Origin of the sequence: Hyphomonas sp. UBA4505 (genome assembly GCF_002388685.1) — a bacterium.
In the GTDB taxonomy this organism is placed as follows: Bacteria; Pseudomonadota; Alphaproteobacteria; order Caulobacterales; family Hyphomonadaceae; genus Hyphomonas.
On record NZ_DGMZ01000012.1, the window covers coordinates 1,234,484 to 1,289,713 of the forward strand.

Below are 55,230 nucleotides of genomic sequence, written 5' to 3' on the forward strand. Positions count from 1 at the left end.
GCTGGTGCACATCGGCGACAGCTGGCATGCGGCCAGCCCGCAACTGGGCCAGGGGGCCAACATGGCCTTGCTTGATGCTTATGCGCTGTCGCGGGCATTGTGCGTCCGCGACGATCTGGACAGACAATTGCGCCACTACACTTCAATGCGTTCAGGGCACGTCAGAATGTTCCAGACTATGAGCTGGCTTTTCACGCCGGTCTACCAGTCCGATTCCACGATACTTGCATGGTTACGCGATTGGCTGGCGGCCCCGATCAGCAAGATACCGCCCGCACCGAAAGTGCTCGCCGCCATGGTGTCGGGCGGAATGGGCAGGCCGCTCAACAGGCTTGGGCTCAAGGCTGGCGATGTATCATTCACTGCCGAGTGATTTGAGGCGGTACAGCAAGTCAAGCGCTTCACGCGGTGTCAGGGAATCCGGGTCAATCTGTTGCAGCAACAGGTCGGATTCTGATGGCCCAATTATCTGATCTGCATTCTCCTCGTCCGTGATCGGCGCAAGAGATGCGGCAGCAAAGAGGGGCAGGTTTTCGGGCGCGTCAGGTTCAGCCTCAAGCTGCTTCAGGATTTGCGCCGCCCGTTTGACGGCCTTCTTTGGAAGGCCTGCAAGCTTGGCCACTTGTACGCCGTAAGACTTGTCCGCCGGCCCGGCCTGAACTTCATGCAGGAAGACAAGGTCATCTTTCCATTCCTTGGCGCGGAGCGAAGCATTGGCCGCACCGGGCAAGTCCTCAACCAGTTTGGTCAGCTCATGATAGTGAGTGGCAAACAGGGCCCGGGCCTTGTTGACCGAATGAAGGTGCTCGACTGCCGCCCAGGCGATGGCGAGACCGTCCCAGGTTGATGTGCCCCGGCCGACCTCGTCCATGATGACGAAACTGCGCTCCGTAGCCTGATTAAGAATGGCGGCGGTCTCAACCATTTCCACCATGAAGGTGGATCGCCCGCGTGCCAGATCGTCGGACGCGCCGACGCGCGAAAAGATCCGATCGACCAAGCCCAATGTCAGGGATCGCGCAGGCACGAAGAGCCCTGCTTGCGCCAAGATAACGGCCAGCGCGGCTTGTCTTAGATAGGTGGACTTACCGGCCATGTTCGGACCAGTCACGAGCAGGAGGCGCGTTCCGAAATCGCCCTCGGCACTTAGTCCCAGGTCGTTGGCGGTAAATCCCTTGCCATCTTTCTTGAGCGCAGCTTCGACCACCGGGTGGCGCAGCCCCGTGGCGTAAAATGTGGTGTCTTCTGTCAGTACGGGTCTGATCGCGTCGACCTCAAACGCCCATTCTGCTGAGGCTGCCGCGACATCGAGGTCCGCAATGGCGCCTGCAGTGCGGGATAGAGGCGAGTTTAGTGCATCGATTCGCTCACAAAACCCTTCGAAGACGGACATTTCACGCGCTTTTGCTTCGTCTTCTGCGCGGGAAATCCTGCCCGCGAGTTCAGAAAGTTCCTGCGTAGAGAAGCGCACATTGCTGGCCAGGGTCTGACGATGGATGAAGGTTTCGGACAGAGGCGGCTTCATCAACGGGTCGCCATAGCGGGCCGGGACATCGACGAAATAGCCAAGCACATTGTTGAACTTGATCTTCAACGCAGTGATGCCGGTTTCGTCAGCGTAGCGAGCCTGTAGCGCAGCGATGATCTGGCGGCTGTCATCGCGCAGGCCACGGGCTTCATCGAGCGCCTCGTCCCAGCCGGGTGCAACGAACCCGCCATCGCGGGCGAGTGTGGGTGGATTTTCCGAAAGTGCTGTCTCCAAATCCCGCGCGAGTGTGGCGAGGTCTTTGTCCTTGCCCAGGTCGAGTGCGGCAACAGCCTCATCGATTTTGTGCGGCAGGCCCGCAGAGCTGGCTGTCAGTTGGCTTGCCGCTTCATGTGCGGCAGTCAGTGCGAGCCCGATCGCGGCGAGGTCGCGCGGCCCACCCCGACCGAGGCGCAACCGTGTCCGCGCACGTTCCAGATCCGGCGCAGCCTTCAAGCTGGCACGGACAGACGCCACTGCGTCGCGATCATCCGCAAACCAAGCCACAGCGTCATACCGCGCATCAATCTCCACCCGGTCGACACAGGGACGCGAAAGACGCGAGGCCAGAAGCCGCGCGCCCGGTGCGGTGACGGTCCGGTCGATTGTGCCCAGCAGGGATCCGTCGCGGTCGCCGCGCATGGATCGGTCGATCTCCAGGCTCGTGCGGGTTGCTGGATCAATCGCTAGATAGCCCTCTGCGCGTGCTCGAATGGGTGGGTCCAATCGGATGTCGCTGCCTGCTTGGGTGAGCTTCACGTAATCCAGCAATAGGCCGATTGCTGCGAGTTCTGCGCGGCCGAAGTCGCCGAGCGCTTCCAGCGCAGCGATTCCGAATGTTTCTTTGAGAAGGGCTTCGCCTGTTTTGTACGTCGCGCTGCGGGCGGGCCGGAAGGTCACTGGTGCGGTGGAGAGCGCAGTCGCATTTGCGATGGCAGGTTTGTCGATATCGCCCTCGGACACCAACAGTTCAGACAATGGATAAGCCATCAGGCTGTCAGCAAGCGTGTTCGCTGCGAGCGCGGAGACATCAAATCGTCCGGTGGAGACATCGCAGACGGCGATGGCCGCTTCGGCTCCGCCGCCTCCTATGGCAATCGCGGCCAGCGCCTGATCCTGATTAGCGGGCAGTAGGGCGTCTTCGGTCAGCGTTCCGGGCGTAACAATGCGGACGATGTCCCGGTTTACGATGGATTTTGATCCGCGCTTCTTGGCCTCTGCGGGGCTCTCTGTCTGCTCGCAAACGGCAACCCGGCATCCGGCCTTGATCAGGCGTGCCAGATAACCCTCGGCGGCATGATAGGGCACGCCTGCCATGGGGATGGGTTTGCCTTCGTACTCGCCTCGTGACGTCAGCGTTATGCCGAGCACTTTCGAGGCCTGAACCGCGTCGTCGAAGAACAGTTCGTAAAAGTCGCCCATCCGGAAGAAGAGCATGGCATCTTCATGCCGCGCCTTGATCGACAGGTATTGCGCCATGAACGGGCTTGGCGCAGGAGTGGGTTTCGAGGGAGCAGAAGTGTCGGCCATGGGCCGGGACGCTATCGTCAGTGCCGGAGATTCGCAAAGCCTCGCACCAGCTTGCGCGCGACAAAGTGATCATATCGCACCGAATGGCCCGTTTTGCGGTTGGCATGGCTTTCGCACCGGCCTAGTTTGCCGCCTCAATTGAAACTTTTTGCAAAAACGGATTTGCCGCGCGATGACCACTAAACGGCCGAGCTTCACAGACCAGGAAGCCCTCGATTTTCACTCGCAGCCACACGCCGGCAAGATCTCCATGGCGCCGACCAAGCCTATGGGTACGCAGCGTGACCTGTCTTTGGCCTATAGTCCCGGCGTTGCGGTGCCCGTGCTTGCCATCGCGGAAGACGAAGACCGGGCCTACGATTATACCGCCAAGGGCAATCTGGTCGCGGTCATTTCCAACGGTACTGCCATCCTCGGCCTCGGCAATCTTGGGCCGATGGCGTCCAAACCGGTGATGGAAGGCAAGTCTGTCCTGTTCAAACGGTTTGCCGATATCGACAGTTTCGACGTCGAGGTCAGCACGACAGACGTCGAAGAATTCATCATGACGGTCCGGAACATCGGTTCCACGTGGGGCGGCATCAACCTGGAAGATATCTCGTCTCCGGACTGTTTCATCATCGAGAGCCGTCTGCGCGAAGACCTCGACATTCCGGTGTTTCATGATGACCAGCACGGCACGGCGATTATTGCCGCGGCCGGCCTTATCAATGCCTGCCACATTACGGGTCGGGAACTGAAAGATCTGAAAGTCGCCGTCTCGGGGGCAGGGGCCGCCGGTCTTTCCTGTGCAGGACTGATTCGCCATCTCGGCGTGAAGCCTGAGAATATCCTGATGTGTGACTCCAGCGGCGTTGTCTATGAGGGACGCACCGAGAAGATGGACCAGTTCAAGTCCGCCTTTGCCGTCAAAACCACAAAGCGAACGCTCGCAGAAGCAATCGAAGGCGCTGACGTGTTGTTGGGCCTGTCCGCGAAGGGCGCTGTTTCGAAAGAGATGGTCAAGTCGATGGCCAAGGACCCGATCATCTTCGCCATGGCCAATCCTGATCCTGAAATCACGCCGGAAGATATCAAGTCGGTTCGTGATGATGCAATCATTGCCACCGGCCGGTCGGATTATCCCAATCAGGTCAACAATGTTCTGGGTTTCCCGTACATCTTCCGCGGCGCGCTGGACGTGCGTGCGCGTGGCATCAATGAAGAGATGAAAGTTGCAGCTGCACGGGCAATCGCTGAGCTGGCGCGCGAAGACGTGCCGGATGAAGTGGCGGCTGCATACCATGGCGCGCGCCCAAGCTTCGGGCGTGAATACATTATCCCAACCCCGTTTGATCCGCGCCTGATCAGCTTCATTCCGCCTTTCGTGGCGCAGGCCGCCATGGATACCGGCGTGGCTCGCAAACCGATTGATGACATGGAAGCCTACCGGCATTCGCTGGCCCGCCGAGCGGATCCGTCCGCTTCCTTCATTCAGGGGGTTCAGGCTCGCTGTAAGGAGCTGCAGCGCCGCATCGTGTTTGCTGAGGGTGAAGAGCCCGCCGTCGTTCGCGCCGCGTTCAGCTTCAAGAACCAGGGGCTTGGTCATCCGATCCTGATTGGTCGCGAGGCTCAGGTCGAGCGCGCCATGGAGCAGATGGGTATCCAGCCCGGTACACTTGAGATTCTAAATGCGCGCCTGTCTGACAACAATCCGGTCTACACGGACATGCTGTATGCTCGCCTCCAGCGCGACGGCTATTTGAAGCGGGATGCCCAGCGTCTCGTGAACCAGGACCGCAATGTCTTCGGCTGTTGCATGCTGAAGAATGGCGACGCTGATGGCATGGTCACGGGTGTGACCCGTAACTATGACGTCGCCTTGAACGACTCGCTGCTGGTGCTCGATCCGATACCGGGACAGGCCATAATTGGCATGTCGATGGTGATTAACCGGGGGCGGACGGTCTTCATCGCAGACACTAGCGTCACCGAGCTGCCGCAGGGCGAAGACCTTGCCAATATCGCCATAGAGGCCGCCCGAGGCGTCCGCTCACTTGGCTTCTCGCCGCGCGTGGCATTCCTGTCCTATTCGACCTTCGGCAACCCGATGGGCGAGCGCGGCGAAAAGGTGCGCGATGCCGTTGCCATCCTGGATGGCATGAAGGATATCGACTTCGAATATGAAGGTGACATGAGCGCGGATGTTGCGTTGAACACCAGCCACAAGCTGCTCTACCCATTCTCGCGCCTGACTGGTCCGGCAAATGTGTTGGTCATGCCAGCCATTCACGCCGCATCTATCTCGACCAAGCTTCTGGAATCGATGAGCCGCGCGACGGTGATTGGGCCAATGCTGCTGGGTCTAGAGAAGCCGGTACAGATTGCATCGCTCGGCGCAACGGTCGGTGACATTGTGAACCTCGCAACGATTGCGGCCTTTGATGTGGATCACGTGCACGGCGGCTAACGTCATCGTCACGAAATTCCCCAGCGTCAGGACTCGCAGGCGGCGAGTGGCTCACCTATAGTCATATCAAGCATATGGACCACAGGGAGGCCCGAACGGCATGAAGGAATACAAGCAGTTCTATATCGATGGTGCATGGGTTGATCCCGTTGAGCCGCGCACGTTGGAAATCGAGAACCCGGCCACTGAAGAAAACTTCGCGGTCATTTCGATTGGTTCCAAGGCCGATGTCGATAAGGCCGTTGCCGCAGCTCGGAAGGCTTTCCCGGCATTTTCGCAGACCAGCGTGGAATACCGCGCCGAGCTGCTCGAAAAGATCGCTGCAGGCATTCAGGCGCGAATGCCGGAAATGGCAGAAGCGATCTCGAACGAGATGGGCGCGCCGATGTGGCTTGCCAATGCGGCGCAAGTGCCTGCCGGTATGGGGCATTTTGCGACCACTGCAGCCATTCTGCGTGATTATCAGTTCGAGGAGCTGAAGGGTACGACGCTGCTTCGCAAGGAGCCAATCGGCGTTTGCGGATTCATCACGCCTTGGAACTGGCCGCTGAACCAGATCGCCTGCAAGGTTGCTCCGGCAATTGCTGCAGGGTGCACCATGGTGCTCAAGCCGTCCGAAATCGCGCCGCTCGACGCGATGATCCTGACGGAAATCATGCACGAGGCCGGTGTGCCGAAGGGCGTATTCAACCTCGTCAACGGAGATGGTCCGGGTGTCGGTTCGGCGCTGTCCTCACACCCTGACGTCGACATGATGAGCTTCACCGGTTCCACACGCGCAGGTGTGCTTGTGGCTCAGGCGGCTGCGCCGACCGTAAAGCGCGTCGCACAGGAACTCGGCGGCAAGAGCCCGAATATTATCCTGCCATCCGCAGACCTCGAGAAGGCTGTCGGTGGAGGCGTTATGCAGATGATGACGAATACGGGTCAGTCCTGTAACGCGCCATCGCGCATGTTCGTCCAGAAGGACCAGCAGGACCAGGCGATTGCGATCGCAAAGGCAGCGGCTGAATCGGTGAAAGTGATGATGCCAGGTGAAGCCTCACCGGGCGCTATCGGTCCGATTTCGAACGGCAACCAGTACCAGAAGGTTCAGGATCTGATCGAGACCGGCATCAAGGAAGGCGCGACGCTGGTCGCCGGTGGACCAGGCCGTCCGGAAGGCTTCAACAAGGGCTATTTCGCGCGTCCAACCGTGTTTGCGAATGTCACCAATGACATGACCATTGCGCGTGAGGAAATCTTCGGGCCAGTGCTCGTCATGATCCCATATGAGGATGTGGATGATGCTGTCGAAATGGCCAATGACACAGTCTATGGCCTGGCAGGCTATGTGCAGGGCGCTGAAGATGAAGCCCGCAAAGTGGCCAACCGCATTCGTGCCGGTCAGATTCAGGTCAATGGTGCGCGGCCAGACTTCACAGCACCATTCGGTGGCTACGGCCAATCCGGCAACGGCCGGGAATGGGGCGAGCATGGCTTTGAGGAGTTTCTCGAAGTCAAGGCAGTCATGGGCTACAAGGCCGCCTAGTCTGTTTCACGGCTGAAAATATTATGGGGCGGCCTTCGGGTCGCCCTTTTTGTTTGCCTGATTGACATCGATCAGGCGGCTCTCTGAATTGTGAAGCCAATTCAACTAGTGTTCAGCTAACTTCCCCCATACATTACAGGAAACATCGCTTTGGAGGGTGATATTCCATGCCCAAATTCAAGCTTACAGGTGCAATCGCTGCCTTGGCCGTGCTCGGCGCCTGCGCGACCGCAACGCCATATCAGGCCGCTCTGGATGGCGATCGCGGTTATTCGGAAATGAAGATCGAGGACAATCGGTTCCAGGTCGAGTTTTCCGGAAACTCCCTGACAGATCGAAAGACCGTAGAGACCTATTTGCTCTACCGGGCTGCGGAGCTGACCCGACTGAACGGGTATGACCACTTCCGGGTCGTACGCCGCGACACAGATTCTGAAAGCCGCCTTGTGCCGGTTGGCGGAGGCTCGCCCTATTACGACCATTTCCACCTGAATTACAGATACTTCGGCCCTTATGCGGCCTACTATCATGACCCATTCCGTCGGTCACGCTATTCTGCGTTTGGACCTTATGACGCTTATTGGGGCGGCCCACGGGAATACCGTGAGCGGACGAGCTATGTCGCGTCTGCAGAAATCCTGATGGGTAAGGGCGAAAAGCCCGCCGATGCCGCCTATTTTGATGCAGAGCAAGTTGTCTTCAATCTCAGCCCAAACATCATGAGACCGGAGCTGAAATAGTCCTCGACCCGCGAATTCGCATTGCAGCCCCGCCATTTGGCGGGGCTTTTTTCTGGTCTGGACACTGGCCATTCCTTTGCAGGAGGCCCAGATAGGGCCCTTGAGAATCTCAAGAAAGCCTGTCGAACCCATGCCGGACTCCGAAATGCCCGTTCCTGAGCCGCGCACCTTGCAAGGTGCCCATGGTCGACCTGTGCCGGGGCGCACGGAGATGGTCGTCATGGTTGCGGCGCTGATGGCGCTTAACGCGCTCGCCATTGACATCATGCTGCCTGCACTGGGTGAGATCGCGGATTCGATCGGTCTGACAGGTGCTTCCCCGGAGGATGCCAATCGTCAGCAGATGATTGTGTTTTCCTATGTATTGGGCTTCGGCGCGCCTCAACTCGTTTGGGGGCCGATTTCCGACCGCTTCGGACGGCGCGTCCCCTTGTTCGTCGGATTGGTTGGTTACTCGCTGACTGCGCTACTCTGTATCGCGCTAAAGGATTTTCATGCGCTGCTTGCTGCGCGTTTCCTGCAGGGCGTTTTTGCTTCAGGCGCCCGGCTTGTGGCTGTTTCGGTCGTCCGTGATCTTTATGCAGGCCGGCGTATGGCGGGTTTCATGTCATTGGTCATGACCATTTTCATGGTTGTGCCCATGATCGCGCCTGCCATGGGTCAGCTGATCCTGTTCGTCGCCCCCTGGCAATGGATATTCGGCGTCCTTGCCTTGTTCGGCGGGCTTTTGCTTGCATGGACATGGTTGCGCTTGCCAGAAACCCTGGCGCCCGAGGCGCGCAATCCTCTGAATGTTTCGTCTGCCGCCAGCAGCTATATGGCAGTCATACGTAGTCGCATCACGTTCGGTTACATGTGCGCTTCCGGTGTCATATTCGGCGCATTGTTCTCATTTATCGGATCTTCAGAGCAGATCTTTCGGGATGTCTTCGGCCAGGAAGAAACATTCGCGTTCTGGTTTGCTGGTGTGGCAGGTGCGCTCGCATGCGCAAATCTGTTCAACTCCCGCGTGGTTGAGAGAATTGGCATGCGCCGCATCAGTCATGCCGCAATGGTGTTCTTCATCATCATGTCGACGTCGCTGGCGCTGGTGACGCATTTCTTCGGCGAGAGCCTGTTATGGTTTTTCCCGATGTTCGCGATGACATTTGCCTGTTTTGGCCTGATGGGTGCAAACTTCTCGGCACTCGCCATGGAGCCGTTGGGCAAGATTGCAGGCACGGCTTCCGCAGCTTACGGCTTCGCCACGACGACAGTTTCAAGCATTCTCGGAATTCTGATCGGAAGCTACTACAATGGCACGACGGTGCCGCTCGTTCTCGGGTTTGCGTGTCTTGGGGTGGGCTCGCTCGTGATCGTATTGATCACCGAGAAGGGCAAATTGTTCAGCTCTCGCTGAGCTTGGCTTGCCGGCGCTTTCGGGCGGCCGGTTCGCGAATGCGAGACAAGGGCCGAACCTGGCTTTCCAGATGCTCGATGATCAGGCCGGCAATGTCTTTGCCGCTGGCCGATTCGATGCCTTCGAGACCCGGCGAAGAGTTTACCTCCAGCACTTTGGGGCCTTTCTCGGTTTGCAGCAGGTCGACACCTGCGACGCGCAAGCCCAGTACTTTGGCGGCCTCCCGGGCCGTGTCGCGTTCGGTGCGGGACAGCCTGATGGTAGAGGCCGTTCCGCCGCGATGGAGGTTTGAGCGGAACTCGCCCTTCTGGGCCTGGCGCTTCATTGCGCCGACCACTTTGTTGCCGACGACGAACGCCCGAACATCGGTGCCTGCAGCTTCTTCGACGAATTCCTGTACCAGAAAGTTTGCTTCCAGACCCCGGAAGGCATCAATCAGGCTTTCCGCAGCCTTGCGGGTCTCGGCGAGCACGACGCCCTTGCCTTGCGTGGATGAGAGCAATTTCACCACCACAGGCGCGCCTCCCGCCAGCGAGATCAGATCCTTGGTGTCTTTCGGACTGTGCGCAAAGGCCGTGACCGGCATGTCGATCTTGGCGCGGGCAAGCAGTTGGTGCGCCATCAGCTTGTCGCGCGAATGGCCGATCGCACTGGCACTGTTCAAGCAGAATGCGCCGGTATTGGTGAACTGTCGCAGCACGGCCAAGCCGTAATCTGTAATCCCTGCCCCGATGCGCGGAATCACCGCGTCATAGCGGGGCAGTGCCTTGCCATCATAGTGGACTTGCGGATGTGTCGTGCCAATCTGCATGTAACAGCGTGCGGTATCGATGGCCTCGATCACGTGGCCTCGCTCCTGTGCCGCTTCGATGAGGCGCAGACTTGAATAATTCCGCGGCTCGCGCGTGAGCAACGCAATGCGCAATGGACGTTTGACGGGCTTCTTTTTTGGCAGGCCCGCATAGGCTGCAAAGTCGAGTTTCGGCTGAAGGAAAGACGCGTTTGCGTTGACGATCATGTCCGGCTGGATCGCGCCGCGGCCGAACAGCATGCGGTAGGTCATGCTCTCGCGATTGGTCAGCGTCAGCTGGATCGGCCAGCGGCGTCCGCCCATCTCGACATCGGTCTGGATCACATAACGCAGCTCGGTGTCCCCATTGGAGCTGGTCACGTCGCGGCGGTCTACAACCGGCGCGGAACATGTGATTTCCAAGCCCGGATCACTCGGGTCCGGTTGGATCAGGAAGCGCACCTGTGGTGCATCGGCAGGCCCGAATGGCTCAATGACGCTGGCGTGCAGTGCAGACGTGCGCGCGCCGGTATCCACCTTCGCCTTGATCGCGGGCAAGCCGAGGTCGGGCAGAGTCAGCCACTCTTCCCAGCCGAGTTGGAACGGGTCTGATTGCGACATTATGAAAGCCTTCCTGCCAGTTCGCGCCCGATAAAGGTGAACCGGCAGGTATTCAATCTCTTATCCGCAGAACGCAGCGGATCAGCCTTCGACCAGCCAGGCTTTCTCGACGATTCCGACCACGTCGCCCATGATTTCGGTGATCTTGAAATCCTTGGGCGTGTAGACACGGGCAATGCCCATCTGGCGCAGGGCGCGGGCATCTTCCGGCGGAATGATGCCGCCGATGACGACCGGCACGTCTCCGAGGCCGACCGCGCGCAGCTCGGCAATTGTTTCGCGTACCAGATCAAGGTGGCTGCCAGAGAGAATGGACAGCCCAACGACATGTGCATTCGCTTCTTTGGCCTGCGCAGCAATCTCCGACGGCGTGAACCGAATGCCCTCATAGACGACATTCATGCCGACTTCCCGGCCCCGTGCCGCGATCTGTTCGGCGCCGTTGGAATGGCCGTCGAGGCCCGGCTTGCCGAGCACATAGGTCAGCTGGCGCCCGAGCGCTTCGGAAACACGCTCGACGTCCTTGCGGACAGCGGCCGCATCTTCCTCGCCATCGGTCTTGATAACCATGGCGACGCCCGTGGGTGCTCGGAATTCGCCAAACACGTCCCGCATTGCCGTGCCCCATTCACCTGTCGTGACGCCGGCCTTCGCGCAGGCAATCGAGGGCTCCATGATATTGGTCCCGTCCTGTGCGGCTTGCTTCAGCGCTGCGAGCGCATTTTCAACGGCGCTTGCATCGCGTTTGCTGCGCCATTCTTTCAGGTCGCGAACCTGAGCGGATTCCTCTGCCGGGTCGACCGTCTGGATCGATCCGTCGCCGCCTGCGAGTGGGCTCTCCGCCGTCTCGACATAGCGGTTGACGCCAACCACGGTCAGATCACCGCTCTCAATCGCCTTGATGCGATCAATATGTGCGCCGACGAGGCTCTCCTTCATATGGTCGATCGACTGGATTGCGCCGCCCCGCGCATCGAGGTCAGCCAGCGTATCCCGCGCCAGCGCCTTCAGCTCTTCTGTTTTGGATTCGATGACATGGCTGCCGTCGAAGATGTCTTCGTATTCCAGGAGGTCTGTTTCATAGGCGAGGATCTGCTGCAGACGCAGCGACCATTGCTGGTCCCACGGGCGTGGCAGGCCCAGCGCCTCATTCCAGGCCGGCAGCTGCAGGGCCCGGCAGCGAGCCTTCTTCGACAGGGTGACGGCCATTGCCTCGATCAGGATGCGATAGACATTGTTTTCAGGCTGCGGCTCGGTCAGGCCAAGCGAGTTCACCTGCACGCCATAGCGGAATAGCAGCGCCTTCGGACTGGTCACGCCATAGCGTTCGCGGCCAATCTCTTCCCAGAGTTCCACAAAGGCACGCATCTTACAAAGTTCCGTAACGAAACGAACTCCGGCGTTCACGAAGAAGGAAATTCGACCGAAGACCGTTTCAAAGTCTGATTCCGGAACCTGCCCTCCGGCTTTTACGGTATCCAGCACCGAGATTGCCGTGGCCAAAGCATAGGCGAGTTCCTGTTCCGGCGTCGCGCCCGCTTCCTGCAAATGGTAAGAGCAGACATTCATCGGATTCCATTTCGGGACCTCGGTGTAGCACCAGCTGACCATATCCGAGATCAGACGCAGGCTCGGTTCCGGCGGGAATACATAGGTGCCGCGCGAAAGGTATTCCTTCACAATGTCATTCTGAGTGGTGCCGCGCAGTTTCTTGCGATCATCTCCGCGCTCATCCGCCAGTGCCACATACAGCGCCAGCATCCAGGCGGCTGGCGCATTGATCGTCATTGATGTGTTCATCTCTTCCAGCGGCAGCTGGTCGAACAGGAGGCGCATGTCGCCGAGATGCTTGACCGGCACACCCACTTTGCCAACTTCGCCCTTGGAGAGGATGTGGTCTGCGTCATACGCGGTCTGGGTGGGCAGGTCGAAGGCAATCGACAAGCCTGTCTGACCCTTGGCGAGGTTGCCGCGATACAGTTCGTTGGATTTTGTTGCCGTTGAATGTCCGGCATAGGTCCGGAAAATCCACGGGCGGTCCGGTGCGTGCTGGTATGCTTTATCCATGTCTGCCACGGAATTCTCCCCTTGTTATGTTGCGGCGCAGCATGCCGCGTGCAACGTCACAAGGCAAGCGCTGCTGCTTGCGTCAGGATGTCTGAACAACCAGATGTAGGCGAGAGGAGATTGCCGTGAACCCACCGACCAATGTGATCCAGACTGCCCTGCTTTTGCGGATTGTCGCTATCCTGGCCTTTCCGGTCGGTGTGGTGATTGCAGCGCTGATGGAGCGTAGTGTGCTCATGGTCGCCTTGCTCGCAGCGGGCATGTTGGCGGTCAGCTGGGTCGAGCGGTTTCGACTGCACCGTTTGTCCGGGAATGAGGGGTACCCCGCCATCACGGGATTATTGCCCGGCTTTGCTGTGCGAGCAGGCTTTCTGGCTGGCCTGTTCATTGTCAGCCTTGGCGTGCTCGCTCTGTTTCGTGAGACCATTCTGGCGCGGGGGCTCGGTCTGACTGATCTTGGTCTTTTTTCTGCCGTGGCTGGCGTTGCTCTGCTGGCCAATGCCATCAGCGCGCGCATGGCGACCCGGGAAGTGTCGAGTGTCATGGCCCAGATGAACGCCAATATCACGCCGCCGGGCGGGGCGTCTCAGGCTGGCGTAGGGCCGGGTGAAATCATCGAAGGCGAAGTGATCGACCGCGACTGAAACGGGTATGGTCTCGTTACCGCAAACATTCATGAGCACCATGCGATTCCAGGCGGTTTCGTGAGGGCTGCAAATCGGCTATACGGCGCGGGCTCTAAAGGAATTTCCCCTCAATGTCTGACATGATTGGCCTGATGGCCGCAGCTCTGACGACCCTGTCTTTCCTGCCTCAGGCCCTGATGGTCATTCGCACCGGAAGGACTGATGGGATTTCGCTGATCATGTATGCGATGTTCACTACCGGCGTCGCAGGTTGGCTGGTCTATGGCATTCTGCTGGGATCGCTCCCCATGATCGTGGCCAATAGCGTCACGCTGCTGTTGGCCAGTATGATCCTGGCCCTCAAAGTGCGTCACTCGCTTCAGGCCAAAGCCCAAGCCGCGACCTTTTCCACATCAGCGCCAATCGCCTCATAATAGAGGCGCTGTACTTGCCGCGTAACAGGGCCCGGCTTGCCGGTGCCGACCGGTCGATCCTCCAGCTGTATGACAGGAGCAATCATAGCCCCCGCTGAGGTCGTGAAGATCTCCTTGGCAGCGTATGCCTCATCCGGTGTGAAGGCGCGCTCCTCGATATCCAGTCCCTGATTGCGAAGCCGGGCAATGACATGGGCGCGCGTAATTCCGGGCAGTATGTCGCTGGACAGATTGCGCGTGATGATCCGGCCCTCCTCGGTCACGATCCATGTATTGGCTGAGGCCGCTTCGGTGACGTGGCCATCCTCGACCATGAACGCGGTTTCGGCGCCGGCTTCGCGCGCAGCGCGGTAGGCGAGGGCCTGCGACAGGAGTTGAGTTGTCTTGATATCGCGCCGACGCCAGCGAATGTCGTTCAGGAAGATGGCGCGAATGCCCTGCTCGGCTTTATCACTGATCAGGGGGCGATGATCCGCATACAGGAAAATTGTGGGTGTGAAGGTCTCCGGGCCAGCAAAATCCCGGGAGTCGTAGGCGCCTGCTGTAACTTCGAGATAGATCAGTCCCTCTGAAAGGCCGTTGCGGGCGATCAACTGGCTGTGAATGTCCTCCCACGCGGCCGCGTCATGTGGGTTAGGGATCGAAATTGCTTCCAGCGTGTTGCCGAGGCGCGACACATGACCTTCGAAATCGATCAGTTTTCCGCCGTAAACAGCGGTCACTTCATAGGCTGCGTGAGAAAACAGGAATCCCCGGTCCAGTGGGGAGATCAGGGCGTCTTTCCGCTGGGTGAAGACTCCGTTCAGATAAACCGTGTCGCCGATAGACATGATTGCAACGCCCCTTTTTCGAAATTTGTGCAGCGCAACAAAATTCTTGCAAGCTCTTCGTTCAGCGGCCAAGGTGGCGGGAACCGGGTGGTTTGTGAAGCCACGAATAATTGTGCGCCAGACCATCCCGGAAATGTAATCAAGGAGGAGGGCCCCCCTGCCATGGCAAGGGAAACCAAAGATATTTACGAGCTCGGCGAGATCCCGCCGGAGTTCCACGTTCCGAAGATGATGCACGCCTGGGCGATCCGCCGCGACCGTCACGGGCGTCCGTCAACGGCGATGCAGCTGGAACAGGTTCCGGTTCCGGAAATCGATTCCGACGAAGTGCTGGTCCTCGTGATGGCAGCTGGCGTGAACTATAATGGCATCTGGGCCGCACTTGGCGAGCCGATGTCCGTGTTCGACGTTCACAAGCAGGATTTCCATGTTGCAGGGTCCGACGCGTCCGGGATCGTATGGGCTGTCGGTCGCAAAGTGACACGCGTGAAGCCGGGTGACGAAGTGGTCATCCACTGCAACCAGGATGATGGCGACGACGAGGAATGTAATGGCGGCGACCCGATGTTCTCGCCCAGTCAGCGTATCTGGGGCTACGAAACTCCAGACGGCTCCTTCGCCCAATTCTGCCGCGTACAGGCGCGCCAATGCATGCCGCGCCCCAAGCATCTGACCTGGGAAGAGAGCGCCTGCTACACACTGACGCTTGCCACAGCCTACCGCATGCTGTTCGGCCACCGCCCGCACATCGTGAAGCCGGCAGACAATGTCCTTGTCTGGGGCGCCTCGGGCGGCCTTGGCAGCTTCGGTGTCCAGCTTTGTGCTGTCACGGGGGCGAACGCGATTGGGGTCGTCGGAAGCGATGACAAGAAAGAGCATGTGCTCAGTCTTGGCGCCAAGGGCGTGCTCAACCGCAAGGACTTCAATTGCTGGGGGCAGCTGCCGACCGTGAACGGCCCGGAATTCAATGACTATATGAAAGAGAGCCGAAAGTTCGGCAAGGCGATCTGGGAACTCACTGACAAGAAGGATGTCGACATCGTCTTCGAACATCCGGGTGAGTCGACTTTCCCTGTGTCTGTGTTCGTTGTGAAGCGTGGCGGCATGGTCGTCATCTGCGCCGGTACGACCGGCTTCAACCTGACCATGGATGCGCGCTTCCTCTGGATGCGGCAGAAGCGGGTACAGGGCAGCCATTTCGCAAACCTGAAACAGGCAAGCGCCGCGAACCAATTGGTGATCAACCGGCGCATTGATCCGGGCATGTCCGAAGTCTTCCCATGGGAAGACATTCCGGCCGCGCACGACAAGATGCTGGACAACAAGCATCTGCCTGGAAACATGGCTGTTCTGGTGACCTCACCAAAGCCGGGTCTCCGAACGGTTGAAGATGTTCTGGCGGTAAACGGCCAAGCCTAGTAACAGGCCGTATGGCCAGACCGGACGCTGATTCGTTTGCCCGTGAATGGGTAGCAGCCTGGAATGATCACGACCTCGACGCTGTGCTGTCGCACTATGCCGACGGGGTCGTGTTCCATTCGCCGCGCATTGCGCTGGTGATGGGGACGGATGAGGATTTCCTGACTGGAAAAGCGGGGCTGCGCAAATACTGGCAGGCCGCAATGGCCAGCGCGAGTGATCTGTATTTTGAACTGGAAGACGTGTTGACCGGATCAGACGCGATCACGTTGCTTTACACCAACCATCGCGGCCAGAACGCGGCTGAAACTTTTATTTTCGATGAGGATGGCGAGATCTGTATCGCTGTCGCGACCTACGGCTAAAGCTCGTCCATGCCGCCCGGATTGCGCCGACGGCGGACCAACCACATAACGCCCCGCAAATCGGACAGGGCATCGGCCAATCGGCCAAAATTCGTATAGTTCGATGTTCCGCTACGACGCTCGCGATGATTCACGTCGCGATATTCCACATCGAAGCCTTCGGCCTGCATCAGGGCAGGGACGTAGCGATGGATATGATCGAAATAGGGCAACCTCAGGAAGGCTTCCCGATAGATCGCCTTCACGCCACAGCCAGCATCGTCGCAATCATCCCGCAGCAGGCGTTTGCGGATCTTGTTGGCAAAACTGCTGCCAAACCGCTTCCAGGCAGTGTCTTTACGCTTGGTGCGGCGGCCCATAACCATTTTCAGCGATTCCGGCGCATCTGCCCGCGTCAGCTGGCGGTACAGGTCTGGCAGATCGGCTGGATCGTTCTGTCCATCGCCATCCAGCGTGCCAATCACCGGCGCGCGCGCCGCCATTATTCCGGAACGGATGGCCCGGCTCTGCCCGGCATTGTTGCGGTGCCCGATCACGCGCAACATCGGAAAGCGCTCCTTCAGTTCGATCAGGCGCGCCCGCGTGTCATCGGTCGACGCATCATCGACGAACACCATTTCGAATGCGCGCCCATCGAGCGCGCGGTGAATCTCGGTGATCAGGGATTCGACATTGCCGGATTCATTGTGAACCGGAACAACGATGGAGAATTCAAGCGACTGGGCCACGGCTGGCACCTTTCAGGCAGGGGCTCGCGAGCGCGCGAGGCAGGTTTCGCACGCTCATACAAAGCGATTTGACGCAAGGCGAGCCCTGCGGCGCATTTGTCACGCTAGGAATCTCAGCGCAAAACCCTGAAGACGCGCGGACATGAACAAGGTAAATGGCAATCATGACTTTGCTTGATCGACTTTCCACCGGCTGGAAACCCTGGTTCGTCCTGTTCATCCTTACATTCGGCGCTGCCGCGCCCGGCGTGTTCAATTTGCCTGCCCTCGACAGGGATGAGAGCCGGTTTGCGCAGGCCTCGAAGGAAATGCTGGAGGAGCAGGATTATATCCGCATCCAGTATCAGGATGAGCTGCGCAACAAGAAGCCGGCAGGCATTCACTGGCTGCAGGCCGCCTCGACGGCAGTGTTTACGGGGCCCGAGGCAAAGCAGATCTGGACCTATCGCGTGCCGAGCTGGTTGGGGGCCGCCTTCGGAACGCTTGCCTGTTTCTGGGCCGGACTGGTCCTGGTTGGGCGAAGGGCCAGCTTTGTCGGCTCAGCCCTGTTCGGCGCGACGCTCCTTCTGACATCGGAAGCGCACATCTCCAAAACAGACGGAATGCTCGTTTTCCTGACAACGCTCAGCATAGGTGCGCTTGCGCGCCTTTATATGCGCCGTGACCAGTCGAAAAAGATGGCGCTGCTCTTCTGGTTTTGCATGGGCACCAGCTTCCTGATCAAGGGGCCAGTGACGCCGATGGTGGCCGCCTATGCCGGGATCGGGGCATGGGTTTGGGCCAAGGCGACTGACGGAAAAGGAGGCGACTGGTGGCGCGTTTTGCTCTGGTGGCCGGGGCCAGCGATTTTCGTGGCAATGGTGCTGCCCTGGTTTCTCTGGATTCAGGCTGCGACTGATGGGCAATACATCAAGGGCGCGGTCGGCAAGGATCTGAAAGACAAGTTCACCGGCGCCTCTGAGGGGCATGGTGGCTGGTCATTCTACCATCTTACCCATGTTCCGGCCTGGTTCTTCCCGGCGACCCTGTTCATCATTCCCGGCTTTGTGGCGGCGTGGAAGACGTTGAAGCCCATCAAGCCGCAAGGCGCGGCATGGCTGAAGCACGTTTTGTTGGTGGGCGCGGCATTGTTCGCGGTCTTGTTGATCTTGAGTTATCTGCTGCCCTTCCTGCCGCGCCCGGCAGGAACGGGACTGGCAGCACAAGCGCTGAACACAATTGCCACCCTCAAGCCGCTGCCAGCATGGCCAGCAGTCTTGCTCGCCTATTTCTGGTGGGTGTCGGGGCGCGACACATGGATGGCGAAGCATCCGGTCGGAGAAGCGATCATACCTGACGAGACACGCGCGGTCCGCATGCTCGTGGCCTGGGCGGTCCTGACCTATGCCTTCTTCGAACTGATGCCGACCCTGCTCAGTCACTACATCCTTCCGGCCTATCCTGCCTTCGCACTGCTCGCAGGCTATGCAGCGGCTAAAATGATGGAAGGGGAATTGTGGCCCGTCACGCGATGGGCGTCCCTGATCCTGTTCGCGTTGGGGGCGATCCTCTTACTTGCCGCGTCATTCCCCGGTGTGACAACCTATTTCATGGCGGAAACGGCGGGCGATTTCTCGACAGCCTTTCCCGAAGACGTGCTCGCATCATGGGCGGATTATCGGGCGTTCCCACTTTGGTTCTGGTGGATCGGCTTTGGCCTTTGTGGAGTTGCCATCATCGAGTTCAGTCGGCGCCATGAGTGCAATGCTGCCATGTTCGCCATCTATGCAGCCGTCGCAATCGGCTGGCATATCCGCATCTTCATGCTGCCGAGCCAGGTCTGGGTGCAGCCGACCGAAACGGCGCGTCTGGCGCTGGAGGATGTCTGCGGTGTGCCGGGCGAGGCGTGTGACTGGCAGCCGCCGGAACGCATCCTGGCGCTTGGCTATGCCGAGCCCTCCTATGTGCTGACTCTCGGCACGCAGAATCTCCACCCGCCGGAAACCCCGTTCGACCTGCCTCAAGACCCGTCCGCTTATCCGGTCGTCTATCTCGTCAATTTCGAGGATCGCAAGGCCGAGCCGCCGATCGAAGACGAGATCCGCCATTTGCGCGCTCAGGCCGACCAGATGCGCCTCTGTGTCACCGAGACCGAGCCTTACTATGCGTTGAATTATTCGAACGGGGACCCGGTCAATTTCCGGGCCCTCCGCTTCGATTATGGCGACTGCCCAGGTTGATTTCTAGAACTCGTAGCCGATCCGCACGCCATAGGTGCGCGGGTCGGAACGGAATGTGTCATACCCGATAAAGCCATAGCCTGAGACGGCATAGTCTTCATCGGTCAAGTTCCGTCCCCATACGGTCAAGCTGAAACCGGTATCCGTAAACACGAAGTTCGCCTCTGCCTGCAGGGTCGTGAAGCCGTCCTGCATGCGGCTGTCCAGGCCCTCTGGGTCGAGATAGTAATCACCGCGATACTTGGCGTGTGCGGCGAGGCTGGCCTCGATCGTTTCCGTAACCGCGAACTCGTAGCGTCCGCCGAGGGTGGCGGAGACATCTGGTGCGAAGGGGAGGGGGTTGCCGTCAAATGTGTCGGCATTTCCGCCAATGTCGGACGACTGATCAATCTCGGTTTCCAGAAGCGTCAAGCCACCATCCAGCGAAAGTTGTTCCGTAGCCTGCCATGCCAAATCGACTTCCACCCCGTAGGATGTCGCTTCATCAAGATTGGACAGCGAGTTGGACGTAATGCTCGAACCGTCGGGCAAGGCGAAGTTCACGAAGATGCGCGCCTGCGGGTCTTGATAATCCTGAAGAAATGCAGCGATGCTGTAAGTGAACGTATCGTCTGGTCGGCTCTTGTAGCCGACCTCATAGGCTGTGACGGTCTCTGCGTCGAACAAGCCCGCATCAGCGAAATGAGTGGCGTTATTCTGGACTTCGCCATTGAAGCCGCCCGATTTGTAGCTGTTGGAAACCGAGACATAAGCGTTGCCTTGGCCGAGTTCGTAGGCGAGGGCCGCGTTGCCCGAAAGCCGCGTCTCTTCGATCTCGTTCGCGCCTGCCGCCAGGCCGAGACCCCCGACATTGTTGAAGCCAATCGTGCCATCCTCAAAGATGTGACGGCCGCTTCCCTGACCCTCAATCCGCTCATGCGTTACCCGCGCGCCGAGTGTAGCGGTCAACCGATCAGAGAGGTCGAATTCATTATAGGTGAAGGCGGCCAGAGCCGAACGGTCCTGCCTGATATCTGTGATCAGAGTCATCGCCCGTGCATCTGAGGTCGGGGTTGGCCCTGCCCGGCTGGCGGCGCCGACATAAGGACAGGTGCCGAGCAGCGTGTCGGCATCCAGGTCGCCGCACCAGATCGTATAGGTCTGGCTGAAATCTTCCAGCGATCCCGAAACACCGATCATGGTGCTGGCGCCGTCCCAGTCTGTCTGCAGGCGGAATTCCTGCGAGTACTGCCGGAAGTCGCGGATATAGGCGAGGTTGGCGTTGAAGTTCGGATTGTCGAACAGGGCGACGGCCCCGTCAAAGTCAAACCCGTAATCCTGATTGTACCCTTCGAAGGCCGTGAGAGATGTCAGCGTCCACCGCCCGACAGCGCGCTCATATTCTGCCGAGACACCATAGAATTCATTATCGGTATCCTGAACGCCGTCACGGCCCACCGCGATCTCATGGTCGTTAAGGTCAAGTGTATCATTGCGCGGCGCGGCATTGACGCCATTGTCTTCCTCATAGTGCGTGCGCACGAGCAGGGACCCACCAAGCGCCTTGTCCCAATTGAGGCCGAGGCGCAAACCGAATTCGTCCCGCACACCGCCCGCATCTTCCGGGCCGGCAATATTGTCGAGTGCGGCGTCGCGCGACAGGTACCGCCCGGCGAGGCGATAGCTGAAGCCATTATCGTAGTGCTCCCCATAGGCGCCATCCAGGTCAGCGCGATTCAGGTTGCCATAGCCCGCCCAAACATACCGGCGCTGGTCCTCGCCTGGTTTCGCGGAGATGAAATTAATCGCGCCCCCGGACGCGTTGCGGCCATACAGCGTGCCTTGCGGGCCTTTCAGAACTTCCACACGGGCAAGATCATACAGCATCAGGCCCGTCTGGACGTTGGTCGCCAGATAGACGCCATCGGAATAGACCGCAGCGGCGGTGGGCGTCAGGGCCTGATGGTCAACCGCGCCGATGCCGCGAATCTGGAAGGCGACCTGCGTACCGTTTGCGACAGCGGCCTCAACCCCGGTCAGCAGGTCAGTCATGTCCTCGGCACTGACATAAGCATCCGCCAGCGACAGATCCCTGGTATCAATCACGCTGACGGACATCGGAATGTCTGTCAGAGGCGTGGCGCTCGGGGTGGCGGTGGTGACGATCGTGTCCAGCCGGTTCACCGGGTCATCGGACTGGGCCGTGGCTGGGAGGGCAAAAGCGAGGAGGGCGAGCGGGGCGACTGAGCACTGAAATTTTTTCATGAGCGGCGATTACCAGCCGTTCAGAATGCGACGCAACTGCATTTAGCTGATGCCGAGGCTGCGTCAGCCAAAGCGACGTATTCTGGCAACACTATTACAGGATACAGGTTTAGCGCGGGGCGCGTTTTGCAAGGATGCGTTGCAGCGTCCGTCGGTGCATGTTCAGGCGGCGCGCGGTTTCCGAAACATTGTGATTACACAATTCGTACACGCGCTGAATATGCTCCCAACGGACACGGTCTGCAGACATCGGATTTTCCGGCGGAGCCGGTTTTTCGTCTGGCGAAGCCGTGAGCGCACGGATGATATCGTCAACATCCGCTGGTTTCGACAGATAATCGACGGCTCCGGCCTTCACAGCGGCGACTGCTGTCGCAATTGCGCCATATCCGGTGAGGATCACTGCGCGCGCGTCAGGACGGTGCTTTTGCAGGACTTCCACCACATCAAGACCGCTGCCATCTTCCAGGCGCAGATCCAGAACCGCGAAAGCGGGCGGGTTAAGACGGGCAATATCCTTGCCTTCAGAGACCGAAGATACTGCAGAGACCACGAAACCGCGTTGAGCCAGGGCACGGGCCATACGCTGCACAAAGGGGCCATCATCATCCATGACGAGACAGGAGCGGTCCTCAACATCCTTGAGGCTCTCGTGCAGATTTACGTTAACTGGCCGATCCATGATCTTATCCTTGGTGTAATATTGGCCATATAGGTCTGAACCGTCACTTAATCCAAGTCAGGCGCCTGCAAAAGAGTCAGTGGCCATAGGGTCTGGACCACAGCGCCGCGTTTCGGCGGCGTCCGGTTTCGCGTCGCAATGCGGCCACCTGTGCGCTCAATCAGCGTCTTGGCGATGAAGAATCCAAGCCCCATGTCACCCCCGCCCAGATGCGCCTCGCCGCGTTGAGAGACATAGGGCTCGCCCAGTTTCGGCAGCACTTCGGCGGCAAAGCCGGGGCCGTCATCGCTGATTGTGACCATGATCTGGTCTGCAGTCCAAGTCGCCACGACGTTCACGCGCGTATCGGCGAAACTCACCGCATTTTCGATGAAGGCACCCAGCGCGTGCAAAACTTCCGGACTGCGTTTCAGGGTCGGCGCACGTGGTGTGCCATCTTCAGCAGGTTCCGCCCGGACGGTCAGATCCACGCCCAACCCCTTGAATGGCGCAGCGGCCTCGGCCACCAGCGCATCCAGCGGGATTCGCGCATGCACGATGTCGGTTGCTTCGCGCGCTTCACGGATCGTGGCGAGGATCGCGCGGCACCGGTCGGCCTGTTCGGCAATCAGGATAATGTCCTCGGCGCGCGGATCCTCGGGGTCGAGATCCGCCTGCAATTCCTTCGCGACGAGATGGATCGTGGCAAGCGGGGTTCCCAACTCATGTGTGGTCATTGCAGACATTGCACCGAGCGCGGACAGGCGTTGCTCGCGCGCCATGACGACCCCCGCTGCATCGAGCGCGCGCACGAGCCGGGCCTCATCCTGACTGACCCGCGCCGCTGACAAGGCAAAGAAGACCACACCGACAGCAAGGGCTGCGAACTGGCCAAGCTGGAACAGAGGCGGCAGCGCAATCGAAGAGTTCGCCACACCCCAGGGCAGGGGCATGTGAATAAGCGGCATCAGGGCCGCCAATACCAAGGCAAGCAAAGCGATAAGGGAGGCCCTGAACGAGCTGAGACTGAGCGCAGCAACAGTCACGGGGGCAACCAGAAGCAACAGGAACGGGTTTGACAGTCCACCCGTCGCGGCGATCAGCGCAGCCAATTGTACCGTATCGAATGCCAATTGCAGGGTCGCCTCCCACCCGCGCGTCAGGCGCTGGCTCTGGAAGGCAAAAGACAGGAACACGTTCAACCAGGCCGACGCCGCAATGATCGACAGGCAGAGCGCAAGCGGCATTTCGAAGCCAAGTCCGAACGACACGAACAATACCGCTGCCGTTTGCCCGGCCACGGCCAGCCAGCGCAGCGTGATGAAAGTGCGCAAGCGCGTGCGCCCGAGGGCGGATTGCGCCGAGCCCAACCCTTCTGGGGGAAGGGTGAAGATCGCATCGTCGAGATCTATGTGTCCGTCGCGGGCCAAATCATCCATTAGCGCCTTATGCGGCAGCGTGACGCTTGCGCCAAGCGCCGCTTGCGGCGCATATCCCCCCTATGATGCTCAGATCGATTGCAACGTCATCCGCCCTGCTCGCCACCGCCGTATTGGCCGCCTGCTCTCCCGCCAGCGCGCCGGAGAAAGACTCCGCCGGAGCGGTAAAGTCCGGAGGTGCGCAGGCCAGTTGCCTCAGCCGTGCCTATCCGGAGATTGGCGGGCCGATCTCACTCGTCTCCGATTCCGGGGCGCGCGTGACGGAAGCCGATTTCAAAGGTCGTCCGACGCTGATCTATTTCGGGTTCACCTATTGCCCGGACGTCTGCCCGATGACGCTCGTCAATGTGGAGCGCGCCTATGAGCAGCTGCCCGAAAGTGTTGAGCCGCCGCAGACATTGCTCATTTCGGTGGATCCGGAACGGGACACGCCCGAAGTTCTGGCCAGCTATGTGAAGGCGCCGCGCTTTCCGAAAAACCTCGTCGGCCTGACGGGCACGCCAGAGGAAATTCGCGCGGCCGCGGATGAGTTCCTGTCGGACTTTTCTCGCGTAGAGCAATCTGAAAGCCAGTCCGAATACACAATGGACCATACGTCGCTGCTCTATCTGATGGATGAGAACTGGCAGTTGAAGACCTTCTTCACGCATGAAGACACGGCTGAAACCATCTCGGCCTGTCTCGGAGAGATCCTGCAGGATTAGGATGAAGGGCCCGACTTTTCCAGCCGGGCCCTGAACATCTTAGATGAACAGGCTTGCCGCGAAGAAGGCGAAGAACCCGCCAACCAGAAATGCGACAACGCTGACCCACCAGACGACCCAACTGAGCTGGCGCGCGCGCGTACACGCCCGTGCCTTCACCGGGTCAATTGGACAGGGCAGCGACCTTGCATGCCATTGCCAGGCCCCAGCCAACGCGATCATCAACGCTGCGACGCCGAACACGAGACCCTTGTTCTTGCCGAGCCAGGTGATCTGCGGCACGGCCTCGATCAGGCCTGCCATCACCGCGCCGGCGCCGATGCTGACCAGCAGGGCCGGTAGGGCGCAGCAGATCAGTGTTCCGGTTGAAGTGAACAGCGACAGGAAGGCAGGCAGGGTGCTGGGAGATTTTACGTCTTCGCTCATGCGTCGCCACCACGGTCGATGCTGACGAGCGAATAACCGGACTTGCGGATCAGCTTTTCGATCGTTTGATCATCCATCGTCGCGCCAGCCTTCAGGCCAAGGACGATTTCGCCATTGTCCAGGTCGACATTGACGCTTTCGACGGCGTCCTGCTTCTTGAACACCTTGCGGACGGCCTGTGCGCAAAAATCGCAGACGAGGCCGTTCACCTTGGCGGTGACGGTCTGGGCTGAAGCGGCCGGGTCGGCATCGGTATTGGGTTCAGCGACCATGTCGGCATGCGCCGAATGATCCATCTTGGAATGGTCCATCTTGGAATGATCCATCGTTTCATCAGCCAGTGCCGGAGCGGCGAGCAGGCAAAAAGCGAGGGACGCGAAAGCGGGTTTAATCAGTTTCATGAGTAGTATCCTTTGAAAGTCAGAACCGGACGATCCAGTTCGCGAGCAGCTCTTCGGTTTCCAGCGTGTAGCCGAGCTCGACCATCTGGACGCCCTTGAAGAACCGGACGAGGGGGGTTGTGGTAACGGGCTCATTGCTTTCGGGGTGGTTGTCCACCTGCAGCATCAACCATGTGTGAAGGTCGCCATAGTCGCCGATATACGGGGCAACGCCGACGCGGCCGCTATGGCGCACGCTCTTGTTGCCGGCATAGTCGGTGGCTTTTGCCTCATAGGAGGTGAACCAGCGGCGGGTCTCCCAGTCCGCGGCGAAAGCGGCAAAGCCGGACAGTTCAGGAGACTCACTCCCGAACGGATCGGCCTGACCCACACCCAATTTGAAATAGGTGTTCGCCTGGCTTGAAGGGCCGTTCCAGCGTTTCAGCAGCCGGTTGTATTGCAGGCCGGTGAACTGGACGTCTTCGGCCCAGTTACGCTCTGCATAGAACCCGATCGAGTCCGATGCGGTGGGTGAATAGTGTGCATGCAGCGAGGAGGAATCTCCATTGTTCATCTGCATGACCGTCCAGCCGCCTGGGTAGGAGACGGGACGGGCCTCTGCCATGGGAGCGAGCGCCGCCCATGTTAGACAGGCCGCGAAAGGCGCGGCGCGGGAAAGGAAGGACAAGGCCTTCTCCTTTGTTCCGGGTTGATCCTGAGATTATGAGAGGATCATCAGGCCCGGGGAGGAGGCGGCTCCGGAACGGATGCGACCGAGATTGGCGTCGCATCCAGAGGAATATTGAACAGGGGCGGGTAAAGGTCGCTATGGCCTTCAGGTGCTGCCGCTATCGGCAGGGCGGCGACGATCGCCGGACAGCAACAAGCCGTATCGTGCGATGGCCCGTCCTGATCTTTTGGCTGGGAGTGGTCCATGGACCCCATCCCCATGTCGCAATCCCCATTCATTGCAGGCATCACATGCGTCATCTGGCCCGCATCCGATGCAGGACAGCTGTCCTGCGCGGCGCTTGCCGTACCGGATGCGATCAGCAACAGGCTGAGGCAAAGAAGGGCGATCCTTTGGAACATCGTCGTTTTCTATCTCGCACGATAGCTGCGCCGTCAAATGACCTTTCAGTGAGCTATTGTGCCACCCAGCCGCCGTCCATGGAGAGGTCGGCCCCATTGATCTGGTCAGCATCCGGCGAGCAGAGGAAGGCAACGAAGCCGCCAATCTGCTCGGCAGTCACGAATTCCTTGGTTGGCTGGGCGGCGAGCAGCACGTTTTTCACAACTTCATCACGCGTCATGCCGCGCGCCTTTGCCGTATCGTCGATCTGGCCATCGACCAGCGGCGTGTGGACATAGCCGGGACAGACCAGATTGCACCGTACGCCGTGTTCCGCACCCTCCAGAGCCGTCACCTTGGTCAGGCCGGAAAGCCCATGCTTGGCCGCGACATAGGCTGACTTGAACGGGGAAGCGACCTTGGCGTGGGCGCTGCCGGTATTGATGATGCGGCCCCAGCCTTTTTCTTTCATGGGTCCAATCGCCATCCGGGTCGTGTGAAAGGCAGCTGACAAGTTCAGCGCCATGATCAGATCCCATTTGGCCACTGGGAATTCTTCGAGGGGTGACACAAATTGCGTGCCGGCATTGTTGACCAGAATATCGGTACCGCCAAAATCGGCTGTCACATAGGCCATCATCTCTTCAATCGCGTCCGGATTGGTCAGGTCAGCGCCTGAATAGCCGATCTGTACGCCGTGTTCCTTTCCCATTTCAGCCTGCAGGGCCTTGATCTCATCGGCGTCGCCAAATCCGTTCAGCACGACATTGCAGCCTTCCTGCGCAAGACGGTCTGCAATAGCCTTCCCGATCCCGCTGGTGGAGCCGGTAACGAGGGCGGTTTTCCCCTTGATCATGAATATGTCTCCTTGAGGCTGTGGCGTGCTATGGGTAGGAATAGGTCTGGCTCTGATAGAGCCGATTGATATTAGAGGAAATAGTGAGCGTTTATGGGCGGTGAAACTCTTGCCTTTGTCGAGGCATTCCCACGCTTTCTGTTATGGACAGCAGCGGCTGGCGCGATGCTTGCCATCGCCAGCACCATATACGTGCTGCTGACCCCGTGGAAGGAGCTGGCGCTCGTAAAGGAAGGCAATTCGGCCGCAGGATTTGCATTGGCCGGGGCCATTGTTGGTCTTGCGATCCCCATTGCCTCCTGTCTGGCCTCCAGTGTCACCCTGATAGACTTGGCCATCTGGGGGGTCGTCTCACTCCTGATCCAGCTCCTCGTCTACCGTCTCGTCGATGTCTTGCTCACCGATATTCCCAAACGGATCGAAAAGGAGGAGGCTGGCGCAGCCGTCGTCCTTGTTGCGGCAAAGCTGGCATCAGCCCTGATCATTGCAGCGGGTCTCTGGGACCCGGTCCTGCAGAGGTTCTAACGGAGGTACTCAGGCAGTGATGCGTTCGTTTGACTGGGTGATCTATGCATTGGTTCTGGGCGTCGTCGTCTGGACCATGTTTTCGCAGGATCCAAAAGCTGACGCACCTGAGCCGCCGCCAACCGTCCTGGAATCCGAAGGTCCGACCCTGCCGCCGCCGTCGCCATTGGACGAACAGGTGCTTGTCCAGGTCAGCGAGCCCAAGGACGGGATCGGCACTGCTTTCGCCGTGAACAAGAATGGTCAGTGGATCACGGCCCGGCATGTCGTGGACGGTTGCAACTCTGTCGGCCTGCTGGTGGCGCCCGGGCAATATGTGCCGGTCGACAGCATCGTCGTTGATCCAGATCATGACCTTGCCCTTCTTTCAACAGGTCGCAGCCCCAACTCGGTAAAACTTGATCTCGTATCTCCGCTTCGCATCGGCACGCATGGTTATCATGTTGGCTACCCCCAGGGACGACCGGGAGAAGTGGCTACGAAACTCATGTCCCGCTCGAAACTCATCACGCGCGGGCGCCGGGAAGGCGCTGAACCTATTCTTGCCTGGGCCGAGATTGGCCGGACGCGTGGCTTGAACGGTTCGTTGGGGGGAATTTCTGGCGGACCGGTCTTTGATGCGGGGGGAACTGTGCGCGGCGTGATCGTGGCCGAGAGCCCGCGGCGCGGGCGTATCTATACGGCTGCGCCGACATCTATAGATGCCTTCCTGACCAGCCTGAGCGTGGAACGCGAGGATGGCCCGACCGAGATTTTTGCCGAGGAGACTTACGGCCCGATGTCAGACAATGCCCGCCGCCGTCTTCAGGTCGTGAAAGTGGCCTGCCGGGTCACCCCATGACCAGCTTTGCCTCTCGCCTCATCGCTGGCGCGCGCCAGTTGGGCCCACTCTGCGTGGGTATCGACCCGCATCCTGGCCGTATCCCGGACCTGTTCGGCGGGGACACGCCCGAAGGGGTGGCCGCTTGGGGCGAAGCAGTCGTGGCGGCGGCGGCCGGACGCGCCTGCGTGGTCAAGCCGCAAGTCGGCCTGTTTGAGCGGCACGGGCCTGACGGAATGCGCGCATTGCAACGCGTCTGCGAAGCTTCAAGAGAGGCGGGCCTTCTTGTTCTCGCGGATGCCAAGCGCGGCGACATCGGGACAACAGCCAGAGGCTATGCAGCCGCATACTTGTCAGAAGCGGCGCCGTTCCCCTCCGATGCCGTGACGGTAAACCCTTATATGGGCCTCGATACGTTGGAGCCCTTCCTCGAAGAGGCCGAGGCAAACGGCAAGGGGGTCGTCGTGCTCGCGCGCACGTCCAATCCCGGCTCAGCCGATTTTCAGGCGAGAGACCTTGAGGGCGCCCCACTCTATGCACGCGTCGTTGAGGCGCTCGCCCCGGCGATCCAGCGCCTGAAGGGGGCGGGCGAATGGTCCAGCCTGATGCTGGTGGCGGGCGCGACGGGCCCGGGTGAGGCCCGCCAATTGCGACAGCTCGCGCCGGACGCGCTGTTTCTGGTGCCGGGCTATGGCGCGCAGGGCGGCGGGGCCGAAGATGCGCTTGCGGGATTCAAGGCGGTTTCAAATCGCCTCGAAGGCGGCGTCGTGAATGCATCGCGCTCCGTCACATTCCCGGCCGGATCAGACACCGTAGAAAGCCAAGCCGACTGGCACGCGCTCATTGTGGCCGCCATTGAAGCTGCTCAGACTGATCTCTCCATACATGCCGGACGCGTGCCTGTAGCGTCGGGCTGACCTTAAGACAGGCCTCGACAATCGGCCTGCCTCATCTACTCTTTCCTGTGAGCGCGGCGTAAGACCGTTTTGAGGAAACAGACAGGGGAGTGAAACGGCCATGGCGAACTGGCAGTCCACCTTGATTGCGGGAGCATCCTTCGCAATCCTTGCCGCCTGCGGGCAGGCAAAAACAGCAGACACTGAGACACCTTCGGAACCGGAAGCCTTTGCGGCGGTCGACACGAACCGGATAAGTACCGCGAGCGCAGCTGACGAATGGCTGACATATGGTGGGACTTATGACGAGCAGCGCCATTCGAGCCTGATAGATGTGAACAAGGAAACCGTCGCAGACCTGGGCGTCGCGTGGACTTATGACCTTGCCACCAATCGCGGCGTGGAATCGACGCCGATTGTCGTGGACGGCGTGATGTACGTCACCTCTGCCTGGTCGCTGGTCTATGCGCTTGATGCCAAGACGGGTGAGGAATTGTGGGTTTACGATCCGGATGTGGACCGCGCCGTCGGCGTGAAAGCCTGCTGCGATGTCGTAAACCGTGGCGTGGCTGTTTATGACGGCAAGGTCTTCGTGGGCGTGATTGATGGGCGGCTCGAAGCGCTTGATGCCGAAACGGGCGAAGTTGTCTGGAGCAAGGTCACCGTTGATCAGTCCAAGCCCTATACGATCACCGGTGCGCCGCGTGTGGTGAATGGCAAAGTGTTGATTGGCAATGGCGGCGCCGAGCTCGGCGTGCGCGGTTATCTTTCGGCTTATGATGCCAATACCGGAGACAAGGTCTGGCGGTTCTACACTGTTCCGAACCCGGAGAAACAGCCAGACGGCGAGATCTCGGACGCAGCCTTTGAAGACATCGGCAATGTCACCTGGGGTGACGAAGGCGCTTGGGTCACCGATGGTGGCGGCGGAACTGTCTGGGACTCCATCGTCTATGATGAGGTCAACGACCAGATCATCTTCGGGGTCGGCAATGGTTCGCCGTGGAACCGGGAATTCCGCGATCCGTCTGGTGGCGACAATCTCTTCCTGTCCTCCATCGTTGCGGTGGATGCCGAAACCGGTGCGTACAAGTGGCATTTCCAGACCACACCCGGCGACAATTGGGACTATACAGCCACGCAGACCATCATTCTGGCAGACTTGCCTGTTGGTGAAGATGGTGAAGCGCGCCGTGTCGCGATGCAGGCTCCGAAGAATGGCTTCTTCTACGTACTGGACGCGGAATCCGGCGAGTTCATCTCCGGCGATGCGTTCGTGCCGATGAACTGGGCAGAGGGCCTCGACGAAAACGGTCGTCCGATTGAAATCGCCGATGCACGGTATGGCGCCGTCCCTTACGAGCAGCTGCCAGGCCCCCTCGGTGCACACAACTGGCATCCGATGGCCTTCAATCCGGATTTGAACCTCGCCTATATTCCAGCGCAGGAAATTCCTCAGGCCTATGCTCGCGATCCGCGCTTCGAGACCCAGCCTGTCGGCTGGAATACGGGCGCAGACTTCTCTGCTGGCGTCCCGCCGATCGCGCCGCCGGAAGTCGCCAAATTCCTGCGCTCAACCCTCAAGGGACGCTTGATCGCATGGGATCCGATTGCCCGCGAAGCGCGCTGGTCGGTGGAACATGGCAATGCCTGGAATGGCGGCGTGCTGTCCACGGCAGGCGGTCTGGTTTTCCAGGGCAAGCTGAATGGCGACTTTGTCGCCTATGATGCCGAAACGGGCGACAAGCTCTGGAATCATGAACTCAAATCCGGCGGCGCGTCCGGCCCCGGCACCTACATGATCGATGGTGAGCAATACGTCACGATTACGACTGGTTGGGGCAGTGCCTTCGGTCTCTCTGCAGGCTTCGCCTATGATGAGACCGTGCCCTCTACAGTCGGCAAGGTCGTCACCTTCAAGCTGGGCGGCACGGGCGAAATCGCCGACCCGGATTTCCCGATGATCGACAAGACCCCGAAAGCCGACTCGTTCGGGGACGAGACCATGATCGCCGAGGGATCGGTTCACTATGCCCGTAACTGTACCGTCTGCCACGGTCCGCTGGCGGTCAGCTCGGGCGTTCTGCCGGACCTGCGCTGGTCGGCGATCAGTGGCAACGAAATGGCGTGGAAAGGTGTGGTGATCGACGGAAACCTCGCCGCCAATGGCATGGTCTCGTTCGCAGATCATCTGACGCCGGATCAGGTGGAATCGATCCGCGCCTATGTGCTGGCGCAGGCCCATGCCGCTGTCCCGGCTGGCTCCGGGGGCGAATGATCGAATTGTGAGTAGCGCGGCCTGCCGGGCCGCGCTACATACGCCGAATGCATATAGTCATCCTCATTCTGGGTATCCTGACAACGATCGGCATCTGGTCGTGGCGTATCCAGATGGCCCGCCGCGGCGCGAAAGTGGCGATGGATGCGGCGCGCACGCTTACGAATGCGCCTCGCCGCTTTGCCTTCAAATACAAGGCAGGCCGCAATGGCATCAGCCTGATCGAAGACCCGCGCGAAGCCGCCGCCGTCATGATGATGGAAGTTGCCCGTGGCCGGGAAGAGCCTCTGACCGAACGACAGGCGCGCATCATAGATGATGAGATGATGCAGAATTTCAGCTTCACCCAGGCTGAGGCTGATGAATTGTCCGCCCATGCGGCTTGGGTCACCAATTCCGCGCCGGATCCCCAGCGCGCCATGCACAAGCTGAGCGAATTGATCGTCAGTTCCCCGCAGCTTGGTCCGAAGGAAATTGTCGATCTCGACGCGATGCTGGTGGCGGTGTCCGAGGCGGAAGGCGTGCCGACGCGCGAACAACTGGCTCTCCTGCAAGTATTCCGGGACAAGGCAGGCCTCAAGACCTGAGTCTTCCAACCGCTCAAGAACGGTTGCGCCTTTCGCCCTGGCACAATAGGGAATTTGGCCATGTCAAAGTCACTTCCCAGCGAATACCGCGCCAAGGTTCTCAATGAGTCCTGGACGAATTTTTCCGTCCTGCGTCATGGCCGGTTTGATGGCCTGCTCGTTACCTCCAAGAATTCCGGTACGCACTGGCTGAAATACATGCTGGCAGTGGCGCTGGCGGAAACCCATGGCATTCCTCACCCGCAATACTTTTCGGAGAATGCGGTGCGCCCCTATATCGGTTGGCCGAAGGACGATGAGACCTTTCCGGAACTGCCGCGCCTGGCGTTCAGTCACACGATCCCCCACCATCTGGCCGAATGGGGCTGGGCCCGCAGCCTCGCCAGCCTGCCGCCATATGTGCTGGCTGTACGACACCCGATGGCGATCCTGGCCAGTCACCACGCCAAATGGGAGTACGACATCAAGGTTGACTGGTTGACCTATCTGAAGGGCGATCCGGGCGGATCGAAATATCGCTGCGATCTCTACTGGCTCGCGCGCTTCTGGAACCGTTGGGGTGATATTCGTGCGCGTCATGGCGACTCGATCCAGCTGATCCAGTATGAGCGGACCCAGAAAGACCCCCGCGCTGCGTTGGAAGCGGTCTCGAAGCATTGGTCTCTCGGGCTCAGTGCCGATGCCATCAATGTAGCGCTCGCGGCAGGCACGAAGGACGCCATGGCGCAGAAGATCGATCCGGATGCGGAGCCTAATGTGCTGCAGAACCGCAAGACACCGCTTACGGAACTCTTCACAGGCGAAGCACTGGATATCTACACAGATCATATCCGGACGCTGTTCCGGCATGATTTGGATTATGACCTGTTCAGCCTTCCGGCTTGAGATAGCCGCTTGAGCGTCCGTCGGCGGTGTATTTGATCCACCACGGTTCGGCTTCTGCCTGTTTCTCCAGTTCAAGGAAGACCGGGTCTTCAAGGATGGCCGTCGAATATTCGGCCGCGGCCCCTGTCAGGGGCAGGCCATAGGTGCGGAACCGCGTCACAACCGGCGTGTAGAACGCATCCGCAGCGCTCCATTTGCCGAACAGGTATGGGCCGCCATCGCCATGTTCAGTGCGCATCTGGTCCCACATGGTCTGGATGCGGGCAATGTCAGCCTCAAGACCTTCGGTCATTTCCGGCGTGGCTTCCCGGCCGCGAATATCCATCGGACAAGCCTTGCGCAGGGCGGGGAAACCCGCATGCATTTCGGAAGTCACCGCGCGGGCAATCGCCCGCTTGGCGGCATCTTCTGGCCAGACCTCTCCAGTCGGCGCCCAATCGGCGATCCATTCCGTGATCGCAAGGCTTTCCCAGACCGTGACATCATCCCAGATCAACAGTGGCACTTTTGCTGTCGGGCTGATCTCTTTCAGTTTTGCCGATGTGTCGGGAAAATCGAGCGGTACGATCACTTCTTCCACCGGCAGGCCCACGCGCCGCGCGGCAAGCAATGGCCTGATCGACCAGCTGGAATAGTTCAGATTTCCAAGGACGAGCTGTCTCATGCGCGCTTTCCTTGCCCGATCAGCCATTTCGTTTCGCGCACGTCCACGCGGTCGAACACTCCTGCCTTGTTATACGGGTCCTGCTCGGCCAATGCCTTGGCCGAGGCCAGGTCATCGGCCTCGACCAGGAAGACAGACCCGATCATCGCGCCATCCTCGGACAGCAGCGGCCCGGCCATGCGTAGCCGGTCCCCCAATCCTGCAGCCCATTCCAGATGGGCCGGCCGGGTCGCGGCGCGCAACTCGGCACCATTGGTTTCATTGTCCAGATTGTGAAAACAGAAAAGGCGCATGACGAACGACTCCGAATGAAGGCAAGATTTCCTGTTCGTATTGCACAATGCCTGCAACCTGCCCAGAGTCCGCAATAGTGGAACAAATGGGCTGAATGAATCATTGATCCTTCAGTAACAGGGAGTATGGTGGCGCCATGAACGATACAACAGACACCCGCCAACAGATCTTGGAAGCCGCGATGGAACGCATCGTTCACTACGGTTATTCCAAGACGACGATGTCGGAGATTGCCAAGGACTGCAACATGTCCGCGGGCAATATCTACCGCTTCTTCGCGTCCAAACTCGATATTGCCGAAGCCATCGGTCGCAAGTTCAATTCAGAACTCTACCAGACTTATGCCAGCATCTGTCGGAAGCCAATCACGGCGGCAGATCGTCTGCGCCAGTTTTTTGAGTTCAGCATGGTGCGTACCTATGAGGCACTGGAAGAAAAGGACAAGCTGGTCGAGCTTGCCGAGACGCTGGCAGATGAGCGGCCTCTGTTCATGAATGAACAGCTGGCCCAGGAGCGGGTCTATCTGGTTCAGATTCTCGAGAACGGCATTGAGGCCGGTGAGTTTCGTCCGCTCGACCGAAAGGAAGAGACGGCGGAAATGATTCAGGCATCGATGATGAAGTTTCGCTTTCCCCAGATGTTCTCGCACCTGACATTGCCGAAATTGAAGCGTGAACTGGCGGGTGTGATGGACCTGGTTCTGGCTGGATTGTCAGCTGGCGCGGTCGTTCCGGAGCGTCAGATAGATAAATTCTGAATAATTTCGTTTTTGTTCATTGATAAATATTCAGATGATTGCTATATGGTAGTCAACGGCAGCGATGGTCGCTGTCGGTAAATGCTGAAAGACCAAATCAATGACATTGTCCAAGACCGAAGCTCGCCAGTCCCTGGCCGCCTTGCTTGCGGCGCTTCCTATGGCCATCGCCATCCTTGCGGCGACCTATTCGCTTGCTGAATTCGCGGTTTAGAATGCGGCCTGATCAGGCCTTGGCGCCCCGGCGGCCCGTGCCATAGACGGGCGCTGATTGCGCCGCCGCTTCATCGAGCGGCCAGCGGGGTCTCGCCCCGGTGCCAAGGTCCCCGGCCTCGCCTTTGACGAGGCCCGCCGCCAGTCTTTCCGCTCCGGCCAGAGCGATCATGGCGGCATTATCCGTACAATGTCTCAGGGGCGGCGCAATCAGGCGCGCACCTGCGCCTTTGGCCACGTCGTCCAGTGCGGCACGGATGGCCTTGTTGGCCGCGACGCCGCCCGCCACGACGAACCGCTTCGTGCCATCCTCACCCGGATCAAACGCCTCAAGCGCCAGCGCGGCTTTTGTGGCGAGAATGTCGGTCACCGCCGTCTGGAAACTCGCGCAGAGATCCATCATCCGATCCTCATTCATCTCGTCTTCGGCCGCGGCGCGCGCAACAGCCGTCTTCAGCCCTGCAAAGCTCATATCGAGATCCGGCCTGTTCAGCAGCGGGCGGGGCAGGGCAAAAGCCTCTGGATTGCCCCCCTCTGCGAGGCGCTCGACCGCAGGCCCGCCGGGAAATCCGAGCCCCAGCGTCTTGGCTGTCTTGTCGAAGGCTTCGCCCACCGCATCATCAATCGTCGAGCCGAGTCGGCGATAATTTCCGAGGTCGCGCACTTCCAGGAACTGGCAATGTCCGCCCGAAACAAGCAGCAGCAAATAGGGGAACGGGCAATCATTGCCGAGCCGAGGGCTGAGCGCGTGCCCTTCCAGATGGTTGACCGCGATGAAGGGCTTTCCGGCTGCCTGCGCGATGGCCTTTCCGGTCATCATGCCCACCAGCACGCCGCCGATCAGGCCGGGACCGGACGTGGCGGCGATCCCGTCTAGCGCTGAATAGGAAATGCCTGCTTCATGCATCGCGGCTTTCACGGTCAAATCAGCCAGTTCGGCGTGTGCGCGCGCAGCGATTTCCGGTACCACACCCAGATAGGGCGCGTGTTCTTCCAGTTGCGTGCGGATCACGTCCGAGACCAGCTCTGCCCGGCCATCGGTCAGGCGCAGCACAGCCGCGGCCGTCTCGTCACAGCTTGTCTCGATGCCCAGAACTGTCAGCGTCTTGCTCATCCGCTGCATGTAGGACCCCAGAACGGATTTGGAAAGCGCCCCCCGCAGGCCCTATAGTCGAAGGAAAAGACCGGGAGGCAGAAGTTTGGCGAAACCGTTTCGATGGAACATCGCACAGCGCGAGCAATTGGGCGGCCTGATTACAGGCGCGACCGAGACGCGCTCATTGAACGACATGTTCCTTGAATCCCTGCGATCCACGGCTGCCCGCATTCTGGCACATGCGAACCGGTCGGACCTCGCCTTTATCGGGAGGACGCCCGAAAACCTGTATGATTATCTGTCTGGCTGTTTCGAAGGGCTGCGCGACACGCCGCGGCTTCACCTCATCCAGTACTCTCTGCGCAATGCAAGCGCGGTCGATCAATTGCCGGAACCGGCATTGCAGGGTCTGTTCGAGTATCTCACCGCCGAAGGTCTCGGCCCCAAGGCGATCGCCACCGGTTCGCGCCCCATTGCCCTGGTCGACTTTGTTGCCTCCGGCCGAACGATGGAGGGCCTGATCCGCCTCATGAAACTGCAAGCCGAGCGGGAAGGACAAGACTGGACCGCCGTTCAGCGCCGCCTACGCATCATCGGGCTGCGCGTGCGCACAAAGAATTCCCCCAACACCTGGCGCTGGCAACAGCATCAGGACTGGCTGCATTTCATTCCGGATGCGATCATTCGAAATGTTTCCGCGCCTGCAGCCTTCCTCCATTATCTCGGCAATGATCAGCCCAAAGTGACCGCCAGCTTTCATCCGGGCCGCTGGGCGGAGGAGGAGGGCGCCGCCCGCCGACCGAACAGCGACCAGCAGGCTGCGCTGGGCTTTGCGGCGCAGCTCTATGATCTTGGTCGCACCCGCGAGGAACGCCAGAATCTTGCAAAGCGGATTGCCCGGCACCGCAAGATGAGCCAGCGCGCCACGCGTCGCCTCGTCCTGCGATTGCGCGGGGGCTGAGCCGACAGTAGGATATGGAATGGCTGTATCTGAACCCATCATGCTTTCGCTTGAACGCTTCGGAGAGATTTGCGCTGATCCCGCGCCATTGATCTATCGGCGCCTCTTCGCGCAGCATCCCGAATTTGAAGACCTGTTCGCGATGGACACGGATGGTGGCGTGCGCGGTTCCATGCTGACAACCTGCTTCGACTGCATCATCGGTCTTACCGAGGGCAGTCGATTGCCGCGCTTTGAACTTCAGTCTGCCCGCCTGTCGCACCAGGGGTATGGCGTGCCGGAATCCCAACTGGATGACATGTTCACAGCCATCCGCGACACTTGCCGGGAAGCGCTGACAGGGGAGTGGACGCCCGCCATGGAAACCGCATGGGCAGAGATGCTGGCCGACATTGCGCGAATGGGGTTCACGCCAGCCTGACACTGGCCGGGGCTAACGCCCCTTGAATTCCGCCGGGCGCTTCTCAAGAAACGCCATCATGCCTTCACGCGCGTCTTCCGTTTTCAGCAGCGGCAGCAATTGCAGGAAGACGTGATGGACATGTTCGGTGAAAGGCTCCGACAGGCCCATCCGCATCAGGCGTTTTGAGGCCTGTACGGCCAGTGGCGCGTTCGCGGCGATCTCGGCGGCCAAGGCGCGTGCTTCGTCCATCAGCGTATCATGCGGCACCACTTTTGCGCACAATTGCTCGGCCAGGCATTCTTCGGCGGTCAGGGTGCGGCCGGTGAAGATCAGTTCGCAGGCCTTCTCCCAGCCAAGCATGCGCGGCAGGAACCAGGTGCCGCCGGATTCCGGCAGGATGCCGCGCTTGGTGAAGGCTGCCGCCATCTTGGCCTTGTCCGACATGATGCGGATGTCACAGCCGAGCGCCGTGTCCATGCCATAGCCTGCCGCGCCGCCATTGATGGCGCAGATGGTTGGCGTGTCCATATTGAACAATACGGTCGGCGGCGTGTTGCGCAGATCCAGCGTGGCGCTGGCCACAGCGCCGGATCCGATGCCTTCGCCCTTGGTGGCACTTTCCAGGTTCAAACCCGCGCAGAAGGCCCGGCCCGCCCCGGTCAGGATGACGCAACGCACATCCGTATCGGCATCTGCCTTCAGCAAGGCCTTGCACAACTCATCCAGCATCGGGCCGGAAATCGTGTTCAACCGCTCCGGCGCGTTCAGGGTGATGGTCGCGACATGGTCTGCGACCTCATAGAGAATTTCGGCAGTCTTGGTTTCTGTGTCCGGCATGGCGTGTCTCCCTCTTGTTTTGAGGCGAGCGTAGCGTGGAGGGGCAGGTCGGCCTAGGCTGCCCTCGCGGCAGTTTTCCAGCAGGCTGCCGTGAAGACAATTTCGTCGCCATCAGCAAACTCCATGAAGGCGGCGCGCACCACGTCGATGACTCTCTCCCGGGTCGCCTCATCCACGCCTTGGGCGATGGCATAGCCGACGGGGCCCATCAGCGAGACATAAAGGTCCATGGCCGAGAGGGGAAAGCGGCATTCCACGTCCAGTTTCTCACTCACCACGTCCTGCCATCCGGACTCGGACAGGATATGCTCCACGCGCGCGGCATCTGCGAAGCCAAACTGGCCACGGGCATTCGGCTCCCGCTCGGGCAGACCGGGCAGCAGGGGGCGGGCGCCAGCCTCAGCCGCCGTCATGAACGGGTTCTCCGCCGGGTCACGCCAGCTGAACATGAGCAGCTGTGTGCCCGGCTGCGCGGCGCGGTTCAGATTGCGGAAGGCGGCAACCGGATCCTCGAAGAACATCACCCCGAACCGGGACGTGATCATGTCGAATGTGCTCGACGGGAAATCGTGCGTCTGCGCATCGGCGACCAGGAACTCCGCGTGTGATCCGGACTCGGCGGCGCGCTTGCGAGCATGGGCAATCATGGTCTCGGAAATGTCGAGGCCAAGACAGTCCGCGTCCGGCTCCAGCGCCTCCGCCATGGCGAGCGTTGTCGCACCGGTGCCGCAGCCGATATCCAGGACAGATTGTGCGTTGGCCGTCGTCACCGTCTCGACGAGGATGTCCGCGAAGGGTTGGAAGGCCGTATCCAGCAGCGTCTGCGCGCGCACCCAGGCCTTTCCGCCCGCGCCATTCCACATCTCTTCCTGATCCTTGTTTGCCATGCTCATCGTACCGCGCTCCTTGTCATTGCGATCTTGTGGAGGCATCCTGCCACCTCAAGTCGACTTGAGGTCAAGAGCCTATCATGGAAATTTCCGACGTTGCCAAACAATCCGGGATCCCGGCCTCCACTCTACGCTATTATGAAGAACGCGGCCTGATCCGTTCGACGGGGCGACGCGGCCTCCGGCGCCTGTTTGATGAAGACGTTCTGGAACGGCTGGGCCTGATCTCGCTCGGCCGCGCCGCAGGTTTCACGCTGGACGAGATCGCCGCCATGATGTCGGAAGAGGGGCCCCGCATCGAGCGTGCAGCGCTCATGTCAAAGGCGGACGAACTGGACGAGAAGATCCGTCAGATGACGATCATGCGCGATGGCTTGCGCCACGCCGCAAATTGCCGCGCGCCGAACCATATGGAATGCCCCAGCTTTCGCCGCATCCTCCGCGCCGCCATGACGGGGAGAATCTCAGCGAAGGGCAATCCGGTTGGGCTGGCAAACCGAAAGGGCTAATCCCCATCCATCCGCAACGCGGCCACAAACGCTTCCTGAGGAATCTCCACCTTGCCGAACTGGCGCATGCGCTTCTTGCCGGCGGCCTGCTTGTCGAGCAGTTTGCGTTTCCGGCTGGCATCGCCGCCATAGCATTTCGCTGTGACGTCTTTCCTCATGGCACTGAGGGTTTCGCGCGCGATCACCTTGCCGCCAATGGCTGCCTGGATCGGAATCTTGAACATCTGGCGAGGGATAAGGTCTTTCAGGCGCTCGCACATCTGGCGACCCCGGCTTTCGGCTCGGTCGCGGTGCACCAGCATGGCGAGCGCATCGACCGGCTCGTCATTGACCAGGATCTGCAGTTTGACGAGATTCTCGGCGCGGTGGCCGACAATCTCATAGTCAAAGCTCGCATAGCCGCGGCTGATCGATTTCAGGCGGTCATAGAAATCGAACACGACCTCGTTGAGCGGCAGTTCGTACTTCACCATCGCCCGTCCGCCGACGTATGACAGTTCGGTCTGGATGCCGCGCCGATCCTGGCAGAGCTTCAGGATGCCGCCAAGATATTCGTCCGGCGTATAGATCGTCGCATTGATCCACGGCTCGCGGATTTCGGCAACGCGCACGACATCGGGCATGTCTGCCGGATTGTGGAGTTCGATTTCCGATCCGTCCGTCATCGTCATTTCATAGACAACGCTCGGCGCGGTTGCGATCAGGTCGAGGTCGAACTCGCGGCTGAGGCGTTCCTGGATGATTTCGAGATGCAGCAGGCCGAGAAAGCCGCAGCGGAAGCCCATGCCGAGCGCGGCAGAGGTTTCCATCTCCCATGTAAAGCTTGCATCATTCAGGCGCAGCTTGCCCATCGCCGCGCGCAAATCGTCAAAGTCGCCCGCATCCATCGGAAACAGGCCGCAGAAGACGACCGGCTGAACTTCCTTATAGCCGGGCAGGGCCTTGTCACAGGGTCGCTTGTCTTCCGTGATCGTATCACCCACGGCCGTTTCGCCGACTTCCTTGATCGAAGCCACGAAGTAGCCGACTTCGCCCGGCCCAAGCGCCTCAACGTCGGTGAGTTTCGGATTGAACGTGCCGACCTTGTCAATTTCATAGACGCCGCCGGTGCGCATCATCTTGATCTTCTGCTTCTTCTTCAGCACGCCATCATGAATGCGCACGATGACGACCACGCCGAGATAGGGGTCGTAATAGGCGTCCACCAGGGCAGCCTTCAGCGGCGCGTCGACTTCGCCGGTCTTTGGCGCAGGCAGGCGCTGGACAATGGCTTCCAGCGTTTCAGAAATGCCGAGACCGGTCTTGGCCGACGTCTCGATGGCGTCAGAGGCATCAAGTCCGATCACGTCCTCGATCTGGGCTTTCACGCGCTCGACGTCAGCAGCTGGCAGATCGACCTTGTTCAGAACCGGCACGATCTCATGGTTCTGGTCGATGGCCTGATAGACGTTTGCCAGCGTCTGCGCCTCGACGCCTTGGGAGGCGTCCACGACCAGTAGCGAGCCTTCACAGGCGGCGAGGCAGCGGCTGACTTCATAGGCAAAGTCGACATGGCCCGGCGTGTCCATCAGGTTCAGGACATAGGTCTCGCCATCCTGTGCCTCATAGGTCAGGCGTACGGTCTGGGCCTTGATGGTGATGCCGCGCTCTTTCTCGATATCCATCGAGTCGAGCACCTGCTCCTTCATTTCGCGTTCGGTCAGGCCGCCGCAATGCTGGATCAGGCGATCCGCCAGCGTCGACTTGCCGTGGTCGATATGGGCGATGATGGAAAAATTGCGGATTTTGTCACGTGAGATCATGGCCGGGATATAACCGCGCTTTGGCCTCGCGGGAAGCGTTCTCGTTCAGGCGGGGGCCGGTTCTGGCGTCCTGAGGTGCAGAATGTCGCGGATTTCCATTAAAATCAGGAAACTCCGGAACAAGTCGACGTGCCTTCCATTGATTCTGCGTCACACAAACACGCACTCAGGAAGGATTTTCCCATGAGCATCCAGACGCTCGAAGACCTCTATATTGACCAGCTGCAAGACCTCTACAGCGCCAATCGCCAATCCCTCAAGGTGACTGAGAAGCTCGCTGGAAAGGCCCATAATCCGAAGCTGCAGGACGCGCTGAAACGCGGCGTCAGCGGCATCGAGGACGGGATCAACGCCGTCGAAGGCCTGATCCGCAAGCACAAGGCCGACCCGCGCGGCGAATTCTGTCAGGGCATGGAAGGCCTCGTCAAAGAAGCGAAAGCCCACGCCATCGACGCCGAGATCGAGGACGAGGATGTCCGCGATGCCTCTATCATTTCGCAATATCAGCGCATGACCCATTACGCCCTTGCTGGCTATGGCACCGTCTTGGCCTTTGCCCGTCGCCTTGGCTTCAAGGACGACGCCGAACAGCTCCAGACCTGTCTCGACAACACCTATTCCGGTGACCGCGAGATGTCGCAGCTGGCTGAAGGCGAAGTGAACCGCGAAGCGGCCTGATTCCACCCCCCCAAGGCGGGCTGGCTGAACTGTAACTCCGGCTGGCCTCCACGGGGTGGGAGCCCGGTCTGGCACTGCCAGGCCGGGTTTGCCGTGCGCACTATCCCCCCGCGCCGGGTACGGTGATGTGCGCCGGGGCGCCAAAGCCGAAATCGAGCCCCAGGAAGATCCAGCCCATCATCAGCGCGACGCCCGTGATCAGCATCCAGACCGAATACGGGATCATCATCGCCGTCAGGCTGCCAAGCCCGAAATCACTTTGCCAGCGACGCGCGAAGACCAGGATCAGCGGGAAGTACACCATCAGCGGCGTGATGATGTTCGTCGCGCCATCGCCCACGCGATAGGCGGCGGTCGCGCCTTCCGGGCTGATCCCCAATAGCATCAGCATCGGCACAAGCACCGGCGCCAGCAATGCCCATTTTGCGCTGGCCGAGCCGACGAAAAGATTCAGCAGCGCCGAGAACAAGACAATCAGGCCCAGCACGATCGGCAGCGGCAATCCGCTATTCTGGATTGCGTCCGCGCCATGCACCGCCGAGATCAGTCCGAGATTGGACCAGCCGAACATCGCCACGAAATGGGCCGCCGCAAAGGCCAGCACCAGATAATAGCCCATGTCCTTCATCGCCTCGGCCATCATGTTTACCAGGTCGCGGTGATTGTTGATCGTGTTGGCGGCTGCGCCATAGGCCCAGCCCGCAGCAAGGAACAGAACCAGGAAGCCCGCCACCAGCGAGCGGAAGAACGGCCCGGCCTTCTGGTACCACGGATTGCCTTCTGTGCCCGGCCCATCGGCCAGTAGGGGCGTGCCTGGTCCGAACGTCATGAACGCCCACAAGGCGCACACGCCCAGCAGGGCGAGCCCCGCCATGCGCAGGCCCTTCTGCTGCTCGGCGGTCAGGGGCTTGTCTTCATCGCCAGCCTGTACGGCTGATTCCGGGCTGGGAACCCATTTGCCGAGGCGCGGCTCGATGATCTTGTCGGTCACGAACCAGATCACGGGCAGGTAGATGAACAGCAACGCCGCGATGAAATACGCATTGCCGGCAATGTTCATCGTCCAGCCCGCATCGATATTGCTCGCGCCATAGGCGGCCTCGGTGATGCCGAACAGCAGCGCGTCCAGCTGGCCCGGCGAGATATTGGCGGAAAACCCGCCCGACACGCCCGCAAAGGCCGCGGCAATCCCGGCCAGCGGGTGGCGCCCGGCCGAGGCAAACAATATGCCCGCCAGCGGGATCATTACGACATAGCCCGCATCGGCGGCATGGTTCGACAGCATCGCCACCAGCGCGACCAGCGGCGTCAGCAGGAATTTCGGCGCATTGCGCACCGCCGCCCGGATCGCGCTCGAAAACAGCCCTGAGCGCTCTGCCACGCCCGCGCCCAGCATCACGACCAGCACATAGCCGAGCGGATGGAAGTGCGTGAACGTCTTCGGCATATCCACCCAGAGGCGCTGTATGTTCTCGGCCGAGAACAGGCTCGCCGACTCAATGACCAGCGGCGTGCCGCCGTCTGTCACCTGCGTCGGGTGCGGCGCGCTGAAACTGGTCCAGGCCGCAATCTGTGAAATCGCCATCAGGGCGATGATCAGATAGAAGAACAGGAAGACCGGATCGGGCAGGCGGTTGCCCGTCTTCTCCACCCATCCCAGGAATCCCTTATTGGTCGCTGCCTCGGCCATGCCCATTTCCCCTGTCAAAACCAGATCAAGCGGGACACCTTATTGCCAATTGCCGCGCTGGCAATATTCCGCCCCATATCCGCCGCAGCCCGCGCACTGGTGACCCCCCGCCAAATGCGCTAATCAGGGGCCATCGTTACAAGACCGGTCCCGCCCATGCCCGATACACAACACGCCGCGCCCAAACAGGGCATTACCGACGAGGGCTACCTCACCGACAGCTGGTATCTGGCCGCGCCGTCCACCGACCTCGTCGCCGGCAAGCAGCACCGCATCATGGTGCTGGGCGAACCCGTCGTCGTCGGCCGCACGCCCAAGGGCGAACCCTTCGCCCTGCGCGACATCTGTCCCCACCGCCTCGTGCCGCTGTCTGCGGGCCAACAGCTGGAAACCGATGGCGAGTGGACACTGCAATGCCCCTATCATGGCTGGCGCTTCGGCACCGATGGCGGCTGCAAGCTGATGCCATCCCTCACCGACGACAGCCCTTATGACCCGTCCAAGGTGAAAGTGCGCCGCTATCCGGTGCATGAGGCCAATGGCGCGGTCTATCTCTATGTCGCCCACAATCCCCGTGAGCTTGCGCCCCCTGCCGTGCCGCCGCCGGAATTCGGCCCGCTGCCGGACAAGCCCGGCTTTGTCATCCATGACGTGTTCAACGCGCATATGGATGATGCCGTGGTCGGCCTGATGGACCCGGCCCATGTGCCCTTCGTGCACAATCAATGGTGGTGGCGTCCGCCCTCGGTGGGCCTGAAGCTGAAGGAAAAGCCCTTCATCCCGACGGAGCGCGGCTGGGCGATTGACCGCCATCCGCCCAGCTCGAACTCGAAACTCTATCGCTGGGTGTTCGGGGATGATGTGGAAACCGAGATCCGGTTCCAGCTGCCCGGCTATCGCTGGGAAATCATCTCGAACGACAAAGCCCGCCTGCTGACGCTCACCTGCCTGACGCCGGAAGCCCCGAAACGTACACGGATCACGCAATTCACCTGGTGGACCGGCGCGCCGCTCCTCCACCTCGCCGTGCCCATCGCCAAGCCGATGGCCCGCAAATTCCTCCGCCAGGATGGCGACATGGTGGATTTGCAAAACCAGGGCATGGCCCACCAGAAAGCCATGATGTGGATCGACGACATAGACATCCAGGCCAAATGGTACCAGCGGCTAAAACGTGAGTGGACGGAATGCCGGACCGAGGGACGCGAGTTTGCGAACCCGATTGAGGCGCGCGTGTTGAGGTGGATGAGTTAGGGGGTAGTGTGATGATTGGGAAGATAGGCTGTGTTTCTGCTACGTTGGTGGGTATCGCGCTGTCAGCGACTGCCCAATCCGTTCAGTTTGAACGAATAAGCAACGATCGGTTATTGGTTCCCTCCCCAGTTGATGAAAAAATCGAAGTGGTGGATGGAGACACCTTATGGATCGGAATTCATCAGATCCGATTGTATGGAATCGATGCTCTCGAATCGAAACAAGGCTGTGAGATAACTGGCGAATCTCGAACGTATTGCGCATCTGGTGCTTCAGAATTTCTCCGGACGTTCACGGAGAACAAAGATTTCAGATGTGAGATCTATGTTCGAGATGGGGAGAACAAGCCTTGGGTCCGATACGGACGATATGTTGCTTCCTGCTATGTCGGTGACATGGATGTAAATATGCAGATAGTGCGGAATGGTTGGGCATATGCGGACCGATATCATGGCAAGCTTTTTGTCGAGGCTGAACAAACTGCCAGACGCGAAGGCAAAGGGATTTTCGCTACAAAGCATCAAACACCGTGGGATTGGCGTAAGAGTCAAAGGGATGATGGGTGTACCTGCGAATAACAATGAATAGCTGACGAAACTGTAGGTCGGGCTGGCTAAGCGTAACCCGCCGTCCGATCTCGCAGCATGGCGGGTCATGACCCGCCCTACGCTGTTTCCCTCCTCCTGGCGTCACCCCCGACGCGCAGCGTCTGGGGGCCCATCGCTGAACGGGGCAACCGGGTGCGTCCGGTGCGGGGGCGTGCGGGTTTCTCTGCACAACACATGACGTTCTTTGTGGCATCGTACAGAGATGGGTTCCCAGATGGCCTGCGGCCATCGGGAATGACGCAATTTTTGTTCTTGTGTAGGAAGGTTGGGGAAGGAGTGCTGAGCATGGCCAATGAGGACCGCATAATTGCCGTCTATATGATGGCCAATCGCAAGCAGGGCGCGCTCTATGCCGGGGTCACGTCCCACCTTGTCCAGCGCGTCTGGCAACACCGTGAAGGCATTTTCGGAGGATTCACGCAGAAACATGGCTGCAAGACGCTCGTCTGTTATGAGCTGCATGACGAGATCAGCACAGCGATTGCGCGTGAGAAATCCCTCAAATCCTATCGCCGGAAGAACAAGATAAATCTGATCACGGAGCGCAATCCCCATTGGAAGGATTTGTGGTTCGAGATTACGGGGTAGGGCCTTTCCGCCCCCGCCTCTCCGGCGCATGCCGGAGTCTCGTCCGGCTGGCTCCGTCTGGCTTCGGCAGGAGACGCCGGCATGCGCCGAGGATACGGTTTATGGGATAGAGATCATTCTCCTCCGATGACCCCTGCGCAGGCAGGGGTCCATCTCGGGACTTCTACCCATGCACATGAGGCAGCTTCAGGAGATGGATACCTGCCTGCGCAGGTATCTTCGGGGTGAGGGTTTGGTCTCCAATCCGTCTGAGAACTCCCTGCCCCATACTAAGCATCTGCTCTCACAGGAGCCGGATCAGGTACCGTTCTGGTTGTGGGTTGCAGGGACAGGATGGGCTGGGCGGGAGACATACGGTCTCGCACGGCCCTAGGCAGGTCAGGCCAGGGTGAGCTTGCGAAGGCAAGTTGGGCTGTCGAGGAACAGAAATCGTGCCAGTGGCACGATTTCCCGAGACAGGCCTCGTCCGGAGCCCTGCGCTTGCGCTTGGGCCTGCTTCGGGCAATCGCAGTGCGATTGCTTTTCCTCCGCAGCCGGTAACGAAGACCCGGGACCATGGGCCCCCATGAGGGTGCTCGCCGAAACTCCTGTCCGGCGCGGCGGGCGGTAACGCTCCATTCCATAGCCATTCCAAATCATCAGGCGGAGCGCCACGGCGCCCGCTGCGCCGACGGCTTCGCCAGATGATTTGGACACGAGATACCCGGATGGCGCGCGCCAGTCCGGCTTGGAGTGCTGCCTGTCAGCATATGCCTGCCGCCGGGCTGGACGTATCAGGCCGCCGACCGGCGCGGAAGGGGCGGGGGGGAGGGCCCTTCCGTGCCAGCGGCGGCCTCGTCACACCAGCGATCATCGCCGGTGACGTTACAAAGCGCGGTGTATAATTGCGCGCGCAGCTCGGCCCGCCGGGCCTCCAGCGCGCGGCGATCCTGCGGGGTCACATCCTCAATGCTGGTCTCGGCCTCGGCCAACACCTGCGTGATCTCCTCGAACGCTTCTGCCAGATGCGCGAAAACCGGATCAATGGATGCCAGTTCGAAGATTTCCGGCACGGCGGTCGGGAATTCGCCCGCCAGGCCTGCAAAGGAATGAGCCATGTGAGTGTCCCCCAGTTATGCCCAAAATCCAAACGATTGCATTTTTGTATAGCATCTCTGGGTTGAAATGTCTTCCCTTATTTCAGATATTTGTGCAGGGCGCTCTGCGCGCCCTACAAATCGCCTTCGGACTTGCCCGATTGCTTCCACAACCAGGCTGTCAGGCCCGCGCCGATCAGCAACAGGCTGGCAAACCCGACCAGGGCGGCAATCGCCAATGCGTCAACACTCAGATTACCCATGCCCGGTCCTCCTGACGGCTTTTCAGGCCGGGGCGTTCAGGATGGCGCTGATCTCGTCTTTCAGGGCCATGCGGTGCTTGCGCAGCTGCGTCTGGAAGACATCGCTGGCGGGCTCGACATTTGTCTCGATACGGTGAATCTGGCGGTTCACTGCGTGATATTCGTCGGCCAGCCGGGCGAAATGACCGTCCGTTTCCTTCAGTGCATGAATGCGGTCTGTCGCGTCCGGGAATTCCTCGGCGAGTTCGTGCGGTGTGTGGGACATATTGGGTCGCTCCCTGATAAGATGTGTCTGGCACTATCAGGTCATGGGGCGCGGCCACGCGGAATCGGGGAAACTACGTATCCTTGTGGTCAGGGGGCTATTTCTCGCCGAACAGGCCGGATTGCTGACCGCCCGGATTCGGCAGGCCGAGGCGTTCATAGGCCAGCGGCGCTGCGACCCGGCCGCGCGGCGTGCGCGCGACATAGCCCTTCTGCATCAGGTAAGGCTCGATCACGTCCTCCACCGCGTCCCGCGCTTCCGACAGGGCCGCCGCCAGCGTCTCCACGCCGACCGGCCCCCCGGCATAGGTTTTCACCAGCGCATGGAGGTAGCGCCGGTCCAGCGCATCAAGGCCGTCTGAATCGATTTCCAGTCGTTTCAGCGCGCTTCTGGCGGAATCCTGAGTGATCGTGCCGCCATCTGCCTCGGCAAAGTCGCGCACGCGGCGCAACAGGCGCAGCGCGATGCGCGGCGTACCGCGCGCGCGACTGGCGATCTCGATGGCGCCATCTTCCGTGATCGGCGCAGTCAGCTTGCGGGCCGCCGCCATGACGATCCGGGCCAGCTCTTCCGGCTCATAGAATTCAAGGCGCAGCGGTATGCCGAACCGGTCGCGCAGCGGCGTGGCGAGCAGGCCGGCCCGTGTGGTGGCGCCGACCAGGGTAAAGGGGGAAAGATCCAGCCGCACAGACCGCGCCGACGGGCCTTCGCCAATAACGATATCGAGGGCGTAATCCTCCATCGCCGGATAGAGGATTTCCTCCACGACCGGAGGCAGGCGGTGGATTTCGTCAATGAAGAGGACGTCATTGGGTTCGAGATTGGTCAGGATCGCCGCGAGGTCACCGGCCTTGGCAATGACTGGGCCGGAGGTCGCGCGGAAGCCGACGCCCATTTCGCGGGCGAGAATTTGCGCCAGCGTCGTCTTGCCAAGCCCCGGCGGGCCGAACAGCAGGACATGGTCCAGCGCCTCTTTGCGCTTGCGGGCCGCATCGACATAGACTTTGAGGTTCGATTTTGCCTTGCGCTGGCCGACATAATCCTCAAACGCCTGCGGCCGCAGCGCGCGGTCCAGCGCATCGCCGCCTTGGGCATTGGGGTCTGAGAGTTCGCCCTCGCGGCTCATCGCGCCAGTTCCTTCAGCGCCGCCTTGATCAAATTACTGACATCGCTATCGCCGGCATCTTTCGCAGCGCTGGCCACAGCGCGGGCGGCATCTGATTGGGCATAGCCGAGGTTTGCAAGCGCCGAGATCGCCTCGCTCCGCACGCTTGTCGTGGCGGCGACGGGCGCACTGGCAAGGCCTGCGACCTGGGCGGTTTCGAACTTGCCAAACCGGCCCATCGGCGGTGGCTTGCCAGCCAGTTCGCCGGTGATCCGCTCGGCCAGTTTCTTGCCAACGCCTTTTGCGCGTGTCAACACGGACGCATCGCCGAGGGCGATCGCGTCCATCAATTCTGCCGGTGTGATTGCGTCAAGGATGGCCATTGCGGCCTTGCCGGCCACACCATGCACATCCTGAAGACGAACGAACCAGGCGCGTTCCTCGTCAGAGCCGAAGGCGTAGAGTGTGATCGCCGCTTCGCTGACCTTGGTCTCGACATGCAGGACACTGGTCTCGCCGACATGCACCCTGGACAAGAGCCGCGTGCCGGCCATGCAGACATAGCCGACGCCATTGACGTCAATCAGGATGTTGTCCGTGCCGAGGGCGGCGACGGTTCCCGTCAGTCGGCCAATGATCATGCAGCGCCTCGTTTCAATTCCAGCGGCAGATGGTGGGCGGTACAGATTGCGCAGGCGAGCGCATCGGCCGAGTCCGATTTCATCTCTCCGGCGCGGGGCAGGAGGCGTTTGACCATGAAGGCCACCTGGTCCTTGTCCGCTGTGCCGGTGCCGACAATGGCCAGCTTGATCTTGCGCGGGGCAAATTCGGCGACGGGCACACCCGCCATGGAGAGCGCCGCCATGGCCGCGCCGCGCGCTTGGCCGAGTTTCAGCGCCGAGCGGGGATTGGCATTGACCAGCGTTTCTTCAACGCCTGAGGCATGTGGTCCGTAATGCCGGGCCAGTTCTCCGACCGCCTCGAAGATGCCGCCGAGCCGTTCCGACATGGCGAGACTGGTGTCTACCGAGATCACGCCATGCGCAATATGAGCCAGCCGGGCGCCGGTCTGCTCGATGACACCCCAGCCAGTATGGCGGAGGCCGGGGTCGATGCCGAGAATGCGAATCGTGGCTGTCATTAACCCATCCTATCAGCGGGATGGGTTAATGACACCTTGCATTTTCTCTATTTGTTCACATCGACTGCAGCGGGACCCTATTCGGTTTCCCGTGGCACCAGTACCGAGTCGATGATGTGTACGACCCCATTGCCGCCCTCGACATCAGTTTCGAGAATGCTGGCCTGATTGATCATCAGTTTGCCGCCGCCCATGTCGCGGACCGAAAGGTCGAGGCCGTTCAGACTGGCTGTTGGTACGCCTTCATCTGCGGGGGGTACATTGGAGGCGCGCACGGATCCTTCGACGATATGGTATTCTAGCACGCGGACGAGCTTGTCGGCATTGTCTGGCTTCAGATAGTCTTCCAGCTGGCCAGTGGGCAGGGCATCGAATGCCTCATTGGTCGGCGCGAAGATGGTGTATGGGCCGCCGGTGGCGAGGGTTTCGTCAAGACTTGCGGCTTCAATGGCACCATAGAGTGTCGACAGGCGCGGATCAGCGGCGATCGTGTCCAACACGTTCGGGCCGGAGGTGACCATCTGGTCGCGATCCATTGTGTCGGCATAGATTTCCTCTTCGCCCGCATCCGGGGAAGGGGTAATGTCGACATCATCCGCATAGGGCTGGACAGGGTCTTGCGGTAGTGTGCGCGTGTCTGAAGACTCGCCGGAACAGGCAGCCAGGAATAGTGCGGACGCAACGGGAATGAGTAAGTGGCGTTTCATGAGCGGGGATCCTTTCCTCCGGCAGGCAATGATCAGGTAACGCGTGCCTTCGGGTTTGGTTCAGCGGCACCGAGCAAAATTTATCTCTCAATGGGCGCTATCTGTGGCGGGACGAGGGCGACCCATTGTCCAATTCACGACGCCGCGTACGGAGGGGTTCGGCGCGCACCAGATTTCGCCGGTCGCGGTGATTACCGTGACCCATATGAGGTTGTGCTCCTGGCCGTAGTCGATAACGCCAATGGCGAAGCCGTCGCCCCGGTCCGTGACGGTCAGCGGGATAGGTGGATTGAGCTGGGTGAACATGTCCTGTGGCTTTCTGTGGGAGAGAGCCGGTAGAACGCCGGAAATTTGAGAAGGTTGCGCGCGTATCTGCTGCAAAAACAAATTCACGTCTGCTGTGCCATGTGTGGTGCATCGCTTTTTGCAATTATTCCGTTTCGAAACAATGTCTGCAAGTGGGCGATGACCTCCGCTTGCGGAGGGGCATCGGCGCTTTGCGTTCCAGCGATGATGTCAGGGATCGAAAACCCCGCCGGTTCAGAGGATAGGCGACGAAGGATGGGCGCGAAGTTCGCGGGGAAGTCCAGCAGACCATTGTCGCACGGCAGGCTCACCCGACCGCCGGATGCGATGAAGCGCAGCGGCGGCATCACCACAAGAAACCTGTCCGTCGCCGACGCGGCTGGCAGGGGCAATACCGGATCGGGTTGCCATCCGGTATAGGGTCCTTGCGTCAGTGAAGTCAGCCAGGGGCTGCTCATCGCTTCCGGCCCAGCCAGCGTTTCACTCACCAGGGTTTGAAATTCGGCAAGGCGGTCGCGCATATAGTCTGACACCGTGTCAGGAAGGTTCCCGTGCGCGTCATCCAATGTGACGGGAGGTCCTCCGCGCCAGCTGTCGTGAGACGCCGCGAACTCCTGGAGCAGGGGGGCCAATTGGTCGAACAGGTTTCGGGGGGCAAAATAGAGGTTCAGCGCGAGCGAATACCCGACGCCGCGGGCGGCGTGCCACGCGCCGGCTGGAAGGCACAGAAGGTCGCCGGGGTTCAGCTCGACTTCCTGAAACGCCATATCGTCCGGCAGGGTCCCGACATCAATGTCGGCGGGCTCAGCGCGACCTTCGAAATAGGTCGCATTATTGTCGGGCCAGCGTTTGGCGGCCTCGGTGGAATATATCCAGCGTTTCTTTCCCGCGATCTGAAGCGTCGTGGCGACGCGCCGATCATAATGCATGGGCAATCCGGCGCCGTCTGGGGAGGCATAACAATTGACCCCAACTGTGCCGGTAAAGCTGAGTCGCGCGCGGATCGCCTGGGCCCAGCGGGCCAGGAAGGGATCGGCCATGTGAATATTGGTGATGCAGATCGTGGCGCCTGATTTCAGCAGATCGCTGGCCTCGCCCAGTTGCGCTGAAAACATGGGCTTGCGGCTGCCAGCTTTTTCTCCGCCCGCGAATGAGGCGGTCAGGTTGAAGCGGGGATCTTCGATATGCTGCCCTCGTGCGAGAGCCAGCCTCAGTCTTTCCATGCTGAAAATATGGTCAAACTTCCCGGCATGTCCTTTCACATGCAGGGACTGACGCGCGAAATAGCGATCCACAAAGTCTTCGCATGATACCGGGCTTAACAATTCTGCCAGTTCGCGGCCGTTCAGGGCGGCGGGCGCATCTGGGCTTGCCGGCCTGGCTGGATCGCGCAGCGAGCTGAAATCTGTCATTCGGTCGGACCTCCCCGGTCTCGGGCGCTTTTTGCATTGCCCTGAGACCTAGGCAGATAATCCCAATCCGGCGATGGGACAAGCATTGCGGGGAAGAGTTGGCGTGACAGACGCCGACAGAAGATTCGAAAAATGGCAGACCGCGTCTGCGGCCTGCCATCGGATTGGGTCTGGATGCCCGGACTACCGGGCGGGGAGTGCATTCGCGCGGAGGCGATTATTGTTCCGGAGTTTCTTCCGGTTCTTCAACGTCCACGGTTGGAACTTCGACTTCTTCTTCGACCATCACAACTTCAGGCACGAGCACCGTTTCGGTTTCTGTGCCGACATTCACTTCGCCCGTATCGACATCATATTCGGGGATCTTGCCAGCTTCGGCGTCAATGGCGACATCCACATCCGGCAGCTTGCCGGGCTCTGTCTGGTCCACATCGATCAGCGTAGAGCCGAGCCAGACGGCCCCGACGAGGGCGACAATGGCGACGGCGATTCCAATGACTTTTCCTGTACTCATGTTCTGGGTCTTCCTTCTTGTGCTTTGTTGCGCAGTTCAGCGCGCTTGCGAACATAACGGGGCTGTAATCGAATGGTTCCGGCCAGCACTCGTTCCAGCAAGGGCGTCCGGAGCGGCGGGGCCGTCCGGGTGTCTGGGCTGAATTACGGAAAAAGCCGGCTCAGGGCGGGGCGCGGACCGGGCTGACCTGGCCGATCGGCGCATGGCCGAACTGGTCCCGAACTGGTCCATAAAGTGTCCATAAGATGTACAGACTGGTCCAGACAAAAGCGGACGGGACATCGAGGCCGCAGGGCAGGTCGCTTGCCAGAGCTGGGCTCTGCCAGCGCGGCACACGCGGCGGCGTATAGGTGTATGCATTGTCCGGCGTCGGCGCATCGCCGATATAGCGGATGACCACATTGCCGTATTTGTCGACCGTGACGAAGACGCGCCGCCCGGTGCGTTTGCGCCAGGCCGTCAACCGTACAAGGTTCCACCACAGCCACGGCCAGCAGAAGGCCCAGACATGGGCAAAGAAGGGGCGATAGGCCGGGTCCATGTGGGGAAGTGTGGCATGGTGGGGCAGCCTGTCGGATATCTTGCCTGCGTCGTCCTCCCCGATGGCGAAGTCACCGGGGGCCCATCTCCTGAATTTGCCACCGCAGCGCGCGGCGCTTTGTGCACCGCCTGCGCGCCTGACGGCACAGGTCGCGCCCGCCGAGACGTTCAGTATTGGACCCCCAGACTGCTATCGCGGCCGGGGGGTGACGCATGAGGAGAGCGCGGGATGTATCCAGCAGGGTCGCAATCGCCGCGCTGGCCCGCCTAGCTTCGCGACGGATAAATGCCTTGCGTCACGATACACTGCTTCAGCGCGAGCCAGGGTGGCATATTGTTGCCAGTGGTGGAGTTGACCTGCGTGTCGGCTGTGCCCGAATGTTCCTGGGCCGGGAGACTCACGTCAATCTCAACGCCGCCGCGCTCGCCCTGTCGGCGGTCGGTCAGGCCGGGGCCCTGGCCTGCGCCCACCATAACGCGCCCGCGCAGATCCGGCAGGGCGAACGTCGTGCGCCCGTCGCCGCCATAGAGTGTTCCGAGCAGGGAGAAGAGGGCGGTATTTTCGGCAATCGGCAGCAGGCGGCCATCGGCCTCCATCATACCGCGCGGACAGAAATTGAAGCCCACCGTGACGATCTCGCCGAGATAGTCATCCATCCCCGCATCGGCGGCAGGCGCAGCCCCCACCATGAGCGCGCCAGTCAGTGCTGCCGCCATCGCAAATTTCCGAATCATTCCGTGTCCTCCCAATATGGTGGGTTCACTCTATGACGCTGTGCGGGCGTGGCAAGAAGAAGGATCGCGGGGCGGTGGAGCAGAGGTCAGGCGTCGTTGTCCGCATCCCCCGGCTCCACGGGACCAATACCCTTTGACAGATTGGCCTTCCGGGCGCGGAAGAAGAAGGCAATGGAGCCGGCATAAGCGGCCAGCGTCATGAGGGCGACGAGTTTCGGGATCACATGGAAAGGCTGTTCGCCCACGGCGACCGCGCCGAACCAGCCAAGGTCGCTGTCTGGCAGCTGGCCGCGCTCGGCCAGCAACAGGCCGAGGCGGGCAAAGTCGCTATAGGACTGGAAGATCTCGTTGCAGAAGCCGAGCGCGAACATGGAATAGATGACCAGCGCGATCCACATCATCACCCGGTCCAGCCGGTGGGCGGCGAGATAGCTGGTCACCAGCATGCCGAAGACCAGCGTCATGTAATTCGCCATCGTGCCATTGCCGACCTGGATGGCCTCGTAGAAGAGATAGGTGAGTTCGTAATTCGTCATGCCGCGTCCCCCGTCGCGCTATGGGCCAGAAGGCAGCTTAGGCGGAATTTTCCCGGGCGTGAAGCGCGCGGGTCATGACCCGCCGGACGGCAAGAGCGGATGGCGGGTTACGCTTCGCTAACCCGCCATCCGGGGCGACGCTAATAATGAGGGGGCGGCCGGTCCACGGGGGCCGCGTCGCCGGGTGACCGCTCGCTGTCGGCGACGCGCTCGGCGAGGCGCGCGACCTGTCGCTCCAGCCGCTCGATCAGCTTCCATTGCGCGGTGATGGCCGCGTTCAAATCCTCAATCGTCTGGTCCTGATGGACCACACGCATTTCAAGCTCGTCGAGGCGGGATG

General features: G+C 60.3%; 59 protein-coding genes (2 of these 59 only partly in view). 25 read left to right on the plus strand and 34 right to left on the minus strand.

Annotated elements, in window-relative coordinates:
• On the plus strand, positions 1-373 hold the end of the coding sequence (locus tag B3527_RS15240; RefSeq protein ID WP_290480410.1) for an FAD-dependent oxidoreductase. The gene continues 848 nt to the left of window position 1, outside the view; the window shows 373 of its 1,221 coding nt (coding positions 849-1,221); its start codon lies beyond the left edge, outside the window; the stop codon is at positions 371-373.
• Here B3527_RS15240 and mutS read toward each other — a convergent pair.
• The gene (mutS, locus tag B3527_RS15245; RefSeq protein ID WP_290480411.1) at positions 356-3,055 is read right to left on the minus strand and encodes a DNA mismatch repair protein MutS; all 2,700 of its coding nucleotides are present in this window, start codon (positions 3,053-3,055) and stop codon (positions 356-358) included. The two genes, B3527_RS15240 and mutS, sit on opposite strands and share 18 nt — an antisense overlap.
• A 172-nt stretch (positions 3,056-3,227) precedes the next feature.
• Here mutS and B3527_RS15250 point away from each other — a divergent pair, with 172 nt between their 5' ends.
• From B3527_RS15250 to B3527_RS15265, 4 genes are all read left to right on the plus strand, one after another.
• Positions 3,228-5,504, plus strand: coding sequence for an NADP-dependent malic enzyme (locus B3527_RS15250; RefSeq protein ID WP_034817619.1), 2,277 nt, complete (start codon positions 3,228-3,230; stop codon positions 5,502-5,504).
• A 100-nt stretch (positions 5,505-5,604) separates the two neighbouring features.
• A complete protein-coding gene (locus B3527_RS15255) occupies positions 5,605-7,035 on the plus strand; it encodes an aldehyde dehydrogenase family protein (RefSeq protein WP_034817621.1) in 1,431 nt (476 codons plus the stop codon).
• 167 nt (positions 7,036-7,202) lie between these two features.
• Positions 7,203-7,775 (plus strand): CC0125/CC1285 family lipoprotein, encoded by a 573-nt coding sequence (locus B3527_RS15260; RefSeq protein ID WP_034817622.1) that lies wholly within the window; start codon positions 7,203-7,205, stop codon positions 7,773-7,775.
• A 130-nt stretch (positions 7,776-7,905) separates the two neighbouring features.
• Positions 7,906-9,174, plus strand: a complete 1,269-nt coding sequence (locus tag B3527_RS15265) for a multidrug effflux MFS transporter (protein WP_242517444.1) — start codon at positions 7,906-7,908, stop codon at positions 9,172-9,174.
• Here B3527_RS15265 and rimK read toward each other — a convergent pair.
• Both rimK and B3527_RS15275 read right to left on the minus strand, forming a co-directional pair.
• Complete coding sequence (rimK, locus tag B3527_RS15270; protein ID WP_034817624.1) at positions 9,161-10,585, minus strand: 30S ribosomal protein S6--L-glutamate ligase; 1,425 nt, start codon at positions 10,583-10,585, stop codon at positions 9,161-9,163. The genes B3527_RS15265 and rimK overlap by 14 nt on opposite strands.
• An 81-nt stretch (positions 10,586-10,666) precedes the next feature.
• Positions 10,667-12,652: a protein meaA gene (locus B3527_RS15275; RefSeq protein WP_290480429.1), complete on the minus strand. Its 1,986-nt coding sequence runs from the start codon at positions 12,650-12,652 to the stop codon at positions 10,667-10,669.
• A 125-nt stretch (positions 12,653-12,777) separates the two neighbouring features.
• On the opposite strand from B3527_RS15275, the gene B3527_RS15280 reads away from it, so the two are divergent.
• Together B3527_RS15280 and B3527_RS15285 are read left to right on the plus strand one after the other, a co-directional pair.
• Entirely contained in the window at positions 12,778-13,296 is a 519-nt protein-coding gene (locus B3527_RS15280; protein WP_290480412.1) for a hypothetical protein, read from the plus strand.
• 113 nt (positions 13,297-13,409) lie between these two features.
• Positions 13,410-13,712, plus strand: a complete 303-nt coding sequence (locus tag B3527_RS15285) for a SemiSWEET transporter (protein ID WP_034817631.1) — start codon at positions 13,410-13,412, stop codon at positions 13,710-13,712.
• Here B3527_RS15285 and B3527_RS15290 read toward each other — a convergent pair.
• A complete protein-coding gene (locus tag B3527_RS15290; RefSeq protein WP_290480413.1) occupies positions 13,658-14,542 on the minus strand; it encodes an aminotransferase class IV in 885 nt (294 codons plus the stop codon). The two genes, B3527_RS15285 and B3527_RS15290, sit on opposite strands and share 55 nt — an antisense overlap.
• A 162-nt stretch (positions 14,543-14,704) precedes the next feature.
• Between B3527_RS15290 and ccrA the strand changes: the two genes are divergently transcribed.
• Positions 14,705-15,961, plus strand: a complete 1,257-nt coding sequence (gene ccrA, locus B3527_RS15295) for a crotonyl-CoA carboxylase/reductase (RefSeq protein ID WP_034817636.1) — start codon at positions 14,705-14,707, stop codon at positions 15,959-15,961.
• A gap of 11 nt (positions 15,962-15,972) precedes the next feature.
• Positions 15,973-16,326, plus strand: coding sequence for a nuclear transport factor 2 family protein (locus B3527_RS15300; protein ID WP_034817639.1), 354 nt, complete (start codon positions 15,973-15,975; stop codon positions 16,324-16,326).
• On the opposite strand, the gene B3527_RS15305 is transcribed toward B3527_RS15300, so the two are convergent.
• On the minus strand, positions 16,323-17,054 hold the full coding sequence (locus tag B3527_RS15305) for a glycosyltransferase family 2 protein (protein WP_084333547.1): 732 nt from the start codon (positions 17,052-17,054) through the stop codon (positions 16,323-16,325). The two genes, B3527_RS15300 and B3527_RS15305, sit on opposite strands and share 4 nt — an antisense overlap.
• A gap of 155 nt (positions 17,055-17,209) precedes the next feature.
• Here B3527_RS15305 and B3527_RS15310 point away from each other — a divergent pair, with 155 nt between their 5' ends.
• Positions 17,210-19,273 (plus strand): ArnT family glycosyltransferase, encoded by a 2,064-nt coding sequence (locus B3527_RS15310; protein ID WP_290480414.1) that lies wholly within the window; start codon positions 17,210-17,212, stop codon positions 19,271-19,273.
• A gap of 3 nt (positions 19,274-19,276) precedes the next feature.
• On the opposite strand, the gene B3527_RS15315 is transcribed toward B3527_RS15310, so the two are convergent.
• The 3 genes from B3527_RS15315 to B3527_RS15325 all read right to left on the minus strand — a co-directional run bounded on the left by B3527_RS15315 (position 19,277) and on the right by B3527_RS15325 (position 23,617).
• On the minus strand, positions 19,277-21,517 hold the full coding sequence (locus tag B3527_RS15315; RefSeq protein ID WP_290480415.1) for a TonB-dependent receptor: 2,241 nt from the start codon (positions 21,515-21,517) through the stop codon (positions 19,277-19,279).
• A 109-nt stretch (positions 21,518-21,626) separates the two neighbouring features.
• On the minus strand, positions 21,627-22,199 hold the full coding sequence (locus tag B3527_RS15320) for an ActR/PrrA/RegA family redox response regulator transcription factor (protein WP_035549182.1): 573 nt from the start codon (positions 22,197-22,199) through the stop codon (positions 21,627-21,629).
• Positions 22,200-22,246: 47 nt separating this feature from the next.
• On the minus strand, positions 22,247-23,617 hold the full coding sequence (locus B3527_RS15325) for an ActS/PrrB/RegB family redox-sensitive histidine kinase (protein WP_290480416.1): 1,371 nt from the start codon (positions 23,615-23,617) through the stop codon (positions 22,247-22,249).
• Between the two features lie 62 nt (positions 23,618-23,679).
• On the opposite strand from B3527_RS15325, the gene B3527_RS15330 reads away from it, so the two are divergent.
• Entirely contained in the window at positions 23,680-24,321 is a 642-nt protein-coding gene (locus B3527_RS15330; protein ID WP_273014033.1) for an SCO family protein, read from the plus strand.
• A 39-nt stretch (positions 24,322-24,360) separates the two neighbouring features.
• Here the strand turns inward: B3527_RS15330 and B3527_RS15335 are convergent, their stop codons facing one another.
• From B3527_RS15335 to B3527_RS15355, 5 genes are read right to left on the minus strand one after another with little or no spacing between them, the layout of a single operon-like run.
• Positions 24,361-24,747 (minus strand): hypothetical protein, encoded by a 387-nt coding sequence (locus tag B3527_RS15335; protein WP_273014037.1) that lies wholly within the window; start codon positions 24,745-24,747, stop codon positions 24,361-24,363.
• Positions 24,744-25,148 carry a heavy-metal-associated domain-containing protein gene (locus B3527_RS15340; RefSeq protein WP_290480417.1) on the minus strand — a complete coding sequence of 135 codons (405 nt, stop codon included), beginning with the start codon at positions 25,146-25,148 and terminating at the stop codon, positions 24,744-24,746. The genes B3527_RS15335 and B3527_RS15340 overlap by 4 nt, the downstream gene beginning before the upstream one ends.
• Positions 25,149-25,167: 19 nt before the next feature.
• Positions 25,168-25,815 (minus strand): hypothetical protein, encoded by a 648-nt coding sequence (locus B3527_RS15345; protein ID WP_290480418.1) that lies wholly within the window; start codon positions 25,813-25,815, stop codon positions 25,168-25,170.
• A 47-nt stretch (positions 25,816-25,862) separates the two neighbouring features.
• Entirely contained in the window at positions 25,863-26,219 is a 357-nt protein-coding gene (locus B3527_RS15350; protein WP_290480419.1) for a hypothetical protein, read from the minus strand.
• A gap of 53 nt (positions 26,220-26,272) precedes the next feature.
• On the minus strand, positions 26,273-27,055 hold the full coding sequence (locus tag B3527_RS15355; RefSeq protein ID WP_290480420.1) for a 3-hydroxybutyrate dehydrogenase: 783 nt from the start codon (positions 27,053-27,055) through the stop codon (positions 26,273-26,275).
• Between the two features lie 93 nt (positions 27,056-27,148).
• Between B3527_RS15355 and B3527_RS15360 the strand changes: the two genes are divergently transcribed.
• The 6 genes from B3527_RS15360 to B3527_RS15385 all read left to right on the plus strand — a co-directional run bounded on the left by B3527_RS15360 (position 27,149) and on the right by B3527_RS15385 (position 33,046).
• On the plus strand, positions 27,149-27,580 hold the full coding sequence (locus B3527_RS15360; RefSeq protein ID WP_206991942.1) for a DUF350 domain-containing protein: 432 nt from the start codon (positions 27,149-27,151) through the stop codon (positions 27,578-27,580).
• 19 nt (positions 27,581-27,599) lie between these two features.
• Positions 27,600-28,421 carry a S1 family peptidase gene (locus B3527_RS15365; protein WP_034817667.1) on the plus strand — a complete coding sequence of 274 codons (822 nt, stop codon included), beginning with the start codon at positions 27,600-27,602 and terminating at the stop codon, positions 28,419-28,421.
• The gene (pyrF, locus tag B3527_RS15370) at positions 28,418-29,317 is read left to right on the plus strand and encodes an orotidine-5'-phosphate decarboxylase (RefSeq protein WP_290480421.1); all 900 of its coding nucleotides are present in this window, start codon (positions 28,418-28,420) and stop codon (positions 29,315-29,317) included. The genes B3527_RS15365 and pyrF overlap by 4 nt, the downstream gene beginning before the upstream one ends.
• 100 nt (positions 29,318-29,417) lie before the next feature.
• Positions 29,418-31,574, plus strand: coding sequence for a PQQ-dependent dehydrogenase, methanol/ethanol family (locus tag B3527_RS15375; RefSeq protein ID WP_290480422.1), 2,157 nt, complete (start codon positions 29,418-29,420; stop codon positions 31,572-31,574).
• Between the two features lie 47 nt (positions 31,575-31,621).
• Entirely contained in the window at positions 31,622-32,161 is a 540-nt protein-coding gene (locus B3527_RS15380; RefSeq protein ID WP_290480423.1) for a hypothetical protein, read from the plus strand.
• Between the two features lie 60 nt (positions 32,162-32,221).
• Complete coding sequence (locus B3527_RS15385; protein ID WP_206991945.1) at positions 32,222-33,046, plus strand: sulfotransferase family protein; 825 nt, start codon at positions 32,222-32,224, stop codon at positions 33,044-33,046.
• On the opposite strand, the gene B3527_RS15390 is transcribed toward B3527_RS15385, so the two are convergent.
• Together B3527_RS15390 and B3527_RS15395 are read right to left on the minus strand one after the other, a co-directional pair.
• On the minus strand, positions 33,030-33,710 hold the full coding sequence (locus B3527_RS15390) for a glutathione S-transferase family protein (protein WP_290480424.1): 681 nt from the start codon (positions 33,708-33,710) through the stop codon (positions 33,030-33,032). The genes B3527_RS15385 and B3527_RS15390 overlap by 17 nt on opposite strands.
• Positions 33,707-34,003 (minus strand): YciI family protein, encoded by a 297-nt coding sequence (locus tag B3527_RS15395; protein WP_290480425.1) that lies wholly within the window; start codon positions 34,001-34,003, stop codon positions 33,707-33,709. Before B3527_RS15395 ends, B3527_RS15390 begins: the two co-directional genes overlap by 4 nt.
• Before the next feature lie 137 nt (positions 34,004-34,140).
• Here B3527_RS15395 and B3527_RS15400 point away from each other — a divergent pair, with 137 nt between their 5' ends.
• A complete protein-coding gene (locus B3527_RS15400; RefSeq protein ID WP_206991948.1) occupies positions 34,141-34,761 on the plus strand; it encodes a TetR/AcrR family transcriptional regulator in 621 nt (206 codons plus the stop codon).
• Between the two features lie 226 nt (positions 34,762-34,987).
• Here the strand turns inward: B3527_RS15400 and tsaD are convergent, their stop codons facing one another.
• Entirely contained in the window at positions 34,988-36,097 is a 1,110-nt protein-coding gene (gene tsaD / locus B3527_RS15405; RefSeq protein ID WP_290480989.1) for a tRNA (adenosine(37)-N6)-threonylcarbamoyltransferase complex transferase subunit TsaD, read from the minus strand.
• A gap of 76 nt (positions 36,098-36,173) precedes the next feature.
• On the opposite strand from tsaD, the gene B3527_RS15410 reads away from it, so the two are divergent.
• Together B3527_RS15410 and B3527_RS15415 are read left to right on the plus strand one after the other, a co-directional pair.
• Entirely contained in the window at positions 36,174-37,031 is an 858-nt protein-coding gene (locus tag B3527_RS15410) for a hypothetical protein (RefSeq protein ID WP_206991950.1), read from the plus strand.
• 19 nt (positions 37,032-37,050) lie between these two features.
• Positions 37,051-37,452 (plus strand): globin, encoded by a 402-nt coding sequence (locus tag B3527_RS15415; RefSeq protein ID WP_290480702.1) that lies wholly within the window; start codon positions 37,051-37,053, stop codon positions 37,450-37,452.
• A gap of 12 nt (positions 37,453-37,464) precedes the next feature.
• Here the strand turns inward: B3527_RS15415 and B3527_RS15420 are convergent, their stop codons facing one another.
• Together B3527_RS15420 and B3527_RS15425 are read right to left on the minus strand one after the other, a co-directional pair.
• On the minus strand, positions 37,465-38,271 hold the full coding sequence (locus tag B3527_RS15420) for an enoyl-CoA hydratase/isomerase family protein (protein ID WP_206991952.1): 807 nt from the start codon (positions 38,269-38,271) through the stop codon (positions 37,465-37,467).
• A gap of 53 nt (positions 38,272-38,324) precedes the next feature.
• Positions 38,325-39,203 (minus strand): class I SAM-dependent methyltransferase, encoded by an 879-nt coding sequence (locus B3527_RS15425; protein WP_290480701.1) that lies wholly within the window; start codon positions 39,201-39,203, stop codon positions 38,325-38,327.
• A gap of 38 nt (positions 39,204-39,241) precedes the next feature.
• Here B3527_RS15425 and B3527_RS15430 point away from each other — a divergent pair, with 38 nt between their 5' ends.
• Positions 39,242-39,670, plus strand: a complete 429-nt coding sequence (locus tag B3527_RS15430; protein ID WP_290480700.1) for a helix-turn-helix domain-containing protein — start codon at positions 39,242-39,244, stop codon at positions 39,668-39,670.
• Here the strand turns inward: B3527_RS15430 and lepA are convergent.
• Positions 39,667-41,472, minus strand: coding sequence for a translation elongation factor 4 (gene lepA, locus B3527_RS15435; protein WP_034817695.1), 1,806 nt, complete (start codon positions 41,470-41,472; stop codon positions 39,667-39,669). The two genes, B3527_RS15430 and lepA, sit on opposite strands and share 4 nt — an antisense overlap.
• Before the next feature lie 183 nt (positions 41,473-41,655).
• On the opposite strand from lepA, the gene B3527_RS15440 reads away from it, so the two are divergent.
• Complete coding sequence (locus B3527_RS15440; protein WP_206991955.1) at positions 41,656-42,150, plus strand: ferritin-like domain-containing protein; 495 nt, start codon at positions 41,656-41,658, stop codon at positions 42,148-42,150.
• A gap of 100 nt (positions 42,151-42,250) precedes the next feature.
• Here B3527_RS15440 and B3527_RS15445 read toward each other — a convergent pair whose 3' ends face one another.
• Positions 42,251-43,846, minus strand: coding sequence for an AbgT family transporter (locus tag B3527_RS15445; protein ID WP_349677825.1), 1,596 nt, complete (start codon positions 43,844-43,846; stop codon positions 42,251-42,253).
• 150 nt (positions 43,847-43,996) lie between these two features.
• On the opposite strand from B3527_RS15445, the gene B3527_RS15450 reads away from it, so the two are divergent.
• The 3 genes from B3527_RS15450 (at position 43,997) to B3527_RS15455 (ending at position 46,290) form a co-directional block, all read left to right on the plus strand.
• The gene (locus tag B3527_RS15450) at positions 43,997-45,094 is read left to right on the plus strand and encodes an aromatic ring-hydroxylating oxygenase subunit alpha (protein WP_290481237.1); all 1,098 of its coding nucleotides are present in this window, start codon (positions 43,997-43,999) and stop codon (positions 45,092-45,094) included.
• A gap of 11 nt (positions 45,095-45,105) precedes the next feature.
• Positions 45,106-45,672, plus strand: a complete 567-nt coding sequence (locus B3527_RS16955) for a thermonuclease family protein (protein ID WP_290940382.1) — start codon at positions 45,106-45,108, stop codon at positions 45,670-45,672.
• A gap of 315 nt (positions 45,673-45,987) precedes the next feature.
• A complete protein-coding gene (locus B3527_RS15455; RefSeq protein ID WP_290480697.1) occupies positions 45,988-46,290 on the plus strand; it encodes a GIY-YIG nuclease family protein in 303 nt (100 codons plus the stop codon).
• A 773-nt stretch (positions 46,291-47,063) separates the two neighbouring features.
• Here the strand turns inward: B3527_RS15455 and B3527_RS15460 are convergent.
• The 14 genes from B3527_RS15460 to B3527_RS15525 form a co-directional block, all read right to left on the minus strand.
• Positions 47,064-47,387: a hypothetical protein gene (locus tag B3527_RS15460; protein WP_290480593.1), complete on the minus strand. Its 324-nt coding sequence runs from the start codon at positions 47,385-47,387 to the stop codon at positions 47,064-47,066.
• A 113-nt stretch (positions 47,388-47,500) separates the two neighbouring features.
• Positions 47,501-47,629, minus strand: coding sequence for a hypothetical protein (locus tag B3527_RS15465; protein WP_255342028.1), 129 nt, complete (start codon positions 47,627-47,629; stop codon positions 47,501-47,503).
• A 22-nt stretch (positions 47,630-47,651) separates the two neighbouring features.
• A complete protein-coding gene (locus B3527_RS15470) occupies positions 47,652-47,894 on the minus strand; it encodes a YdcH family protein (RefSeq protein ID WP_290480592.1) in 243 nt (80 codons plus the stop codon).
• A 97-nt stretch (positions 47,895-47,991) separates the two neighbouring features.
• Positions 47,992-49,020, minus strand: coding sequence for a Holliday junction branch migration DNA helicase RuvB (ruvB, locus tag B3527_RS15475; RefSeq protein WP_290480591.1), 1,029 nt, complete (start codon positions 49,018-49,020; stop codon positions 47,992-47,994).
• The gene (gene ruvA / locus B3527_RS15480) at positions 49,017-49,640 is read right to left on the minus strand and encodes a Holliday junction branch migration protein RuvA (protein ID WP_290480590.1); all 624 of its coding nucleotides are present in this window, start codon (positions 49,638-49,640) and stop codon (positions 49,017-49,019) included. Before ruvA ends, ruvB begins: the two co-directional genes overlap by 4 nt.
• Entirely contained in the window at positions 49,637-50,140 is a 504-nt protein-coding gene (ruvC, locus tag B3527_RS15485; protein WP_290480589.1) for a crossover junction endodeoxyribonuclease RuvC, read from the minus strand. Before ruvC ends, ruvA begins: the two co-directional genes overlap by 4 nt.
• A gap of 77 nt (positions 50,141-50,217) precedes the next feature.
• Positions 50,218-50,847, minus strand: coding sequence for a fasciclin domain-containing protein (locus B3527_RS15490; protein WP_206991965.1), 630 nt, complete (start codon positions 50,845-50,847; stop codon positions 50,218-50,220).
• A gap of 87 nt (positions 50,848-50,934) precedes the next feature.
• On the minus strand, positions 50,935-51,153 hold the full coding sequence (locus B3527_RS15495) for a hypothetical protein (RefSeq protein WP_206991966.1): 219 nt from the start codon (positions 51,151-51,153) through the stop codon (positions 50,935-50,937).
• A gap of 83 nt (positions 51,154-51,236) precedes the next feature.
• Positions 51,237-52,565, minus strand: a complete 1,329-nt coding sequence (locus B3527_RS15500; protein ID WP_290480588.1) for a JmjC domain-containing protein — start codon at positions 52,563-52,565, stop codon at positions 51,237-51,239.
• Between the two features lie 217 nt (positions 52,566-52,782).
• The gene (locus tag B3527_RS15505) at positions 52,783-53,079 is read right to left on the minus strand and encodes a hypothetical protein (RefSeq protein ID WP_290480587.1); all 297 of its coding nucleotides are present in this window, start codon (positions 53,077-53,079) and stop codon (positions 52,783-52,785) included.
• A 160-nt stretch (positions 53,080-53,239) separates the two neighbouring features.
• The gene (locus B3527_RS15510; RefSeq protein WP_290480586.1) at positions 53,240-53,620 is read right to left on the minus strand and encodes a hypothetical protein; all 381 of its coding nucleotides are present in this window, start codon (positions 53,618-53,620) and stop codon (positions 53,240-53,242) included.
• Positions 53,621-53,886: 266 nt separating this feature from the next.
• Complete coding sequence (locus B3527_RS15515) at positions 53,887-54,354, minus strand: phage tail protein (RefSeq protein WP_290480585.1); 468 nt, start codon at positions 54,352-54,354, stop codon at positions 53,887-53,889.
• An 86-nt stretch (positions 54,355-54,440) separates the two neighbouring features.
• Entirely contained in the window at positions 54,441-54,890 is a 450-nt protein-coding gene (locus B3527_RS15520) for a hypothetical protein (protein WP_290480584.1), read from the minus strand.
• Between the two features lie 140 nt (positions 54,891-55,030).
• Positions 55,031-55,230: the 3' portion of a SlyX family protein gene (locus B3527_RS15525; RefSeq protein ID WP_206991972.1), read on the minus strand. The gene runs 10 nt beyond the window's last position; only the last 200 of its 210 coding nucleotides appear in the window; its start codon lies off the right edge, out of view — the gene reads right to left on this strand; its stop codon occupies positions 55,031-55,033.

What these genes read in the sequence shown, in the direction of transcription:
- mutS (WP_290480411.1), bottom strand. Translation starts at nt 3,055, where the DNA reads ATGGCCGACACTTCTGCTCCCTCGAAACCCACTCCTGCGCCAAGCCCG.
- B3527_RS15250 (WP_034817619.1), top strand. Translation starts at nt 3,228, where the DNA reads ATGACCACTAAACGGCCGAGCTTCACAGACCAGGAAGCCCTCGATTTT.
- B3527_RS15255 (WP_034817621.1), top strand. Translation starts at nt 5,605, where the DNA reads ATGAAGGAATACAAGCAGTTCTATATCGATGGTGCATGGGTTGATCCC.
- B3527_RS15260 (WP_034817622.1), top strand. Translation starts at nt 7,203, where the DNA reads ATGCCCAAATTCAAGCTTACAGGTGCAATCGCTGCCTTGGCCGTGCTC.
- B3527_RS15265 (WP_242517444.1), top strand. Translation starts at nt 7,906, where the DNA reads ATGCCGGACTCCGAAATGCCCGTTCCTGAGCCGCGCACCTTGCAAGGT.
- rimK (WP_034817624.1), bottom strand. Translation starts at nt 10,585, where the DNA reads ATGTCGCAATCAGACCCGTTCCAACTCGGCTGGGAAGAGTGGCTGACT.
- B3527_RS15275 (WP_290480429.1), bottom strand. Translation starts at nt 12,652, where the DNA reads ATGGATAAAGCATACCAGCACGCACCGGACCGCCCGTGGATTTTCCGG.
- B3527_RS15285 (WP_034817631.1), top strand. Translation starts at nt 13,410, where the DNA reads ATGTCTGACATGATTGGCCTGATGGCCGCAGCTCTGACGACCCTGTCT.
- B3527_RS15290 (WP_290480413.1), bottom strand. Translation starts at nt 14,542, where the DNA reads ATGTCTATCGGCGACACGGTTTATCTGAACGGAGTCTTCACCCAGCGG.
- ccrA (WP_034817636.1), top strand. Translation starts at nt 14,705, where the DNA reads ATGGCAAGGGAAACCAAAGATATTTACGAGCTCGGCGAGATCCCGCCG.
- B3527_RS15300 (WP_034817639.1), top strand. Translation starts at nt 15,973, where the DNA reads ATGGCCAGACCGGACGCTGATTCGTTTGCCCGTGAATGGGTAGCAGCC.
- B3527_RS15310 (WP_290480414.1), top strand. Translation starts at nt 17,210, where the DNA reads ATGGCAATCATGACTTTGCTTGATCGACTTTCCACCGGCTGGAAACCC.
- B3527_RS15315 (WP_290480415.1), bottom strand. Translation starts at nt 21,517, where the DNA reads ATGAAAAAATTTCAGTGCTCAGTCGCCCCGCTCGCCCTCCTCGCTTTT.
- B3527_RS15320 (WP_035549182.1), bottom strand. Translation starts at nt 22,199, where the DNA reads ATGGATCGGCCAGTTAACGTAAATCTGCACGAGAGCCTCAAGGATGTT.
- B3527_RS15325 (WP_290480416.1), bottom strand. Translation starts at nt 23,617, where the DNA reads ATGGATGATTTGGCCCGCGACGGACACATAGATCTCGACGATGCGATC.
- B3527_RS15330 (WP_273014033.1), top strand. Translation starts at nt 23,680, where the DNA reads ATGATGCTCAGATCGATTGCAACGTCATCCGCCCTGCTCGCCACCGCC.
- B3527_RS15335 (WP_273014037.1), bottom strand. Translation starts at nt 24,747, where the DNA reads ATGAGCGAAGACGTAAAATCTCCCAGCACCCTGCCTGCCTTCCTGTCG.
- B3527_RS15340 (WP_290480417.1), bottom strand. Translation starts at nt 25,148, where the DNA reads ATGAAACTGATTAAACCCGCTTTCGCGTCCCTCGCTTTTTGCCTGCTC.
- B3527_RS15350 (WP_290480419.1), bottom strand. Translation starts at nt 26,219, where the DNA reads ATGTTCCAAAGGATCGCCCTTCTTTGCCTCAGCCTGTTGCTGATCGCA.
- B3527_RS15355 (WP_290480420.1), bottom strand. Translation starts at nt 27,055, where the DNA reads ATGATCAAGGGGAAAACCGCCCTCGTTACCGGCTCCACCAGCGGGATC.
- B3527_RS15360 (WP_206991942.1), top strand. Translation starts at nt 27,149, where the DNA reads ATGGGCGGTGAAACTCTTGCCTTTGTCGAGGCATTCCCACGCTTTCTG.
- B3527_RS15365 (WP_034817667.1), top strand. Translation starts at nt 27,600, where the DNA reads ATGCGTTCGTTTGACTGGGTGATCTATGCATTGGTTCTGGGCGTCGTC.
- pyrF (WP_290480421.1), top strand. Translation starts at nt 28,418, where the DNA reads ATGACCAGCTTTGCCTCTCGCCTCATCGCTGGCGCGCGCCAGTTGGGC.
- B3527_RS15375 (WP_290480422.1), top strand. Translation starts at nt 29,418, where the DNA reads ATGGCGAACTGGCAGTCCACCTTGATTGCGGGAGCATCCTTCGCAATC.
- B3527_RS15380 (WP_290480423.1), top strand. Translation starts at nt 31,622, where the DNA reads ATGCATATAGTCATCCTCATTCTGGGTATCCTGACAACGATCGGCATC.
- B3527_RS15385 (WP_206991945.1), top strand. Translation starts at nt 32,222, where the DNA reads ATGTCAAAGTCACTTCCCAGCGAATACCGCGCCAAGGTTCTCAATGAG.
- B3527_RS15390 (WP_290480424.1), bottom strand. Translation starts at nt 33,710, where the DNA reads ATGAGACAGCTCGTCCTTGGAAATCTGAACTATTCCAGCTGGTCGATC.
- B3527_RS15395 (WP_290480425.1), bottom strand. Translation starts at nt 34,003, where the DNA reads ATGCGCCTTTTCTGTTTTCACAATCTGGACAATGAAACCAATGGTGCC.
- B3527_RS15400 (WP_206991948.1), top strand. Translation starts at nt 34,141, where the DNA reads ATGAACGATACAACAGACACCCGCCAACAGATCTTGGAAGCCGCGATG.
- tsaD (WP_290480989.1), bottom strand. Translation starts at nt 36,097, where the DNA reads ATGCAGCGGATGAGCAAGACGCTGACAGTTCTGGGCATCGAGACAAGC.
- B3527_RS15415 (WP_290480702.1), top strand. Translation starts at nt 37,051, where the DNA reads ATGGCTGTATCTGAACCCATCATGCTTTCGCTTGAACGCTTCGGAGAG.
- B3527_RS15420 (WP_206991952.1), bottom strand. Translation starts at nt 38,271, where the DNA reads ATGCCGGACACAGAAACCAAGACTGCCGAAATTCTCTATGAGGTCGCA.
- B3527_RS15425 (WP_290480701.1), bottom strand. Translation starts at nt 39,203, where the DNA reads ATGCCTCCACAAGATCGCAATGACAAGGAGCGCGGTACGATGAGCATG.
- B3527_RS15430 (WP_290480700.1), top strand. Translation starts at nt 39,242, where the DNA reads ATGGAAATTTCCGACGTTGCCAAACAATCCGGGATCCCGGCCTCCACT.
- lepA (WP_034817695.1), bottom strand. Translation starts at nt 41,472, where the DNA reads ATGATCTCACGTGACAAAATCCGCAATTTTTCCATCATCGCCCATATC.
- B3527_RS15440 (WP_206991955.1), top strand. Translation starts at nt 41,656, where the DNA reads ATGAGCATCCAGACGCTCGAAGACCTCTATATTGACCAGCTGCAAGAC.
- B3527_RS15445 (WP_349677825.1), bottom strand. Translation starts at nt 43,846, where the DNA reads ATGGGCATGGCCGAGGCAGCGACCAATAAGGGATTCCTGGGATGGGTG.
- B3527_RS15450 (WP_290481237.1), top strand. Translation starts at nt 43,997, where the DNA reads ATGCCCGATACACAACACGCCGCGCCCAAACAGGGCATTACCGACGAG.
- B3527_RS16955 (WP_290940382.1), top strand. Translation starts at nt 45,106, where the DNA reads ATGATTGGGAAGATAGGCTGTGTTTCTGCTACGTTGGTGGGTATCGCG.
- B3527_RS15455 (WP_290480697.1), top strand. Translation starts at nt 45,988, where the DNA reads ATGGCCAATGAGGACCGCATAATTGCCGTCTATATGATGGCCAATCGC.
- B3527_RS15460 (WP_290480593.1), bottom strand. Translation starts at nt 47,387, where the DNA reads ATGGCTCATTCCTTTGCAGGCCTGGCGGGCGAATTCCCGACCGCCGTG.
- B3527_RS15465 (WP_255342028.1), bottom strand. Translation starts at nt 47,629, where the DNA reads ATGGGTAATCTGAGTGTTGACGCATTGGCGATTGCCGCCCTGGTCGGG.
- B3527_RS15470 (WP_290480592.1), bottom strand. Translation starts at nt 47,894, where the DNA reads ATGTCCCACACACCGCACGAACTCGCCGAGGAATTCCCGGACGCGACA.
- ruvB (WP_290480591.1), bottom strand. Translation starts at nt 49,020, where the DNA reads ATGAGCCGCGAGGGCGAACTCTCAGACCCCAATGCCCAAGGCGGCGAT.
- ruvA (WP_290480590.1), bottom strand. Translation starts at nt 49,640, where the DNA reads ATGATCATTGGCCGACTGACGGGAACCGTCGCCGCCCTCGGCACGGAC.
- ruvC (WP_290480589.1), bottom strand. Translation starts at nt 50,140, where the DNA reads ATGACAGCCACGATTCGCATTCTCGGCATCGACCCCGGCCTCCGCCAT.
- B3527_RS15490 (WP_206991965.1), bottom strand. Translation starts at nt 50,847, where the DNA reads ATGAAACGCCACTTACTCATTCCCGTTGCGTCCGCACTATTCCTGGCT.
- B3527_RS15495 (WP_206991966.1), bottom strand. Translation starts at nt 51,153, where the DNA reads ATGTTCACCCAGCTCAATCCACCTATCCCGCTGACCGTCACGGACCGG.
- B3527_RS15500 (WP_290480588.1), bottom strand. Translation starts at nt 52,565, where the DNA reads ATGACAGATTTCAGCTCGCTGCGCGATCCAGCCAGGCCGGCAAGCCCA.
- B3527_RS15505 (WP_290480587.1), bottom strand. Translation starts at nt 53,079, where the DNA reads ATGAGTACAGGAAAAGTCATTGGAATCGCCGTCGCCATTGTCGCCCTC.
- B3527_RS15510 (WP_290480586.1), bottom strand. Translation starts at nt 53,620, where the DNA reads ATGGACCCGGCCTATCGCCCCTTCTTTGCCCATGTCTGGGCCTTCTGC.
- B3527_RS15515 (WP_290480585.1), bottom strand. Translation starts at nt 54,354, where the DNA reads ATGATTCGGAAATTTGCGATGGCGGCAGCACTGACTGGCGCGCTCATG.
- B3527_RS15520 (WP_290480584.1), bottom strand. Translation starts at nt 54,890, where the DNA reads ATGACGAATTACGAACTCACCTATCTCTTCTACGAGGCCATCCAGGTC.